This is a genomic window from Bradyrhizobium murdochi (genome assembly GCF_000472965.1).
GTDB classification, from domain to species: Bacteria; Pseudomonadota; Alphaproteobacteria; order Rhizobiales; family Xanthobacteraceae; genus Bradyrhizobium; species Bradyrhizobium murdochi.
Map to the genome: position 1 here is coordinate 1 of NZ_AXAU01000027.1, position 57,671 is coordinate 57,671.

A 57,671-nucleotide genomic window follows, 5' to 3' on the forward strand; every position below is an offset into this window, starting at 1 on the left:
CGGATTGGCATTGAAGCCCGCCACCACCCCGCGCAGACTGTCGTTCCTGCTCAGCTGCGCGTAGATCAGCGCCACCAGATGATCCCAGCTCTTGAATGACTTGTCGTAGGCATCCCCGCCCAGACGATCCACAACTGTCTGAAACTGCCGCCGATTGATCGGTTCAAGGAGCCTTCCAAAAATGCTATCGCGAAATCGCATGCTCGGCCTTCTGTGTCTCGACAACCAGAAAAGGCCGATTTGCCTCGGTCTCGCCGAGCATGCACCGCGACATAGTGAATCATTCCCCGGACAGCCCTGCCCGCAAGGGGGGAGGGAGCCGACCGCCCGCGCATCGAGGCTACGCAGCAACCGCATCACGCCCCCAATCGCCGGCCAGCACGCGCCAGCGGAACAGCGGCGAATCTGGCGGTGGCGAGAGTTCGGGAGTCCAGCCCGTCAATTTTTCCAGCGCGTAGGTATCCATCACCATCCCGCGCCAGACGCGCTCCACCCGCTCCAGCGGCTCGCGTTCTGCGGTGGTGAGATCCCACAGCGGCAGGCGATGGTCCGGCTCGCGGCCGACGTAGAGGCCGGGATGATCCTTGATCAGGTTCATGCCGGGATCGCGAAAGCCTTGAAACCGTCCGCGCTCGTTGATCTGGATGACCGGCACCTGCCCCTTGAAATGCCAGCGCAGCATTGCATAGGTGCGATAATCCGACGTGGCAATCCAGCTCGCACCGGTCTTCTGCAACTGATCCCGCGCGCGCGTCGCGACCTGCTGATAGCCGGCCTCGCCACCGATGGGATCGGTCCTGCCGATAAAATTCCAGGGCGCCGCGATGTAATAGAAGAACACGCCGACCACGAAGGCGATGCCGGAGATCACCGCCACCCTCGCCCACCGGAACGTCGATTGAACCATCCACTCCGAAAAGCCCTCGCGCGGCAGCATGACGAGGTTGATGGCGGTCGCGGCAAAGCCGGCGGGCCACAGGAACATCGGCCAGGTGTCGCCGACGCGGAGCGTCAGCGACTTCCAGAGGAAATAGAGGAACGGCACCAGCACGGCGGTCGACAGCAGGATCGCGACCGGCTCGCGCGTGCGGTAACCGCGCCAGGCCGTCAGCGTGACGCCGGACAGCACCACCGGCAGCAGCACGAAGCCGACAAGGCCGAATTGAAGCCCGATGAATTCGCCCACGGTGCGCAGCGACAATTGATGGGTCGCGACCGCGCGCACGAACTGGAAGCGGAACGAGGCCCAGTCGTGCTGCGCGTTCCAGATCAAGACCGGCGAAAACACGATCACCGCAATCAGCGTCGCTGCCCAAGGATATGGGCTGAGCAGCCAGCGGCGGCGCCAGTCCGGCACCAGCGCGAATGCCGCAACCGCCGGCAGCAGCATGATCGCGGTGAATTTCGACAGCAGCGCGAGCCCAGCGAACAGCCCCGCGGCAAGCCACCAGCGCGGGTTGCCGCTCTCGTTAAGCCGCACCAGCGCCCACAGCATCGCGACCGCAAACGGGATCATCGCGGTGTCGGGCGCGACCTTCGCCATCAGCAGCCCGTAATACAGCGCTGCTTCCGGCAACAGCATCGCGAAGATCACGGCGCGAACATCATGCGTCACGCGCCGGACGATGTCGGCGAGCAGGAGCTGCGTGACCAGCATCGCGACGATGCCGCCGAAACGCACGCCGAGATTGGTGTCGCCGAAGATCGCGGTGCCGAACCGGATCAGCCAGGCGATGCCGGGCGGATGATCGAGAAAAGCGAACGCGCTCTCCTTCGACCAGGTCCAGTAATAGGCTTCGTCGGTACGCAGATCGAGCACGCTGGCATAGACGAGGCGCATCGCCGTCAACGCGGCGATCAGCAACGCCACGGCAAGCCAAGGTGGCGTGGCGGGACGGTCCGGTTTGGCTTGGCTGTTATTGGGCGGGGCCATGGTCACGGCGCGCTTTTCCTCGACTGTGCCGGGAGTGTCAACGAGCCGCGGCGGAAAAAAGTTGATCGTCGTCCCTGCGAACGCAGGGACCCATAACCACCAATCATGATAAGGAAAACCGCATGGGCCACAGCGCCACTGAGAGGCCGCGGAGTATGGGTCCCTGCTTGCCGCCTTCGCTAAAGCTTCGGCGAGCCCAACGTCAAACCCCGGCGAAGCCTTGGCGAAGACGGGGCGCAGGGACGACGGGAGATGGTATTCATCGTATGAATTAGTCGCTACCATTGCCCGACATTGACCTTATGGATCGCATGGCCGCCCTCTCCCGAGACCAGATCACGACCTTCGTCCGAGGCATCAGCCTGCGGCAGGTCCGCCTTGTCACTGGGGTGATCCTGTTCGCCTATCTGGTCAGCCATTTCCTCAATCACGCGCTCGGCAACATCTCGCTCGAGGCGCTGGCGACCGGCGTCTATCTCCACACGTCGTTCTGGCAGTTCCTGCCGGTCACGATCCTGTTCTACGCGGCATGCCTGGTGCACACCGGGCTCGGCATCTGGGCGCTCTACGAACGCCGGCAATTCCGCTGGAAGGCGATCGAGCCGCTGCAGCTTGCGCTCGGCCTCAGCGTGCCGATGCTGATCATCGCCCATATCGTCGGCGTGCGGCTCGGCCAGACGCTCTACGGACATGAAAAGCTCTATCCCCAGGTGCTGTTCCTGTATTGGATCTGGGCGCCGTGGCGGATCTGGATGATGCTCGCGGTGATGACCATCGCGTGGGTGCATGGCTGCATCGGGCTGTATCTGTGGCTGCGGATGCGGGCGTTCTACAAGCGCGCCGCGCCGTTCCTGCTCGCCGCGGCCGTGCTGATCCCGACGCTTTCCATGCTCGGCTTCTATCAGAGCGGGCGCATGGTGATTGACAATGACAGCGCCGAATGGCGGGCGGAAACCCAGTCGCAGCGCCAGCTCGGCACGCGTGCCGAGGCGCAGGCGCTCGATCGCATCACCGACTATTTTCTGTTCGGCTATTTCGGCCTGATCGGCATCGCGCTGGTGGCGAGAGGCGCCCGCGCCATCAACGAGCGCCGCCGCGGCATGATCAGCCTGTCCTACGGCAGTGGCCGCACGGTGCGCGTGCCGAAGGGCCTTAGCGTGCTGGAGGCGAGCCTGCGCAACAACGTGCCGCATGCCAGCGTCTGCGGCGGCCGCGCCCGCTGCTCGACCTGCCGCATCCGCATCATCGGCGACTGCTCGGCGCTGCCAGAGCCTTCGCAGCGCGAGGCGTTCGTGCTTAGCCGGGTCGGCACGTCGGATCCATCCATCCGCCTCGCCTGTCAGTTACGGCCGCCATCCGATCTTTCATTCTTTCAACTCTTCCTGCCGCACACCTCCGCCGATGGTCACGAGTCGCACCCGACGCGGATTGGTCAGGAGCGCTATCTCGTCAGCCTGTTCGTGGACATGCGCGGCTCGACCAAGCTTGCGGAAAAGCGCCTGCCGTTCGACACCGTCTTCATCGTCAACCGCTTCCTCGGCGCGGTGTCGCAGGCGGTGCTCGCGAGCGGCGGCATGCCGAACCAGTTCGTCGGCGACGGCATGCTGGCGCTGTTCGGACTTTCGACCAGCCGGCAGGAAGCCTGCCGCCAAGCATTGCTGGCGGCTGCGATGATCGCGGCCAACATCGATGAATTGAATAAATTTCTCGAACATGATTTGCGCGAGCCGATCGGCTTCGGCATCGGCATCAACGGCGGCGAAGTGATCGTCGGCGATATCGGCTACCGCGATCACATGGTGTTCACCGCGCTCGGCGACGCCGTCAACGTCGCGGCGCGCCTGCAGGACATGACCAAGAGCCTTGCATGCGAAGTCGTCATCTCGGACGAAGTTCGCGCTACCGCAGGCCTCGCCGCCGATGCATTGCCGCAGCATGAAGTCGAGATTCGCGGACGCAACGAGCCGATGATCGTGCGCAGCGTGACAGATGCGCGGATGCTGCCGGCGCTGGCCAACGAAGAGCAAAGCGCCGCCGCATGAAATCGCCCAAAATTGGAGTTGCCGGCCGCCCGGCCACGTCAAATGGTCGCAAAACCGGCAAAACGGCTGGAATCGGCTGGGAATCGGGGCATTTTTGCCGAAATGGCCGGTCCGTTTACGCTATTCAGCCTGCCCCAACCCGCGTATCCTGATGGTACGGGCATGCCGGTTAGTGCGGGGACCGGCGGCTCGTATATTTTTTTGATTCCGCGGAGACGACGTGAATGGCTAAAGGTACGGTGAAGTGGTTCAATCCGACCAAGGGTTACGGATTCATCCAGCCCTCGAGCGGCGGCAAGGACGTGTTCGTTCATATTTCGGCAGTTGAGAAAGCTGGTCTTTCGACGCTCAATGAAGGGCAGACCGTCGAGTACGAAGAGATCGCCAACCGCGGCAAGACTTCGGCCGAGAATCTCAAGGTTTAGCGCGACCACGCAATCGGCAACGGCGCACTCTCGGAGTTAAATCCGGGAGTAAGGCTAGGGCCTAAGAAACTTCTCGAAACTGTGAGCGTTCGGCGGAGCGGGCACCGCTTCTGCACGCACGATGGTTAGATCGTTGCGCGAAAAACCGGCCGCTCAATCTTCCGTGACCCACTTCTGAACCGTCATCACGTCCGGTGGCTGCAGGTAACCGCGCGGCCAGAGATCGACGACCCATTCGACCTTGGTGGCGCGATCGACCAGCACCGCGGTGTTGTGCGGCGTCTGCAACACCAGCGTATTGCCGCGATAGCGCGGATCGCCGATCGCGTGATGCTTCAACAGGCCCCACTCCTGCAGCACCAGCAACAGGCTCGTGGTATTGCGCGTCGTATCCCAGCAATCGTAATTGTGCTTGTCGTCGAAGTAGCGGAAATCAGCTTTCGCCACGCGCTTGTTGGTGCCGATGATCGGCCCCATGCGGCGGTCGAACCACACCACCGCCTTCTGCACCGCCGCGCGTTCGGCCGCTGCCGAGGCGCGGCCCGCTGCCATGATCTGTGTCAGCGCGCTGCGGTCGGCGGCCGTGAAATCGAGGATCTCGCGGCGCCGGCACACGAAGCCGTAGCACACGGTCATGGATTTGGCTGAAGGCGGATAGATCGAAACCGAGCTGTAGAGATTGGCGACCTCGGCGCTCATCTCGACCGCTCTCGCCGGCGGCGCTCCAAACAGCGCAGCCAGAAGCACGCCAAGCGCGGCCGCGAAGCTATTCCGCGTTCGCCTTCCCTGTATCGGCGGAGTGGCGCCTCTCATGATCCCTGCTGTTCCCAAGCGACGGCGTGCCTGACGATTAGCGCGGCTCCTGCACGCTGCCAACCAGCAAGCCCGCGATCTGTGGATCAGGCCGCGGAAATTCCGGCCGCTGTGTTTTCCATGCGCCAGTCGGTTCCGCCGGCGCCGCCATCGCCGACGCAATTGAGGGGACTTGCGGGCCTGTTCCGCCCATCCGGGCCCCGTTAGACTGGACGAAGCCAAGAGAAATCCCATGCTGGAAATCCCATGCTGATTCCTCCGTCGCCGCTTCCACCCTTCAGCGCGCCCTACGCGCCCGATGACCTCGCGATGGCCACCCGCCTGCTCCAGGCCGCGCGGCTGGACGCGGCGCAGGAGCGGCGCATCGATCGCGCAGCGACTGCGCTGATCAAGGCCATCAGGGCCAATGACGACCCGCTGGGCGGGGTCGAGGACATGCTGCGCGAGTTCGCGCTGTCGACCAAGGAGGGGCTGGCGCTGATGGTGCTGGCGGAAGCGCTGTTGCGGGTCCCGGACGCCCGCACCGCCGACCAGTTCATCGAGGATAAGCTCGGCCAGGGCGACTTCATCCATCATGAAACCAAGTCGAGCGCCTTCCTGGTCAACGCCTCAGCGTGGGCGCTCGGCATGTCGGCCCGCGTGATCCAGCCCGGCGAGACCCCGCAGGGCACTATCGGACGGCTGACCAAGCGGCTAGGCGCGCCCGCGGTGCGGGCGGCAACGCGGCAGGCGATGCGACTGATGGGCAATCATTTCGTGCTCGGCGAGACCATCGAGGCGGCGCTGTCGCGGGCGCAACCGCATTCCGCGCGCCAGCAACGCTACTCCTTCGACATGCTCGGCGAAGGCGCCCGCACCGCCGACGACGCCGCGCGCTACTTCACTTCCTATGCCAGTGCCATCGAGGCGATCGGCCGCACGGCCGATGACCGTCCCCTGCCCAACCGGCCCGGCATCTCGGTCAAGCTCTCGGCACTACATCCCCGCTTCGAAGCGGTGAGCCAAGCGCGGGTGATGGACGAACTGGTCCCGCGGCTGATCGACCTCGCCCGGCAAGCCAAAGCCTATGATCTCAATTTCACCGTTGATGCTGAGGAAGCGGACCGGCTGGAATTGTCACTCGACGTGATCGCTGCCGCCTTCGCTGATCCCTCACTTGCGGGCTGGGACGGATTTGGCCTCGCGATCCAGGCCTATCAGAAACGGGCCAGTGACGTGATCGATTACGTCGATCGTCTCGCACGCAGCCTCGACCGCAACATGATGGTGCGGCTGGTCAAGGGCGCCTACTGGGACACCGAGATCAAGCGCGCGCAGGAACGCGGGCTCGACGGCTATCCCGTGTTCACCCGCAAGGCGATGACGGACCTGAACTACGTTGCCTGCGCAAAACAGATGCTGGCGCTGCGGCCACGGATATTTCCGCAGTTCGCCACCCACAATGCGCTCACCGTCGCGACCATCCTCGAACTGGCAACGGAGCAGAGCGGATTCGAATTCCAGCGCCTGCACGGCATGGGCGAGGCTCTCTACGTAAAGCTAGGCGAGGACCGTCCCGATATTGCTCATCGCACCTACGCGCCGGTCGGCAGCCACCGCGATCTCCTCGCCTATCTGGTGCGGCGATTACTGGAGAACGGCGCCAATTCATCCTTTGTTGCGCTCGCCGCCGACGAGGCGGTGCCGGTCTCGCAATTGCTGCGGCGCCCCGCTGATATCGTCGGCAGCGCCAACAATGCCAGACATCCGAATATCCCGCTGCCGCGCGATCTCTATGGGCCGCAACGAAAAAACTCCCGCGGAATCGAATTCGGTGAACGCGCGGCGTTGAGCAAACTCGTCTCGGCCATCGCTGCGGAACGACTGCCCGCATCCGGAAGCATTGCGGATACGACGGAGATGGAGGCGAATGCGGCGGTATCGGCCGCACGCGCCGGCTTCACGAACTGGAGTAGAACGCCGGCCAAAACACGCGCAGCCGTGCTGAAAAAAGCTGCGGATCTCCTGGAGGCCCGCGCGGCACATTTCATCGCGCTGCTGCAACGAGAGGGTCGCAAGACGCTGGACGATTCGGTATCAGAAGTCCGCGAAGCCGTGGATTTCTGCCGCTACTATGCGGCGCAGGGACGCGAGCTGTTTGGCGATGGCAAGCCGCTGCCGGGGCCGACCGGCGAGAGCAATATGCTCCGTCTGCGCGGCCGCGGCGTCTTCGTCGCGATCTCGCCGTGGAATTTTCCGCTGGCGATATTCCTCGGACAGGTCACGGCGGCATTGATGGCGGGCAACGCGGTCGTCGCGAAGCCGGCCGAGCAGACGCCGCTGATTGCGGCTGAGGCCATCAGGCTGTTGCACGAAGCCGGCGTGCCGGCATCCGCGCTGCATCTGGTGGCGGGCGACGGCCGGATCGGCGGCGCGCTGGTGGCGCATCCCGACATCGCCGGCGTCGTCTTCACCGGCTCGACAGAAGTGGCGCGCACGATCAATCGCGCGCTCGCGGCCAAAGATGGACCGATCGTGCCGCTGATCGCCGAGACAGGCGGCATCAATGCGATGATCGTCGATGCCACCGCGCTGCCCGAACAGGTCGCCGACGACGTCGTGACCTCAGCATTCCGCTCCGCCGGCCAGCGCTGCTCGGCGCTGCGGCTGTTGTTCCTGCAGGACGACGTCGCCGACCGCGTGATCGAGATGATCGCCGGCGCGGCGCGCGAACTCGTCATCGGCGACCCCAGTGATCCGGCCACGCATATAGGACCCGTGATCGATGCCGAGGCCAAGCAGCGGCTGGACGCGCATATCGAAAGGATGAAGAAAGAAGCCCGGGTGCACTTTGCAGGTGAGGCACCACAAGGCAATTACGTCGCGCCGCATATTTTTGAACTGTCCGATGCCGGCCAGCTCACGGAGGAAGTGTTCGGCCCGGTGCTGCATGTGGTGCGCTATCGCGCCGAGCGGTTCGACGAGGTGCTGCAATCGATCGAACGCTCCGGCTACGGGCTCACCCTCGGCATCCATTCCCGGATCGACGATACGGTGGAAGACACCATCGAGCGTCTGCAGGTCGGCAATATCTATGTCAACCGCAACATGATCGGTGCCGTCGTCGGCGTGCAGCCGTTCGGCGGTCACGGGCTATCCGGCACCGGGCCCAAGGCCGGCGGGCCGCATTATCTCGCGCGTTTTGCAACCGAGCAGACGGTGACCATCAATACGGCGGCTGCCGGCGGAAATGCAGCGCTGATGTCTGGCGGCGAGTAGTTGCATCGCTCACCCCACATGGGCCAAATGGCATCCGAATTCCAGCTTTCGCTGGCGGTAATTCCGACTTACGAAAAAATCAACAAGCCACACGGAGCGGCGGCACTATGGAAAAGGGTATCTTCGACGGCCTCAAGGTTCTGGATTGCGCGAGCTTCATCGCCGCGCCCGCGGCCGCCACCGTGCTGTCGGATTTCGGCGCCGACGTGATCAAGATCGAGCCGCCCGGCTCCGGCGACCCCTACCGCAATCTGCCGAATTTGCCGGGCTACCCGCATAGCGAGCATAATTTCGCGTGGATGCTGGAAGCGCGCAACAAGAAGAGCCTTGCGCTCGATCTCTCCAAGCCCGAGGGACAGGCGGTGCTGCATCACCTCGCCGCCCAGGCCGACGTCTTCATCACCAATTATCCACCGCAGGTGCGCCAGCGGCTCGGCATCACCCACGAGCATCTGGCGCCCCACAACGAGCGCCTGATCTACGCTTCGTTCACCGGCTACGGCGAGAAGGGCGAGGAAGCCAACAAGCCCGGCTTCGACTCCAACGCCTATTGGGCGCGCTCCGGCCTGATGGACCTGGTCCGTGCGGATGAACACACCACACCGGCGCGCTCGATCGCTGGCATGGGCGACCACCCTTGCGCGATGGCGTTTTATGGCGCGATCGTCACCGCACTCTACAAGCGCGAGCGCACCGGCAAGGGATCGCATGTCAGCTCCAACCTGATGGCCAACGGCGTCTGGGCCGCTTCGGTGCTGGCGCAAGCAAAACTGGTCGGCGCGAAATTCGGCGAACGCCGCCCGCGCGAGCGCGCGTTGAACGCGGTGACGAACCACTACCAGTGCAAGGACGGACGCTGGCTGATCCTCTCCCTGCTCAACGAGGACCGGCAATGGCCGACGCTGGCGCGCTGCCTTGGCCGCGAGGATCTCGTTACCGATCCCCGCTTCGAGACCAAGAAGGAACGTCACGCGCGGTCGGTCGAGCTGATCAAGATTTTCGACGAAACCTTTGCGACCAAGGACCTTGCGGAATGGCGCAAAATCCTCGACGGCAACGGCCTGGTATTCGGCGTGGTCGGCATCCTCGACGATATTCCGAACGACAAGCAGATGATCGAAAACGAGGTACTGGTGCCGTTCGAAAACGATACCATGCTGACCGTCAACAGCCCGATATGGGTCGACGGCAGCCGCAAGGTTCAGCCGCGCAAGCCGCCAGCCATCGGCGAGCATAGCGATGAAATTTTACGTAACGCCGGTTATGATGAGGCAGCAATCAAAGCGCTGCGCTCAGCCGGCGCGGTGGCGTAGGTCGAAAAGCCATGCCCAGATATCGACTGCATTACTTCCCGGAGTCGGGAAACAGCTACAAGCTCGCGCTGATGCTCACTCTGTGCGGGCAGACATTCGAACCGATCTGGACCGATTTCGGCGGCGGCGTCACGCGTACGCCGGAATGGCGGCGCGACGTCAACCCGATGGGCGAAATTCCGGTGCTCGAAGTGGATGGCGAGCGTCTCACCCAGACCGCGCCGATCCTGCTCAAGCTGGCAAAGCAATTCGGCCGGTTCGACGGCGAGACCGAGCAGCAGAAGTTCGAATTGCTGCGCTGGCTGTTCTGGGACAACCACAAGCTCACCGGCTACATGGCGACCTACCGCTATTTCCGCACCTTCACGCCGTCGCCGGACGAGCACGTGCTGAAACATTTCCGCAGGCGGCTCGACGATTTCCTGTCGATCCTCGAACAGCACATGCAGAAGAATGCATTCGCCATTGGCGAACGACCGACGGTGGCCGACATTTCCATGATGGCCTATCTGCATTATCCCGCTGACGAGACCGGATATGATTGGGCTGTGAGCCATCCCGCGATCAACGCGTGGCTCGGGCGGATGGCGCAACTGCCCGGCTGGAAGTCGGCCTATGATCTGTTGCCGGGCAAGCGCTTGACGCATTACGCCAAATAATCGTGCGGCCAAGTGACCTTGCGTATCGCTAGCGACTTTTGACGAAGCACATGCCGATGCGCGAGGTCTTGCCGGCGGCTTGACAGGTCAGGCCTTCGGCGCAGGTCCAGTCGCGAAAACTCGCGTCAGCATTGGCGGCCGGTTTGCCCTGAACATAGCAATGCGCGCCCCAGCCGTCGAAATAATTGCTGCCGGCGAGTTCGGTGCTGCCGCGCAACTGCGGACGGTTGGCAAATCCGCGCGAATAATCCGGCGGCTTGCCGTCGCGGAGTGCCACGAGAATATCGCGGCGACGGATCTGGTCGCCGAAGAAATGCGGCGACGCCGGCACGACGGTTGAATTGGAAGTTTTGTCAGCCATCCAGTCGACGCCAGGGAAATGAAGACCACCGATGCCGCGCGTCTGATGGCAGCCGGAACAGGTCACGTCGTTGAGCCGCCGTTCGAACCCGGCAAGCGAGCGGATATTCTGCAACTTCGCGCCGCCTTCCGTGGCCTTCCTTAACGCCGTCACCACGTCAGCCTCGCTGAACACGGCGCCCTCTCCTTGTACCAGCCCGAATTCCGGCTCCAGATCCGATGGATCGAATCCGACCGGCGTTGGCGCGATCGCGCCATGCGCGAGGAATTTTTCCGGGATCAGCACGGTGCCGCGATCGAACGCAACGAGATTGACGGGATCGAGCAGCCATGCCCTGAACTCGCGCTTGAAGCCATCGTCCGCCAGAAGGCGCGCACGGTCGATCTGGTTCTCCATCGGCGATTCCACGAACGCTCGCGCTTGCCGGTCGTAGCGAAACACCTTCAGGAGATAATCGGTACGGAAGTCGCGAACCGAGGATTTCGGCGCGTGCGCGATCTGGAGATTGGTCTCGATGCGGTCGATATTCTGATAGTCGATCAGATCGAGCGGGCCGCCGCTCGCCGACGGCTCTCCGCCAAGCCAGCGCCTGGCAATTTCGGAGCACGTGATCGCCGCGCCCTCGCCTCTTGCCTTCAGCACTAGGTTCAGCGTCATCGGCAGCCGCGGGGGCGCCGCATCGTCACCCGCCGCCTTGTTGATCCGCGTCAGGCGGTAAATCAGGCGTATCTCGCCACAGCTTGCTTCCGCGGTGAAAGTGCGGTCCATGCGATTGACGATGCCGGCCAGCACGAACCGCGTCTCTTGTGAATAGAGCAGCGTGCGGTCGAACAATTGGAAATCAAAGCCCTGGCCGACGCCGATCGTTTCCTTTGAAAGGCTCGCGTTATGCCGCGCTATGTAGCGATCGAACTCGCTGTCGATCGCCTGCCGGACCGCCGCCATCGATGGCAAAGCGAATAGTTCGCTGTTGGCAAGCGGGGTATCCGCCGACCGCTCCGTCACCAGCATGCGGTCGAGGCGAAATTTTCCGCCATCTAGCTCGCGCAACGTCGCGGGATCGGTGATGGCGGCACCGCGCTCAAGCGCCGCATCTTGTGCCGCAGGCGCCGGCAAAACACCCCACAGCAAGGCGAACAAGATGGCGAGAAATCGTGGCGCGCGGCTCATGTCGCAACTAACACCGCGCAAAGAGGTCTATTCAAGAAAAAAGGCGCCTCACATCGCCGTGAAGCGCCTTGCTGTTGGTTTGTCGTGCCGTTAGCGCGCGACGATCAGGCCCTTGCTGGTCACGACCACCCAGCGGCCGTCCTGCTTGCGAATGGCGTCGACCCGGCCGAGGCCGGGCACGGGATCACCGGCATAGACCTCATACATGCCGCGGCGGCTCTCGATCAGCGCGCTGCCATTGCCAATATCGCGCAATACCCAGCCTTCGACGGTCGGCAGCCGGGCGACTTCAGGCTTGGGCGGAGCCGCGGGTGCTGCGGCGGCAACCTGCTGCGGCACCGAGCCGGTCACTTCCTTCGCAGGGGCCGGCGCGGCCGCAGCGGTCGTTGCGGAGGCCTGGGCAGCGCGGAGCTTGTCGACGCTCTCGCTAAGCTTGGCGAGTTTGGCGGCGGACTCGGCCTGCGCCTTCTCGACCTTGTCGAGGCGATCGCTGGCCTTGTTGAGCTGGCCTGTCGTCGTCTTGGACGTCTGCTCCAGGCTCGCCTTCAGTGCACCGATCTCGGCATCGAGCCGCGCCACCGAGGCTTCGAGCGCGCTGTCCTTCGCCGACGCCACGGCCGAATCTCCGGCCATCAACTTTCCAATGCCTGTGGTCGCCAACGCGCCACCGAGAGCGCCGGCCACGGTCGCCAGCGCCACGACGGCGGCCATGGCCCCGATCCTGCGCTTGCCGGACGATGCCTCCGCCGGCGCGGCCTTCGCCTCAGTGCCGACGCGGTCGCCAGGCGACATGATTGTCACATTGCCGGGAAAGCGCGGCGCTTCCGGCTTTACGGCGTCGATCTTGGGAGCCTCGACCTTTGGCGTCTCAACCTTTGGCGCTTCCATGTTGACGGCGTCCACCTTGGGCGCGTCCGGCTTCGGTGAGGTCTCTTCCTGCTCGGGCGCCAGTCTAACGGGCTCGATCTCAGCCGCGGCAGCCACCGGCTCGCTCGGCGCCGGTTTGTCCGGTGCGGCTGGCCCGGCCCCAAGGGTTCCGGTCTCACCGCTGGTGGGCTGGGATTGTTGATCGCTCACGTTGGATTCTCCAGAATTGATTGACCATTTGGTAACTTTTATTGCTTGCCAAATCGTTACCGGCCCGGGCCTTACCGAAATTTTAGGAACTGATCCGGTCCGGTTTTGGCCTGATACACGTCAGCCATCCCGTTCCAGTGTCCTATGCTGCCTTGCGGCATCCGTGGTTCCGTTTGCGCCGGCTCTTTTCCCGACTAACATGGACGCAACCGACCAGCCAGAAAGGCAGGGGGCCACCATGACCATCGAGAAATGCATCAACGAGTTTGATGTAGATGACGTCATTTTTGAGGAAGGCTCGGCCGGGAGGGAACTGTTCGTCGTGCTCGACGGCCAAGTCGAGATTGCCAAGATGAACGGCGCCAGCAAGACCGTCATCGCCACGCTCGGCAAGGGTGAGTTCTTCGGCGAGATGGCGGTCATCGACGGCTCGGCGCGTTCGGCAACGGCCATTGCGGCCACCCCACACACCCGCGTGATGCGGATCAATCACGCCCGCTTCGTCTACCTGGTGAGCCAGCAGCCGGCCTTTGCGCTGATGATCATGGATGCGCTCAGCAAGCGCTTGCGGGCCTCCAATACGGTGGCCTTCCGAGCCGCGGGCGGTTCATGAGCGAGCGCAGACCAAGCCCGTTCAAGACGCTGCTCGAGAGCGACGTCTGTACGCTGATCCAGGCCGCCGAAGACGTCTATCAGGTCCGCTTCAAGAACCGTGGGGCGAACGCCTATCTGGTGCGCGGAAGCTCGCGCATCATCCTGATCGATGTCGGGCTGTCCTCGAACTATCCGCACCTGCTGACGTCTCTCGATCACATCGGGGTGAAGCCCGACGATATCGATATGGTAGTGCTGAGCCACGAGCATCTCGATCACATCGGCGCCGCGTATCATTTCCACGGCCGCGCCTTCATCGCCGCGCACAGGCTCGCTGCCAACAAGATCATGCTGCGCGACGACTTCTCAATGCTGCGCAAGATGTTCAACGAGCCGAACGTGCCGATCAACATCGATCTCTGGCTGGAAGAAGGCAATCTGATCGACCTCGGCAATTTCCGCCTCAACGTGATGCACACGCCAGGCCATACCTCGGCCTGCATCACGCTGTTCGACCAGGACAAGAGACTGCTGTTCGCCTCCGATACGCTGATGCCCGGCGGCGTGATGGGCGGCGTGTTCGGCTCTGGCAGCATTGCCGACTACATCCAGTCGCTGGAGCGGCTGAAGGGCCTGAACTCAAAGATCCTGCTGTCGGGCCACGGACGGCTGTCCGACACGCCGCAGGAGGATGTGCGGATCGCGATCCAGCGCTCGCATGGATTGTTGTCGGACACTGCGCAATTATTCGACGCGCTGGATGCGCGAGCGAATTTCGAGCCGATCATGCAGTCGGTGCGCGACCTCAACAAGCTCGACGACAGCTAGGCCTGCCGGCCCGCAACATTTTCCGCAGCGTCGAATGTGATCCGCCCATTTGACAAATGGAACGGCGGCCTGTTGAACAGCTCTCAACAACGAAGCCTGCAAAAAAACATCGGGAGAGACAGCAACATGAAATTATACGACTCGGTCGGACCGAACCCGCGCATCGTCCGCATGTTTATGGCGGAGAAGGGCATCGAGATGCCGAAGCAGACGGTCGATCTGCGCAAGGGAGAGAACCGCGAGGCCGAGCATTTGAAGCGCAATCCGCACGGCCAGATGCCGACGCTCGAACTCGACGATGGCAGCTATCTGTCGGAGATCACCGCGATCTGCGAATATCTCGAAGAGAAGCATCCGAACCCACCACTGATCGGCACCACGCCGGAAGAACGCGCCGAATGCCGGATGTGGACGCGCCGCGTCGACCTCAACATCTGCGAGCCGCTCGCCAACGGCTTTCGTTTCGGCGAAGGCCTGAAGTTTTTCGAGAAGCGCATCCTCTGTGCGCCCGGGGCCTCGCCCGGCCTGAAGATGATCGCCGCCAACCGGCTGCAGTGGCTCAACGGCCAGATGGCCGATGGTCGCCAATATATTTGCGGCAAGCGTTTCACGCTGGCGGATATCCTGCTCTATGGCTGGCTCGATTTCGGCGGCCAGGTTGGCCAGCCGCTCGATACGGCGAACACCAATATCGTGGCCTGGATGGCGCGCGTCGGAGAGCGGCCTTCGGTAAAAGCCTAGTCCAGTTCCAGAACAGCTTGCGGGATAGTAGCGACCCTATAGCGCAACTTGATCGCGCGAGGTGACGCCACGAATCGCACAATGTCGAGCGTTTCGCTATCCGCTTGATCAAGAAAAAGGCCGGCGGGCGTTACGCCGCCGACCTTGTCTTGCAACTGCCGGCTCGCGGGTCCGGTTCCGTTGCTTTGCATTCCGCTTACTGCATCTACCTTGATCGGTACCACCCAGTGCCCGCTGATGCCATTGCACGCAGGTATGGCCAAGCCGTCCAGAGGTAGCCTCACACTATGGAAACGGATGGCGCCAACTATCCAGAGGTTTAGGGCAGTGGTAGCGAGCTACAGTACCACCGGCGCATCCGGGAGTTCATTCGGCCCGCCGCCCGCCTTCGGAAAATGCGTCGCCAATTCGCGCGACACCGCCGCGACGCCCTTGGTCACGCCGCGTTCGAAATCCCCTGCCCTGAAATCCGCTTCCATCTCCTTGCAGATCGTCTCCCAGCCGGCCGCGCCGACCTTAGCATCGATCCCACGGTCGGCGACGATTTCGACGTCGTGATCGGCGAGCAAGAGATAGATCAGCACGCCGTTATTGTCGGCGGTATCCCATATCCGCAAATGCGAAAAGACGTCCAGCGCCCGCTCACGCGCCGGCTGGTTGCGAAACAGCGGTGCGCCGTCGAGTGCGCCTTCGACCACGAAACGGACCTGCCCGGAATGAGTTGCCTCGCCCGCTTTGATCGCCTGTTCGATCCTCGCCAAGACGGCTGGCGGAAAATCGCGGCGGCGGCGCCAGTGATGCTGGAGAAGATGCCTGATGATACGTCCGATGCTCATGTCTACCAGCTCCCCGATGCACCACCGCCGCCAAAGCTGCCGCCGCCACCGCGGAACCCGCTGTCGCTGGAGCTGCTACCGCCGGACCAGGAGCCGCCGCTGCCACCGACCCATCCACTGTCTCTGCCGCGGCGTCCCACGCTTGGGCCCATCGAGCCCATGTTCTGGACAAGGAAACTTACGACGAACGCGATAAAACCGATGAGGATTGCCGCTGCGAGCGATCCCACAACGAACCAGCCGAAGACGCCTACAATGCCGCCGGTAGCCGCCGCGCCGATGAATCGGCCGAGCACCGCCCTCAGCACCCCGCCGACAATGAAAACGAGGACGAGGATAAATGGATTGAGCGGGTCGACATAGTTGGACAGGCCGGGGCTTTGCCAGTGTGGCGGTTCCGGCTCCGGCAGTTTCTCGCCATTGGCGACCGCGATCATCCGGTTGACGCCCGCCGAAACACCGCCGGCGAAATCGCCGCTCTTGAATTTTGGCGTGACGTCCTCGTCGATGATGCGCTTGGTGGTGGCGTCAGTTAGCGCGCCCTCGAGGCCGTAGCCGACCTCGATCCGCAAGCGGCGATCATTCTTGGCGATCACGAGAAGCGCGCCGTCGTCGATCTTCTTGCGGCCGATCTTCCAGGCTTCCGCGACGCGGAGCGCGAATTGCTCGATGGCCTCGCCGTCCGTCGTCGGCACGATCAGCACCGCGATCTGGCTGCCCTTTCTCGCCTCGAGATCCCTAAGCTGCTGCGTCAGCGCGGCAACGTCGCCGGCAGCGAGCGTGCCGGTCTGATCGACGACCCGCCCGCTCAAGGGCGGCACCGCGACGAGCGCCAGGGCTGACGCGGCCCAGCACAGCAGTAACGCAAGAAGGGACGCTCTCGCAGCGTTCATCGCAGTGGCCTTTTCAGCCGCTACTTGGCGGGCGCCGGCGTCGGGCTGAAGTCCACCTTCGGCGCCGTCGAGATCGCCTTCTCGTTCTCGACCGCAAAATTCGGCTTTTCCTGGTAGCCGAACGCCATCGCCGTGAGATTGTTCGGGAAGGTGCGGATGCTGACATTGTAATCCTGCACCGCCTTGATGTAGCGGTTGCGCGCCACCGTGATGCGGTTCTCGGTGCCTTCGAGCTGCGCCATCAGGTCGCGAAACAGCGCATCCGATTTGAGCTGCGGATAATTTTCCGTGACGACCAACAGCCGCGACAGCGCGCTCGTTAGTTCGCTTTGGGCGGACTGGAATTTCTGGAACGCAGCGGGATCGTTCAGCACCTCCGGCGTGGCCTGGATGCTGCCGACCTTGGCGCGGGCATTGGTGACGCCGAGCAGCACGTCCTTTTCCTGCTGCGCAAAGCCCTTTACCGAATTGACGAGGTTGGGCACCAGATCGGCGCGGCGCTGGTACTGGTTGACCACTTCTGACCACCCCGACTTGACCCGCTCGTCATTGGTCTGGATGGCGTTGTAGCCGCAATTGGTCAGACTCAGCGTCGCCAGCGCCGCCAGTACAGTCCAAACTCTGCGCATCGAACTCTCCCAAAGGAAAGTTCAACGCCAACCCATCTGATTGGTTGCGTCTGGCATGCAAGGCGCGAGCCTGCTTCTGGTTCATTTTGCAGCCGATTGCCCTTGCCTATCATTCGCCGAAATAACAACATGGCCGATAATAATAATTGAGGGAGGGCCGATTGACCGCTTTCGAAACCATTGTCGTGGAGCGGCCGGAGCCGCGCATCGCGCGGATCGTGATGAACCGGCCCGAGGCGCGCAACGCGCAGAACCTGCAGATGACCTACGACCTCAACGCCGCCTTCGATCAGGCGGTGCAGGACGACGCGGTCAAGGTCATCATTCTCGCCGGCAACGGCCCGCATTTCTCGTCAGGGCATGACCTGCGCCCCGGGGCTAAGAATACTGCCGGCGTGGATTTTCCGCCGGTCGGAAATTGGGGCGGGTTCGCCGAACCCAACGCCCACGGCCGCTTTGCGCGCGAGCAGGAAATCTATCTGCAGATCACGCGGCGCTGGCGCAACCTTGCAAAGCCGACGATTGCCGAAGTGCATGGCAAATGCATCGCCGGCGGATTGATGCTGGCCTGGGCCTGCGACCTCATCGTCGCAAGCGATGATGCCGAGTTCTGCGATCCCGTGGTCACCATGGGCGTCTGCGGCGTCGAATGGTTCGTGCATCCCTGGGAGCTAGGTCCGCGCAAGGCCAAGGAATTGCTGTTCACCGCCGACGTCTGGAGTGCGCAGGAAGCGCACCGGCTCGGCATGGTCAACCACGTGGTGCCGCGGGACGAGCTTTCCTCCTTCGTGATGAAGCTTGCTGAAAGGATCGCGGCAAAACCTTCCTTCGCGCTGAAGCTGACGAAGGAAGCGGTCAATCGCTCGGTCGACGTGATGGGACAGCCCGCGGCCATCGAACAGGCATTCGCGCTGCATCAGCTCTGCCACGCGCACAATCTTCAGGAATTCGGAATGATCGTGGATCCCGCGGGCCTCCATCCCTCCGTCCGGAAACCGGCACAGGCCAGCTAAGAAAAGGTAAAAGCAAATCAGATGGACCTCACTTTGAGCGACGAGCAGCGATTGCTGCGCGAAAGTGCCGACCGCTTCGTCAACGAGACTTACACCGCCGATCACCGCCGCATGATCGCGAACGACCCGCTCGGCTTCAGCATGGATATCTGGAAGCAGTTCGCCGATCTCGGCTGGCTGGCACTGCCGATTGCCGAGGCACATGGCGGCCTCGGCGGCGGCGCCATCGAGATCGGTATCCTGATGGAAGCATTTGGGCGCGGCCTCGTTACCGAACCTTATCTCTCCACCGTCGTCATCGGCGCTTCGCTGATCTCGGCGTGCGGCACGGAAACGCAGAAGCAGGCGCTATTGCCGAAAATTGCCGATGGTTCACTGATTCTGACATTCGCGCATTCCGAACGACAGGCGCGCTACGACCTTGCCAAGGTGGCTACGACAGCGAAGAGAACACCTGACGGCTGGCGTATCGATGGACAGAAGATCGCCGTGCTCGACGGCAACGCCGCTGGGCAGATCATCGTCTCGGCGCACATCGATGGCGGCAAGATCGGTCTGTTCATGGTGCCGCAAGGCGCGGCCGGCCTCACCTCACGTGATTTCCCCCGCCTCGGCGGCGGCCGGGCCTGCCACCTCGAACTCAGGGATGTGCAGCTTCCCGCCGATGCCCTGCTCGGCGATGGCAGCGACGCGCTGCCGGCGCTCGAAGTCGTGGTCGACCGCGCCATGGCTGCGCTCGGTGCCGAAGCCGTCGGCATCATGCAGACCTTGCTCGACCAGACACTGGAATACACCAAGATACGAAAGCAGTTCGGCCGGCCGCTGTCCGCCAACCAGGTGATCCGTCATCGCCTCGCCGATATGGCCATGCAATGCGACGAGGCGCGCTCGATGGCGCTGCGCGCCGCGCTGATGGCCGATGCCGAACCGGTCGCGCGCAGCCGCGCCGCCTCGGGCGCCAAAGCCAAGATCGGCAAATGCGCGCGCTTCGTCGCCGAACAGTCGGTACAGCTTCACGGCGCGATGGGCGTTACCGAAGAGCTGGACATCGGCTCCTACTTCAAGCGGCTGCTCGCCTTCGAGACGCTGTTCGGCGGCAGCGCCCATCATTATCGCCGCCACGCCGCCCTCGGCGGCCGTGGCGTCCACGTCTGAACAGGAGCGCAAGATGGATCTCACTTTCAGCGCCGAAGAGCGCGCCTTCGAACAGGAAGTGCGCGACTTCATCGTGGTCAACCTGACGCCGGAGATGAAACGCGCCACCGCGCTGACGCCCTCGGTATTCTCCGATCCCGATATCGGCATGGCCTGGCAGCGCGCACTGCACAAGAAGGGCTGGGGCGCGCCGGGCTGGCCGGTGGAATATGGCGGGCCGGACTGGACCCCGGCGCAGCGCTGGATATTTGAGGCCGAATGCGCCCGCGCCGGCGTGCCCAATGTGAACGTGATGGGCGTCAAGATGGTCGGCCCGGTCATCATCGGCTTCGGCTCGCTCGAGCAGAGGAACTTTTATTTGCCGCGGATTCTCTCGGGCGAGGATTACTGGTGCCAGGGCTATTCCGAGCCGGGCTCGGGCTCCGACCTTGCCTCGTTGAAAACCCGCGCCGTGCGCGACGGCGACGACTACATCATCAACGGCACCAAGATCTGGACCACGCACGCCCACCACGCCAACCGGATGTTCGCGCTGGTGCGCACCAACGAGACCGAGCGGCAGCAGGACGGCATCTCCTTCATCCTGATCGACATGAAGACCCCGGGCATTACGACGCGGCCGATCCTGACCATCGGCGGCGACCACGAAGTCAACCAGGTATTTTTCGACGACGTACGGGTGCCCGTCGCCAACCGCGTCGGCGAGGAAGGCAAGGGCTGGACCTACGGCAAATATCTGCTCGAGTTCGAGCGCGGCTCCGGCATCGCCTCGGCCAAGCTGCGCGACGCACTGAAGACGGTCTCTAGCCTTGCCGAATCTGACGCGACCGGCCGCGCCATCGGCGATCCCGATATCGCGGTGCGGATGTCGGAGATCGAGGTCGATATCGACGCGCTCGAGATGACGGAATTGCGCGTGCTGTCGGCGCTGCAGACCGGGCAAAATCCCGGCGCGGTGTCATCGCTCCTAAAGCTGCGCGTCAGCGAAATCCGCCAAGCGGTAACGCGGCTCGGCGTCGACGTGATCGGCAATGACCGGCTCTATGTCGAGCCAATGCGGCCGCTCTACCGGCTCAACGAGGTGCCGGGAATCCCCGAGGAATTGCTTCCCGTCGTGCCTGAATATCTGAACGGCCGGGCCTATACGATCTTCGGCGGCTCGTCAGAGATCCAGCGCGACATCGTCGCAAAGATGGTGTTGGGGCTGTAAGTGCCTCTCGGTCATTCCGGGGCGCGCAAAGCGCGAACCCGGAATCTCGAGGTTCCGGGTTCGATGCTACGCATCGCCCCGGAACGACAACGTTTACGTTCCCGCCCTCGCATCCCTTATCGCCTGCCAGATCTTCGCCGGCGTCAGCGGCGTGTTGAGCTGCTTGATGCCGAGCTCGCTCAACGCATCCATCACGCCGTTGGTGACGCAGGGCGGGCCGCCGATGGCGCCGGATTCGCCGCAGCCTTTGGCGCCGAGCGGGTTGGTGCGGCACGGCGCGGAATCGTCCAGCGTCACGGCGATCGGCGGAATGTCGTCGGCGCGCGGCACGCAGTAGTCCAGGTAACTCGCGGTCAATAGCTGCCCTTCCTCGCTGTAGGCGACGCCCTCATAGAGCGCCTGCCCGATGCCTTGGGCGACGCCGCCGTGCACCTGGCCGGTCACCAGCATCGGGTTGACGGCAATGCCGACGTCATCGACCGTGGTGTAACGCACCACCTTGCTGACGCCGGTTTCCGGATCGATTTCGACCTCGCAAATGTGAGTGCCGTTCGGCCAGCTCGGGCCGTCGACTTCGCCTTCGGAATCGACGGAGAGCCGCGCGCCATCTTCGTTCTTCGCGATCTCGAACAGGCTGATGCGCTTGTCGGTGCCGACCACCGTCAGCCAGCCGTCGCGGTACTCGATATCCTCGATGGACGTTTCCAGCACGTTCGAGGCCTTCTCGCGCGCCTTCTGGATCATGTCGTTGGTCGAAACTGCAACCGCCGTGCCGCCGACAAACAGCGAGCGCGAACCGACGCTGCCGAAGCCGGTGGCGAGATCGGTATCGCCCTGCACGACGTCGATCTTGTCCATGGGGATGCCGAGCGTATCGGATATCATCTGCGTGTAAGTGGTCTGCAGGCCCTGCCCCATCGCCATGGTGCCGGAATGCAGGATAATGCGGCCTTCCGCGGTCGCGTGCAGGCTGACCTTTTCGGTATGCGCCCGCCCGCCGGTCCATTCGATATAGCTGGTGAGGCCGCGACCGTAGAGCAGGCCCTTCTTCTTCGCCGCCTTCTTGCGCGCGTTAAAACCGTCCCAGTCCGAAAGCTCGGAGGCGCGCGACAGCATGTACGCGAAGGCGCCGGAGTCGTACACCTGCCCGACCGCATTGGTGTAGGGCAGTTGCGCCGGCTTGATGTAGTTCAGCTTGCGGATGGTACGCGGGTCGATTCCGATCTGACGCGCGGCAGCATCCATCAGCCGCTCGACGATGAACACGGCTTCGGGCCGCCCGGCGCCGCGATAGGCGCCGACCGGTGCGGTGTGGGTCATCACCGATTTCACCTCGAAATGCACCAGCGGCAGGTCGTAGACGCCGGTCTGCACGAAGGGCCCGAGCACCAGCGGAATGATATTCGCGGTCCCCGACGAGTACGCGCCGGTGCCTCCGATCGAACGCACGCGGTAAGCGAGCACGCGGCCCTTGGCGTCGAGCGCGAATTCGCCGGTCGAGGTAAGATCTCGGCCATGGGTGCCGCCGACGAACTCGTCGGTGCGGTCGCCGCGCCAGCGGATCTTCTTGTTCAGCTTGGTCGCGGCGTAAGCAACGATGCCGTCCTCGGGATAGAGGCTGGTCTTCTGGCCGAAGCCGCCGCCGATGTCGCCGACCAGCACGCGGACGCTGTCCTTCGGCCGCTTCAGAATGGATTCCGCGAGCAAATCCCGGGTCGAGCCGGGCGTTTGCGACTGCACGTGCAGGATCAATCGGCCTGTTTTCTTCTCGATCTCGGCAATCGTCGAGCGAGGCTCCATCGCGGAGGGCACCAGCCGCTGGCTGACCAGGTCGAGCGAGACCACATGCGCAGCCTTGGCAAAGGCCTCCTCGACCTTGGCGGCATTGCCGTAGCTCATGGCAGCGACGATGTTGTCGGGCGCCTCGGGCCATACTACGGGTGCGCCGGGCTTCACCGCCTCGACAGGGTCGACCACCGAGGGCAGCACCTCGTAATCGACCACGATCGCTTCGGCCGCGGTCTGCGCCAGCACGCGCGATGTTGCGACCACGGCGGCCACAGCTTCGCCGGCATACCGCACGATTTCATGCGCAAGCAGACGTCGCGGCGGCACCGTCATCGGCGATCCATCCGGCCGCTTGAAGATCGCGAGCGTCGGGATGGTGCCAACATCGTCCTTGATCAGCTCCGCGCCGGTATAGATCGCGTGGACGCCCAGCATCCCGGCGGCATCAGTCGTATCGATCGAGACGATTTTGGCATGGGCATGGGGCGAGCGCAGCACGTAGAGCCAGAGCGCGCCCTCGTCGGGCTTGTCGTCGATGAACTGCCCCTTCCCGGTGAGCAGTCTCTGGTCTTCCAAACGCTTGACCGGCTGGCCCGCACCGAAACGCATATTGCCGGGAAGAATGTTCATCAGTTTGTCCTTAGCTTGTTCGGATTGGGCGGGGTTTTAGCGGTTTTTCACCGCGAGACAACTCATTCAGCCCGCTGCAACAAAAGCGCCAGCGCTGAAGACGCAAGCACCGCAGCAGGGCACGATTCTGCCTTCAGAGGGGACTATTAGCCGCGGCTGATATCCACGATGTCGACGTTGACATCGCGCGTTTCCGAACCGCGTTTCAATGTGATGCGGACGCTTTTGCCTGCACCGACCTGCTCGATCTGGTCGGTCAGGTCGGAGAGCCGGTGAACCGGCTTACCATCGGCTTGAACGATCACGTCGCCGAGCGCGCCCGAGTTGAAATCGACGCCACGGATGCCGGCCCGTTCGGCCGGACTTCCGGGCGCGGTGCGCACGACGATCACCCCTTCGACGCCCATGCGCGTCGCAACGGCTTCGCCGGCGGCGACGATCCCGATCCCCGGGGTCGGCACCCGACCATTCTTGATGAGCTCGGGCACGATACGATTGACGATATCGGCCGGAATGGCGAAGCCGATGCCGGCGCTGGAGCCGGAGGGCGAGATGATGGCCGTGTTGACGCCGATCAACCGTCCCGCCGAGTCCAAAAGGGGGCCACCGGAATTGCCGGGATTGATCGCGGTGTCGGTCTGGATCACGTTGGCGATCTCGCGACCGCTGCTGGTCGGCAGCCGCCGCTTGAGCGCGCTGATGATTCCGCTCGTCAGCGATTGATCTAGTCCGAATGGGTTGCCGATCGCAAATGCAATTTGGCCTACCTTGAGGTCATTAGAACTGCCAAGCGCCACCGGCGGCGGCAGTTGGCGCGGATTCCGGATCCGCAGCACCGCCAGATCGTAGTTCGGTGCAACGCCGACGATTGAAGCTTGGGCCACCTCCCCTGAGGCAAAGCGAACTGCTACCTCGCGGCCATTTTGCACGACGTGATTGTTGGTGACCACATGACCGCTACTGTCCCAGACAAAGCCGGTGCCGGAGGCTGCCGGGCCCGAGGTTGCCGGGCTTTCGTCTTCGGCAAAGGGATTGGCCATGGAGGATCGTGCCGCAACCTGCACGACAGACGGCGAGACCCGCTCGAAAAGCTCGATGTTTGCGCGCTCGGCGTCGGACAGTGGGCCCCGCTGGTCGACGCTGCGGGCGACTGTATTGGTCCACGGGCTGTAGCGGATATTGGAGAGGGTAAGCGCCACCAGTACGGCTGCGATGGCGGCTAATGAAAGCGCGAAGCGACGATTCATCGATCACTCACTTGATATCGCGATATCGCGCAAAGCGCGCGATGCGGAAGGTAAGCAGTCCGGGCATCATCACACCAACCAAACGTCCTGGCCGGACTAAAGTTTCTGAACTTTCAGAGACTTAATCATGCGGCAAAATCGACCAGCGGGCCTGATTTATGCATGACGGTTTGTCGCGCAAGCGGCGCGGCCTTGAAACCAAATCCTGCCATTCTAATTGTTCTAAAGCCGCAGTCCGTCATTGCGCCGCCGGTCCTGATCGGGCGCCTGGCATGGCCATCAGGCAAAGGTCCCGATGCGGCTTCCTGCGACAAGGCGTCCGGAGTTGCGAGATGAACAACAAGACGCGTTTCAATATCGGATATGCGATCGCCGCGATCTTTGCAGTCTTGATCATCCAATATTTCGTTTCCACAGCGAGCCAGATCGCTATCATTCCCTACAGCGAATATCAGCAATTGCTGAAGCAGGGAAAGGTCGCGACCGTCGGCATCTCCGACCGCACCGTGCAGGGCACCCTGAAGGAGCCGCTATCCGGCGGACAAAAGCAGTTCGTCACCACGCGCGTCGATCAGGAGACCGCACAAGAGCTCGAGAAATATAACGTAAAATTCACCGGCCAGATCGAGAGCACTTTCCTGCGTGACTTGCTGTCTTGGGTCATGCCGGTGCTCCTGTTCTTCGGCCTGTGGTGGTACATCGCCAGACGCGCTGCAGAAGGCGGCGGCCTTGGCGGCGGGCTGATGGCGATCGGCAAGAGCAAGGCAAAGATCTATGTCGAGTCCAATACCGGCGTGAATTTTTCCGACGTCGCCGGTGTCGACGAAGCCAAGGACGAGCTGCGCGAGGTCGTCGACTTCCTGAAAAATCCGACCGACTACGGACGGCTCGGGGGGCGCATGCCCAAGGGCGTGCTGCTGGTCGGTCCGCCCGGCACCGGCAAGACGCTGCTGGCCAAGGCGGTGGCCGGCGAGGCCAGGGTGCCGTTCTTCTCGATTTCAGGTTCGGAATTCGTCGAGATGTTCGTCGGCGTCGGCGCGGCGCGGGTGCGCGACCTGTTTCAGCAGGCACATCAGAAAGCGCCTGCCATCATCTTCATCGACGAACTCGATGCGCTCGGCCGCGCCCGCGGCATCGGGCCGTTTGCGGGCGGCCACGACGAGAAGGAGCAAACGCTCAATCAGCTTCTGGTCGAACTCGACGGCTTTGACTCGCGCTCCGGCCTCGTTATCCTCGCCGCCACCAACCGGCCGGAAATTCTCGATCCGGCACTTCTGCGCGCCGGTCGCTTCGACCGCCAGGTGCTGGTCGACCGCCCCGACAAGAAGGGCCGCACCGAAATTCTTAAAGTTCATATGAAGAAGGTGCAACTCGACTCCGGCGTTGATCCCGAGGCGGTCGCTGCACTGACGCCCGGTTTCACCGGCGCCGACCTTGCCAATCTGGTCAACGAAGCCGCGCTGCTGGCGACACGGCGCGGCGCCACTGCCGTCGCAATGACCGATTTCAACAACGCGGTCGAGCGCATGGTCGCGGGGCTGGAGAAGCGAAACCGGCTGCTCAATCCGAAGGAGCGCGAGATCGTTGCCTATCACGAGATGGGTCACGCCTTGATCGCGCTGTCGCTGCCGGGCGTCGATCCCGTGCACAAGGTGTCGATCATCCCGCGCGGCGTCGGCGCGCTCGGCTACACCATCCAGCGCCCGATCGAAGATCGCTTCCTGATGACCAAGGAGGAACTGGAGAACAAGATGGCGGTGCTGCTCGGCGGCCGGGCGGCGGAGTTGATCGTGTTCAACCACCTGTCCACCGGAGCCGCCGACGATCTTCGCCGCGTCACCGACATCGCCCGCAGCATGGTGACGCGCTACGGCATGTCCGAAAAGCTCGGCGGCGTCGCCTACGAGCGCGATCCCGGCAATTTCCTGGCCGGCGCCGATCGGCCCTTCCCCACGCGCGATCGCGATTATGCCGACGAAACCGCTGCGGCAGTCGACGAGGAGGTTCGCGCGATCGTCGACCGGGTGTTCGACCGCGCGCAGGGCATCCTGAAGGCGCGCCGTGCGATCCTGGATCGCGCAGCGAAAAAATTGCTGGCGAAGGAAACCCTGGAGCAGAGCGACCTCGAAGCGCTGATGCGCGAAACGCCGAAGGAGGCGCTGCGGGCGATCTAAGCTACGCCGGAAATTGTAGGGTGGGCAAAGCGAAGCGTGCCCACCGTCTTTGCTTGAGCACGATGGTGGGCACGGCGCTACGCACCTTTGCCCACCCTACGGAATCTCGCAAGCTGCGTTCATCCGAGGTCGCGCAGCGCCGCTTCGACCACCTTGCGCTGCTCGGCCGTCAGCGCAACCTGCGGCGGGATGGGATCGCCGACCGCGTAACCCTGGATGTCGAGCCCGGCCTTGATGCAGGCGGCCAGGTTGAATCGCGCAAAAGCCTCGTTGATGCGCCACAGCTTGCGCTGCAACGCCATCGCCTCATCCCAGCGCGACGCCTTGCAGAGATTGTAGAGCTCGACGCTCTGCCGCGGGATGATGCAGGCAGGACCGGCCATCCAGCCCACTCCACCGATCAGCATCACCGCCGCTGGGATGTGGGCGGACGCGGAGAACACGCGGATCGCCTCCCCACAGCGGTTCATGATCGATAGCAGCCGGCCGGTATTGGTGGAGGCGTCCTTGATGTAGCCGATGCGCGGATGGGTCGCGAGCCGCGCGATCACGTCGAGCGTGAGATCGGAGCGCTGGAATTGCGGATTGGTGTAGATCACGACGGGAATGTCGACCGCGTCGGCAATGGCGCGGAAATAGGATTCGACCTGCGCGTCGGCGACCGGGAAGTAAGCCTCCATGATCGCGAGAATCCCGTCGGCGCCGAGCTTCTGATACGCCTTCGCCTGCGCCACCGCATCCGCCGTCGACGTCGAGGCGACACCGGCGATCACCGGCACGCGGCCATCAGCGGCTTCGATCGCGGTCTGCACGACGCTCGCACGCTGCGCCTGGTTGAGATAGGCGAACTCGCCGGTCGATCCCAACGGAGTCAGCCCATGCACGCCTGCCTTGATGAGGTCGTCGCAGAGCCGGCTCAGCACTTCGGTGCGAATTTGACCGGATCCATCGACTGGCGAGACCAGGTAGGGAAAGACGCCGTGAAAATCAGCCATGGAAGGAAGATGCCTTTGGCAGGAGAGTCCGGTCCGCCATGGCTATCCGGAATACCGGTGCAAGACAACATTTCGCAAACGTGATGTTGGCTGCGTTGAGCGGCAACCGCGCGTGGGCCGCAACTCCGATATCAACACTTCAGCTCGATTGAACAGTTGATCGGATCGGCCGTCGGCGGCGGCCGGCTCGGCTTGCGCAGCGCCTGAAGCAACATCATCATCGCGAGCATTGCGCCGAAATATCGCGCCAGGGATGCCGTCTCGATGAGCTTCACATGCGCCAACAAGCTTCTTCAGGTTCCGGATCATACCGTCGCACCACTTGCCGGAAAGCAGGCCCGAAAGGCCGCGTCACGCACTATGCGCGCTGCACCACATGGCCAAAAGATGTCCACAGATGTTCACAGGTTCTAACGATTTAACTCACGATAATTTCACGACTTTCTCCACACTCTCGCAGCCTTGACCAATCGCGAGAATAGTCTCGATGGCTGTGCAGAAGGTCGCTGACGCATCCTCTTTCCGGACTTCCGAGCTCAATACGCGCGGCCCTGTTCCACCAGCGGCAGTTCCCGGCTTTCGCCACTTCCTCGGCACACCGGCTCCTTCGCAGCGCTTCCGCGTCTTCGGTATCGATCCGCTCGAAGTGCCGTCACACCATGCAAAGCTTCGTGGATTGATGCATCGCCTGTCACGGCGAATGGATGCCGCCATAAAATGGCCGCCACACCAGACTCGATCGGCGGAATACTGGGAAAATCCCTTCATCCCCTCGGGCTACACCTATCTGCTGCAGTTCATTGCGCATGATCTGGTTCACTCGGCGATTCCGCTTTCGGTTGCGGGAGGGCTCGGCAGAGGGACGACCAACGCCCGCCGCACCCCGCTTCGGCTGGAGACGCTGTACGGCAGCGGCCCGGTCGGATCTCCGCACATCTATGCACTCGACGCGCCGAGCGACGACCGTCGCACCAAGCTGCGGCTCGGGCGAATGCGCTGGAAGGAAAACGAGCCCGCCACCGGCTGCCCGTTCCGCGACATCGCGCGAACCCCAGCCGAGAACGTGACGGGCATTGATCGCAGTATCAAGGGTGTCCGCGTTGCCCTCACTGAAGCGCTGGTTGCCGATCCACGCAATGACGATCACGCCGTGATGTCCCAGCTTACCGCGTTGTTTGCGCTGCTGCACAACGGGCTCGTCGATATCATTCGCCGCCGCGAAGGCAATGCGGGGCCAAACGGCCAGTTCGGCGCCGCCTACAAGCGCTTCCTGTGCGCCCGCGGCGCATTGACGGCCATCTATCACAACATCATCCGCAACGACCTGATGCGACGGGTGATTCATCCGACGATCTACGCAAGCTACTGCGGGCCTGCCCCGCACTTCATCGACCGTCTCGCATCAGCCGACGGCCCTGCGATCGGAGATTGGGAAATTCCGTTCGAGTTTTCGCATGGCGCATTCCGCTTCGGCCACGCCATGGTGCGACCCGAGTACCAGATCAACGACCTCTCCCTCCACGACCTCAACAACACGCTCGAAAAGAGCTCGGTAAATGACCCGGCCAACATGCCGCTCGACGAGACGTGGATGGTGCAATGGTCGCGCTTTTTCGAGATCAACGGTTCGACGCCGAATTTCAGCCGCCGCATCGGACCACATCTCAGCGATGGGCTCGGCAATGACCAGATCTTTCCGGCGTTCGACGAGACGGAACGGGTCGGCCTACTCTATCGCGATCTGCTCGGCGCGAGCCTCGCCGGCATGTGGTCGGTAGACGCTTTGATCGCCGAGATCGGCAGCCGGCGGCCGCATTTCATCGCCATGTCGCGCCTGCTTGCCGACCGCGCCTACCGCGTCGATCAGCTTCGCGAATGGTTCGTCTCGGCGCAGGCTTACGGTTCACTTACGGATGAGGACATCGAAACCCTTTCGAATGATCCTCCGCTGCCGTTCTTCATCCTGTTCGAGGCGATGCAGCAGGCGGATGGCCTGCAACTCGGATTGCTCGGTTCGATCATCGTATCGGAAGTGATATTCGGCGCGCTCGCAAGCGACCCGCGATCGGCCCTCGGCGGCTCGCTTGCCGATCAACTGGACCTCGTTTCCCGCGAATTTTACCTGACGAACGTACTTCAGGACATTCCAGAGATCTCAAACATGGCGCAGTTGGTGGAGTTGACCACCGAAATTGCTGAGCTGCAGCAGGCCGTGCCTGCATTTTTGTGAGCGGAATTGTCCGTCTCGCGCAACCCGGAGGAGTAGAAACTATGGCCCTCGAAAGAATGCAAGTGACCAACCATGAGCGCTGGGGCAACCTCGTAAAGACCTGGTCGACGGGCAAGAACTATCTTGACGACGACAACGAATATCCGATCCCGACCACCGTCGAGGAGTTCAAGGAGCAACTCGCTAAGGCGCAGGTGTTCATGACCGTGCCGGATCGCTACACGAAGGTACAGTTCGTCGAACAGCATCTGGACACGATCGTAGTGCGCTTGCCGCCTGCCGTGGCGATCGCTGATTCTGAGGAGAAACTCAGCAAGCCGGGCGCAACCTACCCGCTTCCGCCCTTCTACAAGCGGCTGTTCAACGGCATGGATCCCGTGATCCCCGAAGCGGACAAGTTCAAGGTGCATGCCGAGCGTATCGGCGACTACACGATCAGCTTCTGCGCCTAGAGAATGATCCGGACTCGAAGGGCCGCGTCCGCGCAATGTGGATATCGGTTTTCCCTCGCGACAAATGCGGAACGCGTTTGCGCGGAGATCATGCTCGGATCAAAGAAATAGAGCGCAATGAAATTTCGAAGAGAAGTCATCGCGCTCTATCAGGGCTGAGCGATATCCTCGACGGGAAGCCCTGCGCCGCGCAGTCCTCGGCGAAGGGTTTCCCGTCGCTCTCGCACGCTAATCGGGTGAGCTTGCATGACCCACCGTACGACAGCCTCGTCGGTCGGAACGGACGGACCGACCCAGAACGAGCGCAGACCGTTGACAAAGCGCTGAGCCTCGTCGCGCGCCCTCTCCACCTCCCCGAGATAGAGCAGCGCGGCTGTCCGCCACGCGGGCAATGTCCGCCCCACGGCATTGGCGCGGTCGCATGCTTCAATCGAACCTGCATAGTCGCCGTACAGAAAGCGGATGGTGCAATGATAGGCCCACTCAAGGTAGGAAGGCGCGGGCGAGAGCGCCAGCGATTGATCGGCCCTGACCCGCGCCTCCTCGATTGATCCGCAAAAGGCGTGATAGTGAGCGCTGGACAGCAACGTCCATGGATCGTTGTCGTTGAGCTCGCAGGCGAGCGCCATATGCGGCGCGGCCTCGGCCTCACGAAACGCCATCACATAGGACCAGCCGCAGCAAAGATGCGCCCGGGAGTCGACCGGATCGAGTTGAACGGCGGTCTTCGCCAGTTCGAGCGTGGCCTTGGCCTTGTCAAGATCGCGGAAAATTCCGGGATGTACCAGATGCTCGATGTTGTTCATCTGCACGAGGCTGCTGTAGCAGGGCGAGAACCCCGGATTGTCGCGAATCCCGTCGCGGAAGATGGCGACCGCCCGCCGCCAGCTCTCGGGGTCGAATTTCGACATCAGGTTCTGTCCGCGCAGCCAGCGGTCGTGCAGTTCGAGCGACACGTCGGGCTCGCCGGCGAGCCGCATCAGCCGTTCGGTCGAGAGCTGCACATTCAGCGCGGTCGCGATCCGGCGGATGATGCGTTGCTGCGTTTCGAACCAGTTGCCGAGGCCGAGCCGGAAGCTTTCGCTCCAGACGTAAATCCCGGTGGTGTCATCCCGTAGCACCATCACGATATTGATTTCGGCACCCGCCTGGTAGGCGGTGGTTTCGATGCAATATTGTGGCGCTGCGTCTGGTGCGGGAAGCACGACGGCAGCCGGCGGACGGTCGACGACGCTCCATTCGCGGAAGCGCACGAGGCAGGCGGCGAGATGCTGGGAGAATCCCTGCACCAGATGTGCGTGATCCTCGTCGACCCCGTGCATGGCAAAGGGCCGCAACACCAGGCGCGTCTTCGCAGGCGGATTGACCGCTGGCGTGATCGGGATCACCGGCTGCGGGGTGGTTCCCCTGACCATCCTGATGGCGAATTCGTCGTTCGCTGCCGAAGCGGCTCGATCGGCGGGCGCGCGCTCCAGAATGCCAAGCTTGATGTTGGCGACGAGTTCTTCGGTGGCCGATGACGGCTCCATGGCGTAGTCGCGATCGAGCAGATCCCATAGAGCCTTGTAGATGCGTAGCGCACCGGCCGTGTCGCCCTCTTCCGCATGCGCCCGCATCAGATAACGGCAGGCAAATTCGTGGGTCGGATCGAGATTGACGATTGCCGCCGCGATCCTTTTCTTGGCGTCGGCGGGCACGCTGGCGGAGGTCAGGCCCTCATCGAGGCTTCGCATCAGCCGTTCGTGGATGGTCTGACGCTTGGCCAGCACCCAGACCCGGAACGAAGGGTCGAGATCGTCCATGCCTTCGAGCAGCCGGCCGTCGAGCTGCGGCGTATCGAGCAGCAGCGGATGAATGCGTCCGCCTTCGGCAAGATGAATCACGCTTTCGATATCGACTTCTATGCGTTCAACGTCGAGGCCAATCATCAGCCGTTCCGCAATGAAGCCGTCATAGCCGGCCTCCTCGAGCATGGACCGCAGTTCGCGAACCACCTGGCGCAGCGAGGCACGCGCCTTTTCCTCATCCGATCGGCTCCAGAGCAGCCCGACCAGCCGCTCACGGCTTTCCTGCTTCGCCTCCGATAGAGCGAGGTAGCTCAGAACTGCGCCGGCCTTGCGGGTTCGCAGTTCGATCGGCCGGCCGTTGAACCGCACGCCGAGCCGCCCGACCAGCGATACCGACAGACGCGGAGCGCTTTCGGGCGCCGCCGCGGCATTGTCTGATGTCATGGCGTTGGCGCTGGCCGGCATGAGGTTTCCGGAACCGATTGGCTAATTCCCGCCACTCTATATCAAAGGGACGCCCCCGGTATAGGTTGCGCCGCCTCCACTCCGCGCCATCGCATCCTGCAACCTGGCCGTGACGATTTCGGATGGCTCGAGTTGCAGGCCTGGGGCGATCACGCGGACCACTGGAATGGCAAAACGCTGGCGCGTGAGTTCGAGGCAGAACGTCTCGATTCCGAGCCTTTCCAAACGCTGTACGATCAATCCAAATATGACGCTCGCTTCAGTTGCAGCAAGGTGCAGATGGGCCGCGCACTCTGCAACCGGCTGCAGCAATTTGCACTCGTCGGCGTTGATCGCTGCGCGCTGCAGATGGATGCGATCCTGTGCGTTGAGGGCGTCATCGCCGCGTTCGCTGCGTTTGGTTGCGACCACGCTGTCGGCCAGTTCGAGTTGGCACATTTCCAGAATCGCCGAGCGGACCGCGGCCTCGGGGGACGGCCGCGCAGCGAGGCCGAAGGCGAAACCGGAACCGTCCGCCCGGCAGGAAACCGCCGCGACGCAGGGCACGCCGATATCCGTCGTAATATCGAGCAGCCATGTCCGGCGCAGCACCGCTGCGCCATCCCGAAGCTGCCGCAACAAGCCCTCCGCTGCGATGCCCGCTTCATGCTGCGGCGGAATCGATCGCGGCAACTGACCGCCTCGCCACCACAGGCCGGCTGCATCGCGCTCAATCAATTCCAAGAGGCCATGCAGCGCTGCGGCGTCTCGCGACGGACCGGCGGCCGATCCGATGCTCAGCGGGAACGGTGGCGCAAACTCGCGTTGCGCTGGCGGCCGCCGCAGGCAGATGTCCGCCGGAAGCAACACCTCGGCTCGGTCGTTCAGCCTCGTTGCGCGACACCAGGAAAGCGCTCGCTCCGGTTGCATGCGGCGTTCCGAAACGGCAGCGACCAACTCCAGCGCCTTCGGCCCGAGCTTTCCGGCGCAATCGTCGACGCCGGGTTTGAGCAACAGGTCGGTTCCGGTCTGCAATTGAGAGAGGTACTCGATGCCCTCGCCGATGCAGCCCTGAAACGCTTCCCGCAACGTCAGACCAACGCCGGAAACGCCGACTCTCGGGCTTTCCTCATGCAAGGGATCGGCAAGCGCTGGATCGAATTGCGCGCCAAAGCTGATCAGGCCGGGCGCATCGGGCGAGGCCAGTTCGAACACGCGCGCAAATCGGGAAGCAGCGATCAGCAAATGAGCGCGATTCGCGAGCTGCGAATCAATCCCGTCGCTGGATTCCTCAGCATATTCCAGCGCCTCAAGGATGAGTCTGGCATCGTGATCGCCGGCTGCGTCCACATCGTTGCCAAGAAGCAACGATGCAGCGCGCGCGAACAATTCCTGCATCGAATTTTCGGTACCGCTCACGGTGACCTCACGACTTGACGTGCAGACTCCGGATGAGAGGCCAGTCCGCCCTCGCCCTGGAGGAACTTATGCTCGCGAAAGCCTTCGTCATAGCCATGGCAGCAGATATTGCTCGATCGGATTACGCCAAGCCGACCTTGATTCGTAGCCGCAGCCGTGAGTGGCTGATCGCCTGCCGTTGGGGACCGGAGGGTGAATATCTTTCGATTGCGACAGCCGGACCGATCACGGAGCCTCTCGCATTGGTTGCACCGCAGGCGATCGCGCCAATCCACAGCCTGGTCGGCGTGCTGGTTTCCGAATCGGAGACGCAATCCACCAGCACATTCCTGCTGGTGCGCCAGTTGCCTGCTGCGATCGAGCTTGCCGGCACGTTTTTTCCGGCCGACGGATACGTGCTGCTGCAAGATCACGGCGATGTCCATCTCGTCTGCAAGACGCGCTATTCGCATAGCTGCGGCTGGCTCGACGGCAAGGAGATCCGCAAGGACATTCCCGATCCGGCACCCTATTCGGCTGAGGCGATGTCCTGGCATATCGAAGCAACGCGCCGTGACTGGATCGGCGAATTCATTCCCGGCAGCAGGCCGCCGGAGCGGTTTGCGATTCGCGCGACCGGCTGAAGCCGCGACTACCGGCAGAAACGAGACTGCACGAGGTTGCCGCCCGTCTTCCATGGAAGGCTATCCCTGCGAGGGAAACCTCCGCCGATCACCGCGATCGACAGTATTCAGCCACGCAACCGTGGCCGTCGCCCCGCCGTTCGATCGCCGATGCTTTCAACCAGCTTGGCGACGCAACGCCGCACGAGCGGGCTGGTCATTCGCGCATAGGCCTTGAAAACGCGCAAAGCAACGCCCCCGGCTCGGCGAGCAAATGAACCGGTGAATTCAAGCCGGGAGATCCGGGCCGGGAAGATTCGAACAACTCACCGACCGAAACGTCGAGCACCGAAGCGATTTGCGCCAACCGGCTGGCACCAACCCGCGTGGCGCCCCGCTCGTATTTCTGCACCTGTTGAAAAGTCACGCCGATGCGTTCCGCAAGTATGGCTTGGCTGATGCCACGGTTGACGCGAAACAGGCGAATCCTGGCGCCCACCATCGCATCGAGCGGGCCTGACTTCCTCGTCGCCATCGGCAGGCTCCCCGGCTATTCAAGCTGGGAGACCCTAGCACAACCTCAGGGGGACGCAGGTGCTAATTCGCGATCCTGGGAAGCAATTTTATCCGCTTCTCCTCAGTGACTTGCTCAATAGTCAACCGGCCCTTCGGGTCGATCACCGCCTTCATGGCCGGCGGGTGACCGGTTTCGAGGAAATGCTGCAGGGCGGCACGGCTTTCATCCGAGAGCGCAAACAGCCCGCGCATTAACTCAAAGAAGCCAGGTTCTTCCGCTACATAGAGCAGTTCGCGCAATTCCGCTCCGGTATACTGACCCAACGCCGTTACAAGCCATTCGGTTTGGTCGTTCGGATCGCTCTCCGGCACGCGATTCAGATAGTAGACAACCGATTCCGCACTCATTTCATCCCCCGGTGCCTCGCGATAGCCCACAGGCCGCCCGTTCGGTACGGCTTTCTGGCAGCTAACTCCCGAGCCTAACACTGCGTGGGCTCTCGTGATTTCAGCGTGATCGCAAGCGCGCAACGGTGACCTGGAATTCCGTTGCCAGGTTCCAGGCTGTGCCGAACTGGTGCGGTCTTGGGCAGCCGGGCGCAATATGCAATATTCTGCCGCCGTTCGGCGGCGGTTCGGCATTTATCCGTACACATTTCCCCACCGTTTCACGGCGCGGCAGTCAGAAAGCCTTGGCGATGGCCCGCTGGGCGTCCTGCTGAATCGTCTTCAGGTGATTCTGGTCCCGAAAACTCTCGGCATAGATCTTGTAGACGTCTTCGGTGCCCGATGGTCGCGCAGCGAACCATCCCGCCTCGGACTCCACCTTGATACCACCGAACGATTGATCGTTACCCGGCGCCCGGGTCCGAATCGCGCTGACCGGTTCACCGGCAAGCTGGTGCATGTTGAGCTGCCCCGGCCCGAGTGCCTTTAGCGCGCTCTTCTGTTTGGGCGTCGCCGGCACATCGATCCGCTCATAGAAAGGCACGCCGAGTTCGGCGGTCAGAGCGGCAAACTGCTCGCTCGGATCGCGGCCGGTGCGACCGAGCATTTCGGCGGCGAGCAGCCCCATCACCATGCCGTCCTTGTCGGTCGTCCAGACCGAGCCATCGCGCTTGAGGAACGATGCGCCGGCGCTTTCCTCGCCCGCGAATCCGAAGCTGCCGGTGCCAAGGCCTTCGACGAACCATTTGAAGCCGACCGGGGTTTCGACCAGCTTGCGGTTCAGCTTTTTCGCGACACGGTCGATGATCGAACTGGAGACGATGGTCTTGCCGATCGCGGCCTTGCTGCCCCATTGCGGCCGATGCGCGAACAGGTACGCGATCGCCGCCGCGAGAAAATGGTTCGGATTCATCAGCCCGCCGGTGCGGGTCACGATGCCGTGCCGATCGGCATCGGTGTCGTTGGCGAAGGCGACGTCGAACCTGTCGCGCATCTGGATCAGGCTTGCCATCGCGAACGGCGAGGAACAATCCATGCGGATCTTTCCATCCCAGTCCGCCGTCATGAAGCGAAACGTCGGGTCGACGGCGTCGTTCACGACTGTTGCGTTGATTCCGTAGTGCTCGATCAGCGGCTGCCAGTAGTGAACGGCGGCGCCGCCCAGCGGATCGATCCCGATTTTCACGCCGGATGATTTGATCAGCGCCATGTCTACGGCATTACCGAGATCGGCGACATAGGGACGGATGTAGTCGTGCAGATGCGTCGATGGCGCCTTGCGGGCGCGCTCATACGGCATCCGCGCAACGCCGTTCATGTCGGCTTCGATGTAGGCATTGGCAGCCTTCTCAACCTTGGCCGTTACGTCGGTATCGGCCGGGCCGCCATGCGGCGGGTTATATTTGTACCCGCCATCCTCTGGCGGATTGTGCGAGGGCGAGATGACGACGCCGTCGGCAAGTCCGCTCGTTCGCCCCTTGTTGTAGCTCAGGATTGCATGCGAGATGACGGGCGTCGGCGTATAGCCGCCGCGCTCGTCAATCATGATGTTGACGCCGTTGGCGGCAAACACTTCTACCGCGCTCGCCAGCGCCGGCTCGGCCAGCGCATGGGTATCGATGCCGATGAACAGCGGACCGGTCAGTCCCGTCTCGCGGCGGTGATCGCAGATCGCCTGCGTCGTTGCCAGGATGTGATTTTCATTGAACGAGTTCTTCAACGACGTCCCGCGATGGCCCGAGGTGCCGAACGCAACACGCTGGGTGGGATCGGACGGATCCGGCTTGGACGCAAAATAGGCCGTTATCAACCGCGGTACGTTGACGAGGGAGGCGGAATCGACCGGTTTGCCGGCAGCAGGATTGGGGGCAGTCACATGACCTCACGGAATGGTGGTTTCGCCGGATTATAGGTGCAAGCGTTAGCTTGGGCAAAATCGGGCGTCACGTCTATGCCGCAAGCCGATGCCACCTTCAGTAAACGCCGCGCTGCCGGAGCGGTTTCCTGACGCCTTGTGCAAAGTACGGACCAAGCCAGCTCCCGATCTTAACGACGCAATTTGTATCCGGCGGCATCGCGGTCCCAGATATCGAGAGTCTTCCCGGCCTCGCGCAGCGCGACCTTGCGTATCTTGCCGTTCTCGGTCAACGGCATCTCGGTGACGATCCGGACAAAGCGCGGAATCGCGAAATGGGCCATCTTGCCCTCGCAATGGCTGATGATCTCGACTGGATCAAGCGCCTGGCCGGGTTCGAACTGGACGGCCGCCGCAACCTCGTCCTCGCCGAGGTCGGACGGCAGCGGATAGATCGCGCAGGCAGCGATCGCCGGATGCATCAGCAACACCTGCTCCACCTCCCAGGACGAAACATTCTCGCCGCGTCGGCGGATCGAATCTTTCATTCGGTCGACGAAGCGATAGTGGCCGTCCGCATCGCGCACGACACGATCGCCGGTGCGAAACCACTGATTCCGCCAGGCTTCGGCCGTCTTGTCCGGCATTGCGAAATATCCCGTTGCAAACACGAGCGGCTCGCGCGCGCGTAACAACAACTCGCCGGCCTCGCCGTCCGGGAGAGGTTCGTCCTCCGAGTTGATGATACAGGCATCCACGCCTTCGACGAGATAGCCCATGGTGCCGGGGCGATCGGACGGGATCGTGCCCGCGAATACGAAATTCGTCTCGGTCGACCCGTAACCGTCGAGCAGCGGCACGCCAAAACGCTCGAGGAACGGGCCGTGAAATTGGCCGGGCACGCCGCCACCGAGCGCTACACGCACGAAATGCGCGGTGTCGTTCGCTGACGGGGGCTGTGCCAGCAGCATCACGGCCATCGCGCCGAGGAGATAACCGACCGTTGCCTGATGTCGGCGCGCCGCGGCCCAGAAACCGGAGGCGGAAAATTTCGGCTCGATCACGTAGGTGCAGCCGTTGAGGAGCGCCTGATAGAACGCGTTCAGCGCGTTGGTATGGAACAGCGGCAGCGTCGTGAACAGGACGTCGCCTTCGCGAATGTCGAGCGCGCGTGCAGAGTAGACGCCCCACCAGAACATCTGCGCGTGCGGGCAGCAAACGCCCTTGGAAGGGCCTGTGGTACCCGATGTGTAGAGGATCGCGACCGTGTCGCCTGGCTGCACTGGCGCGGGCGGCGCTCCTTCGCCGAGCGCAGGCAGCGGCGAGATCGATCCCGACGCGATCGGAGTTGCGGTGGCAGGTCCGATCGTCCAGACAATTTCCACCGATGACACATCCTCTTCCAGCGTATCGATGGCGGGCATAAAGCACGACTCGATCACCAGCAGCTTCGGCGTGGCGTTGCGCAGGATATGGCTGAGTTGGATACCGCGCAGTGCGGTGTTGGTCGGCACCGTGACGGCGCCCATCCAGGCGCAGCCGAGATAGACTTCCAGAAATTCCGGCCGGTTCGAGCACATCAGCGCGACGCGGTCGCCGGCGCGAATTCCGGCCTGCATCAGGCGAGCGGCCGACGCAGCGGCGATCGAAACCGTCTCGGCGTAGCTCCATCGCGTTTCGCCAAAGACGAACAGCGTGCGGTCACGATACCGCGCGGCTTGCCGTGTCAGAATGGTCGAGAGAATTCGATCCGCCGGCGGAAAACGCTCAGCCGCCTGCGGCCAGATCGACCCACCCCGCCGCTGCCCAGTCGCGCCACCATCACCTGCCTGCATACGCACCTCCAAGGCTCAACTTCCAAGACCACTTCCAAGCTTCGCCGGGCAGGTCTGCGATAGATCGCTATTGGCCAGCAATATAGTTTAGGCTTAAAGTATTCGACGAAGGCCGCTGCAGCAAGCGCTGGTGCGGGCTTCCGACTACCTGCGTCCGGCGGCAAGACATGAATGGGAGCGACGCCCGCAATGAGTCTCAACATTCCGTATCGGTCACCATCTGATGCTTTCGCCGCCACGGCTGCACGGCGGCCGGACGCGCCATTCCTGCTGGCGCCTGCGAGTGCGCAACTGCCCTACGCACCGGAAGGTTTCAAGATCGAATACGGCGCCTTTAGGTCCGAGGTCGAGCGTCTGCGTGCCGAATACGCGGCCGCCGGCTACGGACGCGGTGCGCGGGTCGCCTTGCTGCTCGAAAATCGCCCGGTCTTCTTCCTGCATTGGCTCGCGCTCAATGCGCTCGGGGTTTCGATCGTTCCGATCAACCCCGACGTCCGCTCCGATGAATTGTCCTTCCAGCTCGAGCTGTCGGAGGCCGACCTGCTCGTGGCGACGCTCGATCGCATACATGTGACGAAAGATGCGGCGCTCGGCCGCGCCCGCTTGATCGATACCGATAGCCGCATTCCATCGTGCCAGACGAACGTCAGCGCCCAAAGCCCCGAGTACAATGATGAATGCGCGCTGCTGTTTACCTCAGGCAGCACCGGCAAGCCAAAGGGCTGCATGCTCTCGAACCGCTATTTTCTGCAGGTGGCCGACTGGTACCTCGCGCAAGGCGGCGTGGCAGAGCTACAGCCAGACCGCGAGATCAACCTGACGCCGTTGCCGATGTTTCACATGAACGCGCTCGGTTGCAGCGCGGTTGGCATGATGGTGCTCGGCGGCGCCGTGGTGCCACTCGACCGCTTCCACGCCAATCGCTGGTGGCAGTGCGTGGCCGATAGCGGCGCCACCGTCGTGCATTGTCTCGGCGTCATCCCGGCCATCCTGCTGCAATTGCCTGTAGCTGAAGTGGAACGGCAGCATCGCGTGCGCTTCGCCTTCGCGCCCGGCGTCGATGTCCGCCACCGCGCCACCTTCGAGGAGCGCTACCGCATCCCGATCGTCGAGGCCTGGGCCATGACCGAGACCGGAGGTGCGGCGGCGACGACCACCGCCCGTGAGCCTGCGGGGTTTGGCGCGCGCTGCGTCGGCCGGCCATCATCAGATATGGAGTATCGCCTCGTTGATGATCAAGGTTCCGATGTCGCGCCTGGAAAGCCTGGCGAATTGCTGGTCCGCGCAAAGGGCGACAATGCCCGGGCTGGCTTCTTCAGCGGATACCTGAAAGACGAGCAAGCCACCGAAGCGGCGTGGCAGGACGGCTGGTTCCACACGGGCGATCTGGTTTTCGCCGACGAGGATGGGCTTCTGTATTTCTTCGATCGCAAGAAGACCATCGTGCGGCGCAGCGGCGAGAACATCGGCGTGCTCGAAGTCGAAAGCGCGCTTTACATGGACACGCGCATCGGCGGCTGCGCGGTGACACCCGTTCCTGACGACATCCGCGGCGAAGAGGTCTTTGCTTTCATTGTGCCGAATGTGGAGATCGATGATGCTGCCACGCTGGCCGCTTCGATCGTCAAAACTTGCGCCGAGCGCCTCGCCTATCACAAGGTGCCCGGCTACGTCGCCATCGTCGACGAGTTGCCGCTGTCGTCAACGCGCAAGCTCGCCCGGGGCGAGATCAAGACATTGGCGGCTGCCGCCGTCAGCGCCAATCGCGCGATCGACATGCGCACGCTGAAGGCAAAGCTACGACACGCCTGAGCCGCTGGTGCCGGCCCGGCAACTACGGCAGCAGCTTGTATTTCCCGTTTTCGATCTGGACCAGTATCCGCGCGCGGCTATCGACGCCGTGGCGATCAGCCGGCGTATAGGTGTAGATGCCGTGCGCACCGATGACATCCTTGGTCGTGAACAAAGCTTCGCGTAACGCGTTACGGAACGCCGGCGTTCCGGGCGTCGCGCCGGTCGCCTTGGCACGTTTGGCGGCATCGATGAACACAAGCCAGCCATCGAAGGCGTAGGGCGAAAACGCATCGGCCGGCGCCTCGCCATTGGCTTTCTCATAGGCTGCGCGGAATGCGAGCGCGACCTTGCGGATGGGGTTGCTCTCGGGAAGCTGTTCGCCCGCCGTAACCGGCCCGGTCGGGCAGATGATGCCCTCGGCCGATTTGCCGGCAAGCCGCAGAAAATCCGCGCTGATCATGCCGTGATTGCCGTAGAGCGGCCCCTTGTAACCGCGCTCGGATAGCGCGATTACGGGCAGCGCGCCGGGCGTTCCAGTGCCGCCCAGCATGATCGCGTCGGGACGCAAGGAAACTGCACGCAGCACCTGCGCAGTGACCGAGCTGTCGGAGCGCGCATAGCGTTCGTTGGCGATTACCTTGATGTCGGCCTTCTCGGCGCTTTGCAGCAACGAGTTATACATCAGGTCGCCAAAGGCGTCGGAGAAGCCGATGAAGGCCACGCTCTTCACATTGCGGCTCTTCATGTGATCGACGATGCCCTGGACGAGCAGCGGCGTCGGCTGCGGGGTTTGCACCACCCACGGCCCGCCCTCTCCGGCCGACACCGGCGCGATCGGCGAGACCGCTATCATCGGCACTTTCATCTCGATCGCGGCGGTCGCCATCGCCAGCGTCTGCGGCGCGCCTGACGTGCCGATCAGGAAATCAACCTTTTCCTGCTCGACCAACTTGCGCGCGTTGCGCGTCGAGGCGGCCGGATCCGAGCCGTCATCGAGCTGGATGACGCGAACTTTTTCACCATCGATCTCGCCGACATAGGCCTGGCCCGCGGCCAATCCTTTGGCGTTCGGCACGCCGATCGAGGACACCGGTCCGCTCAGGCCGGTAACAAAACCGACGAGGATCTCTGCATGCGCCGGCGCCACGACGGCGAGCAAGAGCGCAGCGCCGATCAACAAAGTCTTTTTCTTGTTCATGATGTCACTCGATGTCGACGAAAAGGTTCAGCCCTGCCCAGGTACCAACGCAAGCACGCGCAACGGACTGCCGGAGCCATTCTGGATTTTGAGCGGCGCAGCCACGATCACGGCGCCGGTCGGCGGAAGCTGATCGAGATTGCACAGGCACTGCAGGCCGTAACGTCCGCCGCCGTGAAGGAAATGATGCGCCGGATACGGAGGATCGAGGTGCCCGGCCTGGCCAGCATCCGTCCCGATCGTCTCGGTGCCAAAGCCGATGACGCCGCGCTCCTCGACGAGCCAGCGCATCACGGCGGCGTTCGGTCCGGGCGTGTGGGCGCCGTCGTCCTTCAGATTGGCGTAGTCGCGCCAACCTTTCTTCGACCAGTCGGTGCGCAGCAGCACCCAGTGCCGTTCCGGAATCCGCCCGTGGCTTTCTTCCCAGGCTTCCACGACCGGTATCGTCAAAAGGAAATCCGCATCCTTTGCGGCCTGCGTCGAGCAATCGATCACGCAGGCCGGCGCGATCATGTCGCGCACCGGCAGCGTGTCGACTGCGTTGTTTGGCAGGTCCTTGCCGGTGAACCAGTGGATCGGCGCATCGAAATGCGTGCCGGTGTGCTCGCCGAAGGTGAGATTGTTCCAGTACCAGGCAGGGCCATTCGCATCGTAGCGCGAAATCTGCTGGATGCGAACCGGCGCGGCCTGACCAAATTCCGGCGGCAGCACGATGACGGGAAAATCGGGACTGAGGGTGAAGGTCAGATCGACGACGCGCACCGCGCCGGATGCAACCGCGCCGGCAAATTGCATGAGACTGTTGCTGTCCATTGCGCTTCTCCCGTTTTCAAAAAGTCTGCCTACGCCCCCAGCTCACGCTCGACTGCCTTGGGGTTGGCCGCCAGGCGCTGGCGAATCTCTTCGGCGACATCGCCCACGAACACATCTTCAAGCCCGCGCTTGAGCGCCGACACGATCGCACTCGCCACCGCGCGTGGCGCCACCTTCGGCGGCGGCACCGTCTGGAACCACTCGATATCGAGCGGACCCGTGAACACGTTCACCACCTTGACGCCGCCGGACCGAAGCTCCGCCCGCAGGCAGTGCGACAGCGACAGACAGGCGGCCTGCGACGCCGAATAGGCACCAAATGCCGGCCAGTTCGCCAGCGCATAGACCGACAGGATATTGACCCAGGCGGCAGCGCTGTTGACGCCATCCGAGCCGCGCATTCGCATCGACGATCCGAACGCCTGCGCCAGATGCACGAAGCCGAGATAGCTCTGGTCGATCTCGTCGCGCACGACGCTGGTGCCTTGCCGATCGAGCAGCCCGCCGGCGCGGACATGCTCGGTGGTGTTCACCAAAATATCGACCTTGCCGCCAACATCGGCCGCCAGATCTGCGACCGACTTCTCGTCGCCGATATCGAGCGGCACGATCTCGACGCCCTCCATGGCGCGCAAGGCATCCTCGCCGCGGAATGGCTTCCACGGCTCGGCGACGCCGACGAACACGATCGACGCACCGGCTGTCTTCAGCGCAGCCACCACTTCCTGACCGACGATGCTGCGCCCGTTGGTCACCAGAACGCGCCGGAATTTTGGATCGGCGGTCATCTCACGCCACTGCCTGTCGTCCGTCATGTTGGGGGTCTCACGTTCGGGGTGCGCGAAGGCCACCGCCTGCCCGCTCTTGTCCAGTTGGAACGACATCACGACCGGCCCGCCCTCTTCGCAATCGGCGTGCAGGTGCGTCACGAGGGTTGGCCCGCACTCCATCGCAACCAGACCGATGCGCCATGGCGCGCGCTCACGGAAGTGCACGTCCGCCGGGATATGCAGCGTCGTTTCGGACAAAAGTGTCCCTCGCCGCGGCGCATCCGTGAAGGCGAGGTCGGCGGAAAGGCATGCAGGGCATGCATCGCGCGCCGGATAACAGAACGTTCCGCAGGCGCCGCAATGCTGCAGCATGAAGCGCCCCTCGGCGGCGGCCCGCGTAAAGCCGTGCGAGGCGCGGCTGCGTGCGCGTGGCGGCGACGTCGGCAGCTGCGTCCGCTGTAAAGGATTCTTCCGGCGCGGCTTTTGGATCGGCTCGATCATGCGCCTGGCCCCGCGAGGATCGCCGCGCCCGAAGCGAGGCCGCGATCATAATTGATCATTCCAAAACCCGAAGCCAACCCGACGCGTGCATCCCTAACCTGCGTCGGACCGGCCTGCCCGAGAACCTGGCGCAGCGCCTCGACCACGCCGAGATAGGCGCCGCCCGCGCCGGCCTGCCCGACCGAGAGCTGACCGCCGGAGGTGTTGTGCGGGAAGCTGCCGTCGATCGTGAGATCGTGCTGCCGAACGAAGTCCGGTCCCTCCCCCTTTCGGCAGAAGCCGAGGTCTTCGAACTGCATCATCGAGATCACCGGATAATCGTCGTAGGTCTCGACGAAATCGAGATCATCCGGCTTGACGCCCGCCATCGCGTAGAGCTCATCGACATCAACAGCCCATCCGCCGCGCACCTGAACGGGGTCATCGCCGAACGCGTTGTGGCGCTCGATCGTGGCGAGAATCCTGGCCGCAGGCAAATTCAGCGATGCGGCGACATCCTCGCCCATCACCAGGAAAGCTTCCGCGCCCGCGCACGGCATCACGCAATCGAACAGATGGATCGGGTCGGCGATCGGCCGCGCCGACATGTAACGCTCGATGGTCAGCGGCGCTTTCATCAACGCGTCGGGATTGCGGAGCGCATTGCTGCGCTGAGCGACGGCGATCTTGCCGAAATCCTCGCGCTTGGCGCCAAACGTTCGCATGTAGTTGCGTGCGATCAGTGCAAAGCTCGCATTGGCGCCGCCGGCGCCATAGGGATAGACGGCATCCTGATTGAAGCGTGAGAAATTCTCGAGTGTGTAGCGGAAGGAATCGACGTGGTTGGTATCTCCAGCCACGCAGGCCACGATGCGCGCGTCGCCCGCCTGCACCGCCCGCGCCGCACGGCGCAGCGCGGCGATGGCGCTCGCACCGCCGAGCGGAATGGTGTCGATCCATCGCACGCAGAGGCCGAAATGCTGGGTGAGCCCGATCCCGCTGTCGAGCCCCGCCGTGAAACTCGAAACACAGAAGCCGTCGATGTCGCGCGGCGTGATTCCGGCGCCATCGACCAGCGCCTTCAGCGCGCGGCCGATCCACCACTGCGCGCTCTCGACCGAGTAGCGCACGTACGGGATCGTCACCGGAACTGCCATCACGACCCGATCGTAAGGTGTTCGGATGGAGCTCTGCATCGGACCGCCGGATTCCTGTGAGCCGTTCAGAGTACGGTCAATTTGACGTCGATGTTGCCGCGCGTTGCGTTCGAATAAGGACAGCGTTCGTGGGCGCCGGCAACGACTTCCTCCGCGACGGATTTCTCCAGCCCCGGGAGCAGCACCTTGAGCTCGACGGTGAGCGCGTAGCCGACCGCGACCGGACCCATGCCAACCCTGGCGGTGACGGTCGGTTCTGCCGATGGCGTGATCTTGCGCGTGCGCGCGACGAGTTTGACCGCACCGAGGAAACACGCGGCATATCCGGCGGCAAAGAGCTGCTCGGGATTGGTTCCCGGCCCGCCCGGACCGCCCAGCGATTTCGGCAGCGACAGCGACACCGACAAGAGCCCGTCGTCGCTCGCCGCCTTGCCGTCGCGCCCGCCGGTCGCCGTCACCTCGGCTTCATACAAGATCTTGTCGGGCTGCCGCATGTCTTGTCCTCAAGCGCTGTTCGGTTTGTTGGGCGTGCGCGCCACAGTGGCGCGGAAATCCTGCCGGGCACGGTCATTGGCCAGCGCAAAACTCGGCCCGCGGCTCGGCTCGGTACCGTTGAGACGCTGCAACTGCACCCACATCTCGGCGCTCTTCAGCGCGACCGCTGCGCAGTTTACCACGGGCGCATAGCCGATCTTGAAGCCACGCTCGCTCGCAATCAGGAGACCGGGCAGCACGCCGGCCGGAATGATGACATCGGCGCCGCGATCGACCAGCGGCTGCGCGCAGGCTGCAAAGTCGCCCAGCATGCGTGCCTTCGCCGCCGCATCGCCCGCAAACGCGGCGCTGAAATTCTCCGGACGGCAGCCCATGCCGGTGACATGCACCACGCGGCCGGAAAGCCCGTAACGATCGGCCTGCTCGTAGTGCCAGACCTCGAAAGCTGAATCGAGCGTGACCAAGCCGAGGCGACGGCCAAGCTGCGAGGCCGCGAGCAGCGTGGCCTCGCCGGCGCCGACCACCGGGATCGTCAGCGCCGAACGCAGTTCGTACAATCCCGGATCCTGGAAGTGGCCCATGACATAGGCGTCAAAGCCGTTTCCCTGCGCTGCGAGTCCGTTGTCGACCGCCTGGATCGCGCAACGGAATTCGCTGAGGCGGCCGAAGTCGCGATCGGCGGGCGTGATGCCCTCGACGTGGACGCTGGTGCCGGGTGCCGCGATCTCGTTCAGATAAGCCGCAAGCCGCGCCATGTAGGGCGCGCTCGTAGCCTGGTCGACGAAGCTCTGCCAGAAGATGCGCACAGCGGATATCCCGTTCACAGGCGACGCGCGCCGATCGATCCTCAAATCACGTAGTCTGAGAGGACTGACGATATGCACAAGGCCATCGATGTGAAGGCACACGATAGCTCAGCACCACTCATCGACCGAAATATTTCAACCACAAAATAATTTTCGCGTCAATTGAACGGCTTTCCGACAACATCTGCGCGCGACGAGATCGAGTTGCCGAAAGGACAGGCAGAGAGCGCCTCACGCTTTTGCATAGACGAATTCAGCCTTCGCGCTTGCACGCGCCGCCGCAAACTTTTCCGCGAAGCCACGAAGTTGGCGTATTGACGTTCGGCCGATAAATACTTTAGGCTTTAAACAATTGATGGGGCATCCACGTCTGTGCGGGCATGCGTCGCATTGGTAGTTGCGTTGATAAAGGTCATCAATCGTGGCTGAGATTATCGACCTCGGAACAGCAGGTATTGCAGACGGGTTCGCATCCGCTGCGGTTGGACTCGGCGCTTCAGGTGCCGTTCCCGCCCTTGGCCACCTCGGCGGCGACGAAGTCGCGGACCAAGCCGGCAAAGGCCTCCGGCATCTGATCGGGAAGCGGCACCATGCCCCCTGAGAGCTCGCGCAAGATACTACCCTCGATAGCTCCGGCAACTCTTGGAGCCACGGGATGAACGTGCGGATCGGCTGTCGGAGCAATGACCAGCGTGGGACACTGGATGCTTCCCAGACGATCCTCCATCCGATAGCGATTCACGACCCGATGGCCTTCCGCCGCCATCTCGCCAGCCCGCAACGCATCGACCATGAAGCGCTGCAGCAAATCGATATCATTAGCGGGATAGAACGGCTGCCGGCGCGCCCAGAGCTCGGTGAGATGGGAGCCGTCGGTACGCGCCTCGACCTCGTCGATCACACGCATGCCGTCATGCCTGGCCCGGCGCGCCGCATCGACGAAAGGACAGGCCGAGAGCACCAGCGCGCTCACCCGCGCAGGCGCCGAGGCGGCCATTTCGATCGCGATCACCGCGCCGGTGTGATGACCGACGATCGCGGCCCGCGGCTCTTCCAGCGCATCGAGCAGCGCGAACGCCCCTTCGGCCCACAGTTCAATCGAAGGATCAGCGGCAGGCCGATCGGAATCTCCGAAGCCGAGCGTATCCATTGCGATCGCGCGGAAATCGCGGCCGAGCAGCGGCAACACATCACGGTATTCGTCCCACGAGCGTGGCGTCTGGTGCAGCAGGAGAACGGGAAACCCGGTTCCGGCCATAGCGACATGGATGCGGCCAAGACGCGTCGTGACGAAGCGGCGCTCGAGATTGGAACCGACTTTGCTGACGCTCATTTCATAACTCCCATCCGGAGGCGGGGACCGGACCCGCGCCGGGCTTCGGCGACAATCACGGCATCGATCGTGCTGGTCCGACCCGATCCATGCTGACATCTCGCTCAGGTCGCGGCTGTTTTCAACCAAGGGGAATGCAATGCGCAAGATGTTGAGTTTGACTGCCCTCATCGGCGGCCTCGTTGCGGCATCGACCGCACAGGCCGACATCACGATCGGCTTCGTGACGTCGCTCAGCGGGCCCGGCTCCTCGATCGGCATCCCATACGGGCGCGGCATCCAGGCCGCCATGGAGTACAAGAACGAGGTCAACGGCGAGAAGATCAAGCTGATCCAGCTCGATGACGGCTCCGATCCCTCCGCCGCAACCCGCAATGCGCGCAAGCTGATCGAGGAAGAGAAGGTGGACCTCCTGATCGGCACCGCAACTGCTCCATCGACCATCGCCATGATGGCAGTTGCGACCGAACTGAAGGTGCCGATGATCGCCGTCTCTCCGGTGATCGGACAACCGAATCCGGCGGACCAATGGGGTATTTCCGTTCCGCAACCCGCTTCGCTGCTGGTCAAGGTCGTCGCCGATCGCATGAAGCGCGACGCGATGAAGAACATCGGCTATATCGGCTTTTCCGATGCCTGGGGCGATCTCGTCTACAACGGCGCCAAGGCGGTGGAAGCCGAGGAAGGCATCAAGGTATTGACCAACGAGCGCTATGCGCGCGTCGATACGTCTGTCACCGGCCAGATCCTTAAGGTTCTTGCCGTCCGTCCGGATGCCGTTCTGATCGGCGGATCGGGCACGCAGGGCGCGCTGCCACTACTTGCGCTCGGCGAACGTGGCTTCAAGGGCAAGACCTACGGCACGGTCGCGCTGGTCAATCCCGATTTCGTGCGCGTCGGCGGCAAGGCCGCGGAAGGCATTCAAGTCTCCGCCGGTCCGGTCATCGTCGCCGAGCAGCTTCCGGACAGCCATTTCGCCAAGAAGCTCGCGCTCGATTTCCGCTCAGCCTACCAGAAGGCCAACAATCTCCCGAGCACGGACGGCTTCTCGGCCTATTCCTTCGACGGCTGGATGATCTTCACGTCAGCCGCGGCGCGCGCGCTGAAGACCGCTAAACCCGGCACCGTCGAATTCCGCAAAGCCCTGCGCGACGAGATCCTCAACACCAAGGAGCTCTCGGGCGTGCACGCAGTCTACAACTTCAAACCTGGTGCCTATCACGGCGTGGACGAGCGCGCGCTGGTGATCGTTCGCCTGGTCAACGGCGCCTGGACCTACCAGCCCTGAGCGATGCCGAGGCGTAACACGGAAGGACGACTGAGGGCATGACGGCAGACATCGCAGCGATCCTTGCGATCGACGGAATAGCCACCGGGGCGGTCTACGCCCTGGTGGCGATCGGAACCGTGCTGATCTTCACCGTGACGCGGGTGATCTTCATTCCGTTCGGCGACATCGCAGCCTTCACGGCGCTGACGCTGGCCGCATTGGATGCCAAGCAGCTTCCCGGAACAGTCGGATTGGTTGTCGTGTTGGCGTGCATGGCCTGCGCGATGGAAGTCGTCTCGCTGGCGCGCGCCGGCGAACTTCGCGCGGTGCCGAAGGCCGTCCTCTTCTACCTCGTGTTACCTCTGATCGTCGTCGGGACCGTCTGGCTGACGATGCGCTTTACCCCGCCGATGCCGGTCCGGATCGTGCTGGCGCTGCTCTTGATCCTGCCGATCTCGCCACTCTTGGACCGGATCGTGTTTCGCCCAATCGCGGATGCCTCTGTTCTCCTCTTGCTGACCGTCTCGGTCGCGCTCCACTTCGCGCTGGTCGGACTTGGCTTGCTGTTCTTCGGCCCCGAAGGCGTCCGGACCGAGCCGCTGACGTCGATGGCGATGGAGATCGCCGGGGTGCACGTCTCCGGACAGACAGTGCTGATCCTCACGGCCGCGCTCGTGTTCAGCGGCTTGCTGTTTCTATTCTTCGACTTCACGCTGATCGGCAAGGCGCTGCGCGCAACCGCCCTAAACCGGACCGGTGCCCGGTTGATGGGCATCAGGCCGGCGCGCGCCGGGACCATCGCCTATCTGCTGGGATCACTGATGGCTGGCGTCTCCGGTATCCTGATCGCGCCGGTCAACACGATCTTCTATGACTCCGGATTCCTGCTCGGCCTGAAAGCCTTCGTCGGCGCCATCGTGGGCGGCATGACGAGCTATCCGGGGGCTGCGCTCGGCGCGTTCGGCGTCGGCCTTCTCGAAAGCTTCGCCTCGTTCCAGAGCAGCACCTTGAAGGACGTCATCGTCTTCTCGCTTCTGATTCCCGTGCTGCTCTGGCGCTCGCTCGCCTCGCAACATTCCGAAGAGGAAGTCGAGGAATGACGCCGCAGCAGATCCGCCTCATCATTGCCGCGGCGATCGCCTGCCTCGTGGCGGCGCCCTTTGTGCTCAATCCGTTCAGCATTACCTTGCTGAACTATATCGGCATCTACTCGCTTGCGGCCATCGGGCTCGCGCTATTGACCGGCGTCGGCGGCATCGTCTCGTTCGGGCAGGCCGCTTTCGTCGGCGTCGCCGCTTATGCGACAGCGTGGGTCACAGCGCTGAACGGCTATTCGCCCTGGCTCGGACTGGTGCTGGCCGTCATTCTTACCTGCAGCATCGCGGCAATACTGGGCTTCGTGACGCTGCGCCTGGGCGGCCACTTCCTGTCGCTGAGCACGGTGGCGTGGGGGCTGGCGATCGCGTTCCTGTTCGGCAACATCCAGGGGCTCGGCCAACATAATGGCATCTCGGGCATTCCGCCGATCTCGATCGGCCCGTTCGCGCTTGTGGAGAGCCGGCAGATCTATTTCTTGATCTGGGCGATCGTCGTCGCAGTCCTCCTCCTCTGCTACAACCTTCTCGACTCCCGCATCGGCCGCGCGATGCGCGCGATGCGCGGCGGCAATACCTTGGTCGAAAGCCTCGGCATCAGCGCGTTCCAGATCAAGCTGGCGACGTTCGTGATCGCCGCATTCCTTGGCGCGCTGTCCGGATGGCTCTACGCTCATCTCGGCCGTTTCGTCAGTCCTGGACCGTTCGAAGCCATCATGGGAATTGAATATCTGATGATGGCGATGGTCGGCGGCGCCGGCAGCATTCTGGGCGGTGTGGTGGGTGCCGCGATCGTCACGCTCCTGAAGAATGCCGTGCAAGACTACCTGCCGCTGATCGCCAAGGGCGCCTCCGGCCAGCTCGAGATCGTGGCGTTCTCCGCGCTGTTCATCCTGTTCTTGCAGCGTGCGCGGCAAGGCATCGTGCCTTTCCTGGCAGGCTTTCTGCCGGAGCTAAAGAAGTCCCGTCCGCAACCGGCTAGCCCGCTGCCGTGCCGCGAGCAGCCGGCGCCCGGCACGCTTCTTCTTAAAGTAAGCGGCGCGCAGCGGCGGTTTGGCGGCCTCGTCGCCGTCAACAATGTCAGCTTCGAAGTGAGGTCCGGCGAGATCCTCGGGCTGATCGGACCGAATGGCGCCGGCAAGACCACGATGTTCAACCTGCTCACGGGGGCGCTGCGCGCCAACAGCGGCGAGATCGCTTTCGCGGGACGCTCGATAACCGACGACCAGCAATTCCACATCGCGCGCTCCGGCATCTCGCGCACCTTCCAGCACGTCAAGCTGCGCCCGCGCATGACGCTGCTCGACAACGTGCTGCTCGGCACCTATTCGCGCACCGGGACCGGCCTGCTCGCCGGCGCGCTCCGCCTGAATCAGGCGGAAGAGGCCAGCGCACGCTACGAGGCGTTGCAGCAGCTCGAGCGGGTCGGGCTCGGGGACAAGCCGTTCGAACTCGCCGGCAACTTGCCGCTCGGCAATCAGCGCGTGCTCGAGATCGCTCGCGCGCTCGCAGCCGACCCGACACTGCTCGTTCTCGACGAGCCCGCGGCCGGTCTGCGCCGCCAGGAAAAGCTAAAATTGGCCGAACTGCTGCGGTCGCTTCGCGCCGACCATCTGACGATCCTCCTCGTCGAGCACGACATGGAGTTCGTGATGTCGCTGGTCGACCGCATCGTCGTGCTCGATTTCGGCTCAAAACTCTGCGAAGGCGAACCTGCGGCAATACGCAACGACGCCCGCGTCCAGGAAGCCTATCTTGGAGGTGTCGCGTGACACAGATGTTCTCGATCGAGAATGTGTCGGTCGCCTACGGCAAGGTGGAGGCGGTGCGGAACGTCTCGCTTTCCGTCGAGCAAGGGCAGATCGTGACCGTGATCGGACCGAACGGCGCCGGGAAGACCACGCTGCTGATGGCCGCCATCGGTCTGCTGAAGTCCACCGGACGAATGGTCTTTCAAGGCAACGATCTTGCGCGGATCGATGTCGAAGGACGTGTCGAACGTGGTCTCTGCCTCGTGCCCGAGAAACGTGAGCTGTTCGCCGATCTGTCGGTCGCCGACAATCTGTTGCTCGGTACCTACAGCCTGCGCGATCGTTCGACGACGCGCAAAAGCCTCGACGATGTGTTCGACCGCTTTCCGCGGCTGAAGGAGCGCAGCAAGCAAGCCGCCGGCACGCTGTCGGGCGGCGAGCGGCAAATGCTGGCGCTCGGCCGTGCGCTGATGGCGAAGCCGAAGCTCCTGGTGCTGGACGAACCCAGCCTCGGCCTTGCGCCGCTCATCGTCCGGGAAATCTTCCGCACCATCGCCTCGTTGCGGAGCCTCGGCGTGTCGGTCCTGCTCGTCGAGCAGAACGCCCGCGCCGCGCTGGAGACCGCAGATTACGGCTATGTGCTGGAAACCGGCGAGATCATCCAGTCGGGGGCGGCGGACACTCTGATCCACGACCCGAAGCTGATCGCGGCCTATCTCGGCGGGCATTAGAGCAACTAAGAGCGGGACCAAAAATTGCGAAAACAACCCCATGCAAAGTAGAAATGGGGCTTCGTATCATCCGAACACACTAGATCTACCTAGCTAGGGCAGCGCGCGCGTTACGCGACGGGTTCGCGCGCAAGGCCCATCGCCCGCAGCGCCGAGGCAAAAGCGGCGAGGCGCTGCTCGCGATAGGCAGCCTGGTCGACGCCTTCGTAGTTCATGAATCCCTGTCCGGTCTTCATGCCGATGCGGCCCTCGCGCATATTGGCGGCGATGATCGGCGGCGCGGCGTAGCGGTCGTCGCCGAGCGCCTCGACCAGATAACGGCTGGCATGATGCAGGATATCGCCGCCGCCCCAGTCGATGAATTCGAGCAGGCCGAGCACCGCGAAGCGGAATCCAAAGCCATAGATCACCGCCTTGTCGATATCTTCCGCGGAGGCGACACCCTCCTCCACCATCCGGGCGGCCTCGTTCATGGCCAGCGCCTGGATACGCGGAACGATGAAGCCCGGACGCGCCGCGCAGACCACCGGCACCTTGCCGATGCCTTCGAGCAGCGCTTTCATCCGCGCCGTCGTCTCCGGCGCGGTGAGCTGCCCGGGAGACAATTCGATCAGTGGCACGAGGTAGGCGGGATTGAGCCAGTGCGCATTGAGGAAGCGCCCGGGATGTTCGATCGATCCGGCGAGGTCGTCGACCAGGATCGTCGAGGTGGTCGAGGCGATGATCGGACCCTCGCCCGCCAGCCGCGAGGCTTCCGCCAGCGCTCCCTGCTTCAACTCAGGGATCTCCGGCATTCCCTCGAAGATGACGTCGCAGCGCGGCAACGTCGCAGCCGCCTCCTGCCGGGACACGACCGTGATCCGTTCGGCAATCGTTGGCACAAGCTCTGGCGGGAGCAGACCGATGCGCGAGAGGATCTCGAGCGTCGAACGGATTTCGGCCTTGGCTTCGGCCGCTAGCGTCTCGAAGGCCGACGCCTCCCGTTCCTTGAAATCGATAACGACAACCTGATGACCGGCGAAAGCGAACACGACGGCAATACCGCGGCCCATTCGTCCAGCGCCGAGGCATCCGATAACCGGTTTCATCGGAAACCCTCGGCCAGAAGATTTTGCAACGCGGCCCTATCGAGATCGCCGAGGCCGAGCGAGGACAAGCTCCGGCCCGTCACTGCGAAATCCTCACCGGTAATGGCGGAACCGATCGCGAGGAACGCCTTGACCAGCGGCGTGTGCACGCCTGCAAGACCAGCGACCGATGCGAGGAACGACAGGCCGAGACGCAGATCCTCCGACATGTAGCGGTGCTCGACAAGAATGAGTCGTTCGGACCAATCGCCGGAATCCGTGAGCTGCTCGTGCGCGTCGCGCGCATACATCCATGGCTCACCATCCCGCGAATAGTGATCGGCCAGAGGAAAATGCGGCTTTCCATAACCAAGCGCCTCGCGAATGGCGATGCGCTCGGCATCGAGGGCGTCCGTCACGCGGCGGATCGCCGGCTGCGTTCCTTCCTTGTGAATATCCCATTTGTCGAAATGTTCGATCGGACCGGCGTTCATGGTGATCAGCGGCGGATGAATGATCGGGCCGGCATTCATCAGCGCCGCCGAGAGCGCATCGCCGCACGGCTCGATGGCATTCGGAAACGCGCGCTCGATCACACCCAGCGCATGCGGGGCAAGGCGCTGCGGAAACACACCGGTTGGCAATCGCGCGCCCCTGCCCGAAATGCGAACCGCATAAGGGCCCTGCTTGCGCGCCAGCCACGGCAGGGTCCCGGTCTCTGCGGTTGCGATCTCCGCGCGGTTGCCTGCGTCGCGGGCAGTACGGGCGAAGATGTAGGAGCCAAATGTGCCGGGCGGCAGGAATACGACCTGGCCGTCGCGCAAATGCGGTGCGGCCAGATCGGCGATCGCGCCTTGCGCAAAAGCCGGTGCCGGACACAAGATGAGATCGGCAGCGTCGATCGCTTCCGCGATCGAAGAGGTAATCACAGCCAGCCTGGCCTCGCGGCGGCCTGATCGATCGATGACCGTGATGGTGCCGCCCTGCGCATGGTGTGCGTCGACATCTCCGGGATTTCGCCGCCACAGCCGGATTTCGTGACCGGCCAACGCGAGGTCGCCGGCGGCCGCGAACGAACCGTTTCCTCCACCCAACACTGCGATCTTCAAGATGTCCTCCGCTCCGTCGCCTGGCGTACCGGCAATCCTGTCACGCAGGCTCCGCCTTGACACTCTTTTGCTGCCACGTCGCCCAGCTCGGCCGATCGATCTGGAACAGGTCGGTGGAGCGCGCATACCAGCCGCTGCCGTGCATGCGGGCGATCAGCCTCAGCGCCTGCGTGTCGATGTGACAGCGCTCCTTGTCCAGAATTACCGCATCGTCGACATGGGCGCGAACGATACGACCGATCACGGCCGTTTGTCGCGGTCCTGTCACCAACGACGTGAGCACCCGGCACTCGAATGACACCGGCGCTTCCGCGATGCGCGGCGGGCGCACTGCCTGCGAGGCCGCCGGGGTCAGTCCGGCCAGCGCCAGCTCGTCGATCTCGGGCGGCGCGTCGATACAGGTGATGTTCATGGCCTCGGCGTTGCGCTCGGCGACGAGATTGACGACGAATTCCCCGGTATCGAGGATGTTCGCAGCCGTGTCCTTGAATCGCTGCGAACCTGCCAGAAGTCCGATCGCGACGGTCGGCGGCTCATGCCCCATCACGTTGAAGAAGCTGAACGGCGCTGCATTGATCACGCCGCTCGCGGAGAGCGTGGTGATCCAGGCGATCGGCCGCGGCGTCACCGTGGCCGTCAATATCTTGTAGCGATTCTGCGCTTCCAGCGTCTCCATATCGAAGATCATGCCAGCCTCTCAGATCGCGACCACCGGATGACGCAGCCGGCCGATACCCGTTACTTCGGCTTCCACCACATCGCCCGGCCACAGCCATTCCTGCGGAGAGCGGCCGGCCCCGACGCCCTCGGGCGTGCCGGTGGCGATGATGTCGCCTGGCTCCAGCGTCATCGCGGCCGAAATGTCGGCGATCAGGAGCGGTACCTTGAACAGCATGTAACGGGTGTTGGAACGCTGCTTCTCGACGCCGTTCACTGTCAGCCAGAGATCGAGCGCATGTGGGTCGGTGATTTCGTCCGCCGTGACGATGCACGGCCCGAACGGCGCGTAGGTGTCCTGCCCCTTGGAGTAGATCCACTGGCCGGCGCGGCGGTTGTCGCGGGCGCTGACGTCGATCATCACGCTGTAGCCGAACACGAAGCCGAGCGCTTCGGCTTCGGACACGCGCCGTGCGGTTCGCCCCATCACAACAGCAAGCTCGACCTCCCAGTCGAGTTGCTGCGTGATCGCCTTGTTGTGATGAATGGCCTCGTCCGGTCCGATGATGCTGGTCGGTGGCTTCGAAAAGATGATCGGCTGCTTGGGCAGGTCTTTTGCGGTGTCGAGGGCGCGCGAGGATTCCGCGACGTGCTCGACATAATTCAGGCCGATGCCAAAAATGTTCTTGCGCGGACGCGGTATCGGCGCGAGCCGCCTGACGTTTGCGAGCGGCAACGCAGCGCCGACTGGCCAGTTATCCCTGCCCTCGTTCAGTATCTTCTTGAGCGCCGCCAAGGCTGGCGGTCCGAGATCGATGAAGTCGAGCATCGATGAGGGAAGGGAAACCCCGGTATGCTGGCCCAGTTTCTCGACGTCCACAACGAGATCGCCGACAACCGCGCCGAGACGGGCGGCAGCTTCAACGGTGCTGCGATAGGTAACAAGACGCACGATGCTCTCCTAGGATACGGGGGGCTGCCGGCCGCCATTGTCGCCAAAAGCTTCCTCGCGATAGAGGCCGAGCGCGTTCATGACCGGCAGATCGTTGAAGGTGAAGAGACAGGCGTCCTCGCTGGCGGAGGCGTTCACATGCTCATGCCAGGCCCAGGACGGCACGCAGAAGATATCCCGCTCCTTCCAGTCGAAGCGCTTGCCGTCGATGATCGAATGACCGCGCCCCTTTGCGACCTGATAGATAAAACTGCCGGTGTGACGATGCGCGCGCGTGCTTTCGCCCGGCCGCAGCATCTGCATCGACGCGCCGATCGTCTGCATCACCGGGCCGCCGGTCAGCGGGTTGACGTAGTTCATGAGAACGCCGTCATAGGGCGAGCCGTCGGTCGCCTTGGCGTAACGCTGTAGCGCCTCGTAGGTCGGGGCCCACTCATATTTCAATAGCGGCGAATATCCCTTGGACCATTCGGCGCCCGCCGGGCGCAGGCCGGGATTGCCCCAGCTATGCGCCATGTCGTCGACGGGATAGCCGACGCTCTGCTGCAGGTCGGGATGAACCACATAGAAATTGGCTTCGAGCGTGTTGACGAGGGGAATGTCGAGGCCATCCTGCCAGATGCAGGGCGTGCCGTCGCTGGAGACGCCGTGCTCGTGCCAGGTGCCGTTCGGCGTCAGCACAAAATCGTTGGCACCGAGCGTCATTTTGTGACCGTCGACGATCGTATAGGCGCCCTCGCCTTCCATGATGAAGCGGAGCGCCGAGGCCGAATGGGCGTGGGCGGATGCGACCTCGCCCGGGTGCATCACCTGCAGGCCGGAA

At 63.2% G+C, this 57,671-nt stretch carries 49 protein-coding genes (1 of these 49 running past the window's edge); 20 read left to right on the top strand and 29 right to left on the bottom strand.

Annotated features, from left to right (window positions below; genetic code table 11):
- Both YUO_RS47360 and YUO_RS0132800 read right to left on the bottom strand, forming a co-directional pair.
- Positions 1-201, bottom strand: a 201-nt coding sequence (locus YUO_RS47360; protein WP_035727673.1) for a DUF4372 domain-containing protein, incomplete at its 3' end; no start/stop codon positions are given.
- A 139-nt stretch (positions 202-340) separates the two neighbouring features.
- Positions 341-1,840 (bottom strand): glycosyltransferase family 39 protein, encoded by a 1,500-nt coding sequence (locus YUO_RS0132800; RefSeq protein ID WP_235782913.1) that lies wholly within the window; start codon positions 1,838-1,840, stop codon positions 341-343.
- A gap of 404 nt (positions 1,841-2,244) precedes the next feature.
- Here YUO_RS0132800 and YUO_RS0132805 point away from each other — a divergent pair, with 404 nt between their 5' ends.
- Positions 2,245-3,975, top strand: coding sequence for an adenylate/guanylate cyclase domain-containing protein (locus YUO_RS0132805; protein ID WP_028351034.1), 1,731 nt, complete (start codon positions 2,245-2,247; stop codon positions 3,973-3,975).
- A gap of 224 nt (positions 3,976-4,199) precedes the next feature.
- Positions 4,200-4,400, top strand: coding sequence for a cold-shock protein (locus YUO_RS0132810; protein WP_028351035.1), 201 nt, complete (start codon positions 4,200-4,202; stop codon positions 4,398-4,400).
- A gap of 153 nt (positions 4,401-4,553) precedes the next feature.
- Here YUO_RS0132810 and YUO_RS0132815 read toward each other — a convergent pair whose 3' ends face one another.
- Positions 4,554-5,213, bottom strand: coding sequence for a hypothetical protein (locus tag YUO_RS0132815; protein ID WP_430649578.1), 660 nt, complete (start codon positions 5,211-5,213; stop codon positions 4,554-4,556).
- A 246-nt stretch (positions 5,214-5,459) separates the two neighbouring features.
- Here YUO_RS0132815 and putA point away from each other — a divergent pair, with 246 nt between their 5' ends.
- The 3 genes from putA (at position 5,460) to YUO_RS0132835 (ending at position 10,443) form a co-directional block, all read left to right on the top strand.
- Positions 5,460-8,471, top strand: coding sequence for a bifunctional proline dehydrogenase/L-glutamate gamma-semialdehyde dehydrogenase PutA (putA, locus tag YUO_RS0132825; RefSeq protein ID WP_035728160.1), 3,012 nt, complete (start codon positions 5,460-5,462; stop codon positions 8,469-8,471).
- Between the two features lie 107 nt (positions 8,472-8,578).
- A complete protein-coding gene (locus YUO_RS0132830; RefSeq protein ID WP_028351038.1) occupies positions 8,579-9,784 on the top strand; it encodes a CaiB/BaiF CoA transferase family protein in 1,206 nt (401 codons plus the stop codon).
- Positions 9,785-9,795: 11 nt separating this feature from the next.
- Positions 9,796-10,443 (top strand): glutathione S-transferase family protein, encoded by a 648-nt coding sequence (locus YUO_RS0132835; RefSeq protein ID WP_028351039.1) that lies wholly within the window; start codon positions 9,796-9,798, stop codon positions 10,441-10,443.
- A 28-nt stretch (positions 10,444-10,471) separates the two neighbouring features.
- Here YUO_RS0132835 and YUO_RS0132840 read toward each other — a convergent pair whose 3' ends face one another.
- Positions 10,472-11,974, bottom strand: coding sequence for a hypothetical protein (locus tag YUO_RS0132840; protein WP_028351040.1), 1,503 nt, complete (start codon positions 11,972-11,974; stop codon positions 10,472-10,474).
- A gap of 90 nt (positions 11,975-12,064) precedes the next feature.
- Positions 12,065-13,051 (bottom strand): hypothetical protein, encoded by a 987-nt coding sequence (locus YUO_RS0132845; RefSeq protein WP_028351041.1) that lies wholly within the window; start codon positions 13,049-13,051, stop codon positions 12,065-12,067.
- Between the two features lie 238 nt (positions 13,052-13,289).
- On the opposite strand from YUO_RS0132845, the gene YUO_RS0132850 reads away from it, so the two are divergent.
- The 3 genes from YUO_RS0132850 (at position 13,290) to YUO_RS0132860 (ending at position 15,214) form a co-directional block, all read left to right on the top strand.
- The gene (locus YUO_RS0132850; protein WP_028351042.1) at positions 13,290-13,664 is read left to right on the top strand and encodes a Crp/Fnr family transcriptional regulator; all 375 of its coding nucleotides are present in this window, start codon (positions 13,290-13,292) and stop codon (positions 13,662-13,664) included.
- Complete coding sequence (locus YUO_RS0132855) at positions 13,661-14,473, top strand: MBL fold metallo-hydrolase (protein ID WP_028351043.1); 813 nt, start codon at positions 13,661-13,663, stop codon at positions 14,471-14,473. Before YUO_RS0132850 ends, YUO_RS0132855 begins: the two co-directional genes overlap by 4 nt.
- 126 nt (positions 14,474-14,599) lie before the next feature.
- Positions 14,600-15,214 (top strand): glutathione S-transferase family protein, encoded by a 615-nt coding sequence (locus tag YUO_RS0132860; RefSeq protein WP_028351044.1) that lies wholly within the window; start codon positions 14,600-14,602, stop codon positions 15,212-15,214.
- Between the two features lie 338 nt (positions 15,215-15,552).
- On the opposite strand, the gene YUO_RS0132870 is transcribed toward YUO_RS0132860, so the two are convergent.
- From YUO_RS0132870 to YUO_RS0132880, 3 genes are read right to left on the bottom strand one after another with little or no spacing between them, the layout of a single operon-like run.
- Positions 15,553-16,050 carry a TPM domain-containing protein gene (locus YUO_RS0132870; protein WP_028351046.1) on the bottom strand — a complete coding sequence of 166 codons (498 nt, stop codon included), beginning with the start codon at positions 16,048-16,050 and terminating at the stop codon, positions 15,553-15,555.
- 2 nt (positions 16,051-16,052) lie between these two features.
- Positions 16,053-16,943, bottom strand: a complete 891-nt coding sequence (locus YUO_RS0132875) for a TPM domain-containing protein (protein WP_028351047.1) — start codon at positions 16,941-16,943, stop codon at positions 16,053-16,055.
- Between the two features lie 20 nt (positions 16,944-16,963).
- Positions 16,964-17,572: a LemA family protein gene (locus YUO_RS0132880; RefSeq protein WP_028351048.1), complete on the bottom strand. Its 609-nt coding sequence runs from the start codon at positions 17,570-17,572 to the stop codon at positions 16,964-16,966.
- 161 nt (positions 17,573-17,733) lie between these two features.
- Between YUO_RS0132880 and YUO_RS0132885 the strand changes: the two genes are divergently transcribed.
- The 3 genes from YUO_RS0132885 to YUO_RS0132895 are packed head-to-tail and all read left to right on the top strand — an operon-like array spanning position 17,734 to position 20,950.
- Positions 17,734-18,585, top strand: coding sequence for an enoyl-CoA hydratase (locus tag YUO_RS0132885; RefSeq protein ID WP_028351049.1), 852 nt, complete (start codon positions 17,734-17,736; stop codon positions 18,583-18,585).
- A 21-nt stretch (positions 18,586-18,606) separates the two neighbouring features.
- Positions 18,607-19,740, top strand: a complete 1,134-nt coding sequence (locus YUO_RS0132890; protein WP_028351050.1) for an acyl-CoA dehydrogenase family protein — start codon at positions 18,607-18,609, stop codon at positions 19,738-19,740.
- Between the two features lie 13 nt (positions 19,741-19,753).
- Positions 19,754-20,950: an acyl-CoA dehydrogenase family protein gene (locus tag YUO_RS0132895; protein WP_028351051.1), complete on the top strand. Its 1,197-nt coding sequence runs from the start codon at positions 19,754-19,756 to the stop codon at positions 20,948-20,950.
- 93 nt (positions 20,951-21,043) lie between these two features.
- Here the strand turns inward: YUO_RS0132895 and YUO_RS0132900 are convergent, their stop codons facing one another.
- Together YUO_RS0132900 and YUO_RS0132905 are read right to left on the bottom strand one after the other, a co-directional pair.
- Positions 21,044-23,368, bottom strand: coding sequence for a xanthine dehydrogenase family protein molybdopterin-binding subunit (locus tag YUO_RS0132900; RefSeq protein ID WP_028351052.1), 2,325 nt, complete (start codon positions 23,366-23,368; stop codon positions 21,044-21,046).
- Between the two features lie 146 nt (positions 23,369-23,514).
- Positions 23,515-24,615 carry a S1C family serine protease gene (locus YUO_RS0132905; RefSeq protein ID WP_028351053.1) on the bottom strand — a complete coding sequence of 367 codons (1,101 nt, stop codon included), beginning with the start codon at positions 24,613-24,615 and terminating at the stop codon, positions 23,515-23,517.
- A gap of 332 nt (positions 24,616-24,947) precedes the next feature.
- On the opposite strand from YUO_RS0132905, the gene ftsH reads away from it, so the two are divergent.
- Positions 24,948-26,789, top strand: coding sequence for an ATP-dependent zinc metalloprotease FtsH (gene ftsH / locus YUO_RS0132915; protein WP_028351054.1), 1,842 nt, complete (start codon positions 24,948-24,950; stop codon positions 26,787-26,789).
- Positions 26,790-26,908: 119 nt separating this feature from the next.
- On the opposite strand, the gene YUO_RS0132920 is transcribed toward ftsH, so the two are convergent.
- Complete coding sequence (locus YUO_RS0132920) at positions 26,909-27,784, bottom strand: dihydrodipicolinate synthase family protein (protein WP_028351055.1); 876 nt, start codon at positions 27,782-27,784, stop codon at positions 26,909-26,911.
- Between the two features lie 487 nt (positions 27,785-28,271).
- Here YUO_RS0132920 and YUO_RS0132930 point away from each other — a divergent pair, with 487 nt between their 5' ends.
- Together YUO_RS0132930 and YUO_RS0132935 are read left to right on the top strand one after the other, a co-directional pair.
- On the top strand, positions 28,272-30,014 hold the full coding sequence (locus tag YUO_RS0132930) for a peroxidase family protein (RefSeq protein ID WP_156908870.1): 1,743 nt from the start codon (positions 28,272-28,274) through the stop codon (positions 30,012-30,014).
- A 41-nt stretch (positions 30,015-30,055) separates the two neighbouring features.
- Positions 30,056-30,466, top strand: a complete 411-nt coding sequence (locus tag YUO_RS0132935) for a hypothetical protein (protein WP_028351057.1) — start codon at positions 30,056-30,058, stop codon at positions 30,464-30,466.
- 149 nt (positions 30,467-30,615) lie between these two features.
- Here the strand turns inward: YUO_RS0132935 and YUO_RS0132940 are convergent, their stop codons facing one another.
- Together YUO_RS0132940 and YUO_RS49090 are read right to left on the bottom strand one after the other, a co-directional pair.
- Complete coding sequence (locus YUO_RS0132940; protein ID WP_028351058.1) at positions 30,616-32,718, bottom strand: BTAD domain-containing putative transcriptional regulator; 2,103 nt, start codon at positions 32,716-32,718, stop codon at positions 30,616-30,618.
- Positions 32,719-32,754: 36 nt separating this feature from the next.
- A complete protein-coding gene (locus YUO_RS49090) occupies positions 32,755-34,095 on the bottom strand; it encodes a YcaO-like family protein (protein WP_028351059.1) in 1,341 nt (446 codons plus the stop codon).
- Between the two features lie 89 nt (positions 34,096-34,184).
- Here YUO_RS49090 and YUO_RS0132950 point away from each other — a divergent pair, with 89 nt between their 5' ends.
- A complete protein-coding gene (locus tag YUO_RS0132950; RefSeq protein WP_028351060.1) occupies positions 34,185-34,739 on the top strand; it encodes a hypothetical protein in 555 nt (184 codons plus the stop codon).
- A 196-nt stretch (positions 34,740-34,935) separates the two neighbouring features.
- On the opposite strand, the gene YUO_RS42445 is transcribed toward YUO_RS0132950, so the two are convergent.
- From YUO_RS42445 to YUO_RS0132970, 4 genes are all read right to left on the bottom strand, one after another.
- Entirely contained in the window at positions 34,936-35,253 is a 318-nt protein-coding gene (locus YUO_RS42445) for a helix-turn-helix domain-containing protein (protein ID WP_063830336.1), read from the bottom strand.
- Positions 35,254-35,315: 62 nt separating this feature from the next.
- Positions 35,316-35,672 carry a hypothetical protein gene (locus YUO_RS0132960; RefSeq protein WP_156908872.1) on the bottom strand — a complete coding sequence of 119 codons (357 nt, stop codon included), beginning with the start codon at positions 35,670-35,672 and terminating at the stop codon, positions 35,316-35,318.
- 244 nt (positions 35,673-35,916) lie between these two features.
- The gene (gene pgm, locus YUO_RS0132965) at positions 35,917-37,557 is read right to left on the bottom strand and encodes a phosphoglucomutase (alpha-D-glucose-1,6-bisphosphate-dependent) (RefSeq protein WP_028351062.1); all 1,641 of its coding nucleotides are present in this window, start codon (positions 37,555-37,557) and stop codon (positions 35,917-35,919) included.
- Positions 37,558-37,727: 170 nt separating this feature from the next.
- Entirely contained in the window at positions 37,728-39,371 is a 1,644-nt protein-coding gene (locus YUO_RS0132970; protein WP_051379757.1) for an ATP-dependent acyl-CoA ligase, read from the bottom strand.
- 189 nt (positions 39,372-39,560) lie between these two features.
- On the opposite strand from YUO_RS0132970, the gene YUO_RS0132975 reads away from it, so the two are divergent.
- Positions 39,561-41,183, top strand: coding sequence for an AMP-binding protein (locus tag YUO_RS0132975; protein WP_051379758.1), 1,623 nt, complete (start codon positions 39,561-39,563; stop codon positions 41,181-41,183).
- A gap of 22 nt (positions 41,184-41,205) precedes the next feature.
- Here YUO_RS0132975 and YUO_RS0132980 read toward each other — a convergent pair whose 3' ends face one another.
- The 7 genes from YUO_RS0132980 to YUO_RS0133010 form a co-directional block, all read right to left on the bottom strand.
- Positions 41,206-42,363, bottom strand: coding sequence for an ABC transporter substrate-binding protein (locus tag YUO_RS0132980; RefSeq protein WP_028351065.1), 1,158 nt, complete (start codon positions 42,361-42,363; stop codon positions 41,206-41,208).
- A gap of 27 nt (positions 42,364-42,390) precedes the next feature.
- Positions 42,391-43,176, bottom strand: coding sequence for a cyclase family protein (locus YUO_RS0132985; RefSeq protein WP_028351066.1), 786 nt, complete (start codon positions 43,174-43,176; stop codon positions 42,391-42,393).
- 29 nt (positions 43,177-43,205) lie between these two features.
- Positions 43,206-44,447, bottom strand: a complete 1,242-nt coding sequence (locus YUO_RS42450) for an SDR family NAD(P)-dependent oxidoreductase (protein WP_028351067.1) — start codon at positions 44,445-44,447, stop codon at positions 43,206-43,208.
- Positions 44,444-45,622 (bottom strand): thiolase family protein, encoded by a 1,179-nt coding sequence (locus YUO_RS0132995; RefSeq protein ID WP_028351068.1) that lies wholly within the window; start codon positions 45,620-45,622, stop codon positions 44,444-44,446. The genes YUO_RS42450 and YUO_RS0132995 overlap by 4 nt, the downstream gene beginning before the upstream one ends.
- 26 nt (positions 45,623-45,648) lie before the next feature.
- The gene (locus tag YUO_RS0133000; RefSeq protein ID WP_028351069.1) at positions 45,649-46,077 is read right to left on the bottom strand and encodes an organic hydroperoxide resistance protein; all 429 of its coding nucleotides are present in this window, start codon (positions 46,075-46,077) and stop codon (positions 45,649-45,651) included.
- A 9-nt stretch (positions 46,078-46,086) separates the two neighbouring features.
- Complete coding sequence (locus YUO_RS0133005; protein ID WP_028351070.1) at positions 46,087-46,884, bottom strand: aspartate/glutamate racemase family protein; 798 nt, start codon at positions 46,882-46,884, stop codon at positions 46,087-46,089.
- Positions 46,885-47,380: 496 nt separating this feature from the next.
- Positions 47,381-48,217 carry an alpha/beta fold hydrolase gene (locus YUO_RS0133010; protein WP_028351071.1) on the bottom strand — a complete coding sequence of 279 codons (837 nt, stop codon included), beginning with the start codon at positions 48,215-48,217 and terminating at the stop codon, positions 47,381-47,383.
- Positions 48,218-48,356: 139 nt separating this feature from the next.
- Between YUO_RS0133010 and YUO_RS0133015 the strand changes: the two genes are divergently transcribed.
- Genes YUO_RS0133015 through YUO_RS0133030 form a run of 4 tightly spaced genes read left to right on the top strand, consistent with a single transcriptional unit; the run spans position 48,357 to position 53,063 of the window.
- Positions 48,357-49,505, top strand: coding sequence for an ABC transporter substrate-binding protein (locus YUO_RS0133015; protein WP_028351072.1), 1,149 nt, complete (start codon positions 48,357-48,359; stop codon positions 49,503-49,505).
- 38 nt (positions 49,506-49,543) lie between these two features.
- Complete coding sequence (locus YUO_RS0133020; protein ID WP_028351073.1) at positions 49,544-50,587, top strand: branched-chain amino acid ABC transporter permease; 1,044 nt, start codon at positions 49,544-49,546, stop codon at positions 50,585-50,587.
- Positions 50,584-52,353 carry a branched-chain amino acid ABC transporter ATP-binding protein/permease gene (locus YUO_RS0133025; RefSeq protein WP_028351074.1) on the top strand — a complete coding sequence of 590 codons (1,770 nt, stop codon included), beginning with the start codon at positions 50,584-50,586 and terminating at the stop codon, positions 52,351-52,353. The genes YUO_RS0133020 and YUO_RS0133025 overlap by 4 nt, the downstream gene beginning before the upstream one ends.
- 5 nt (positions 52,354-52,358) lie before the next feature.
- A complete protein-coding gene (locus YUO_RS0133030) occupies positions 52,359-53,063 on the top strand; it encodes an ABC transporter ATP-binding protein (RefSeq protein ID WP_430649579.1) in 705 nt (234 codons plus the stop codon).
- Positions 53,064-53,173: 110 nt separating this feature from the next.
- Here YUO_RS0133030 and YUO_RS0133035 read toward each other — a convergent pair whose 3' ends face one another.
- The 5 genes in view from YUO_RS0133035 to YUO_RS0133055 are tightly spaced (at most 40 nt apart) and all read right to left on the bottom strand, a layout consistent with a single transcriptional unit that may run on beyond the window.
- On the bottom strand, positions 53,174-54,151 hold the full coding sequence (locus YUO_RS0133035) for a 3-hydroxybutyryl-CoA dehydrogenase (protein ID WP_083754804.1): 978 nt from the start codon (positions 54,149-54,151) through the stop codon (positions 53,174-53,176).
- Positions 54,148-55,239 (bottom strand): NAD/NADP-dependent octopine/nopaline dehydrogenase family protein, encoded by a 1,092-nt coding sequence (locus YUO_RS0133040; protein ID WP_028351077.1) that lies wholly within the window; start codon positions 55,237-55,239, stop codon positions 54,148-54,150. Before YUO_RS0133040 ends, YUO_RS0133035 begins: the two co-directional genes overlap by 4 nt.
- A 40-nt stretch (positions 55,240-55,279) precedes the next feature.
- Positions 55,280-55,927: a flavin reductase family protein gene (locus tag YUO_RS0133045; protein ID WP_028351078.1), complete on the bottom strand. Its 648-nt coding sequence runs from the start codon at positions 55,925-55,927 to the stop codon at positions 55,280-55,282.
- Positions 55,928-55,936: 9 nt separating this feature from the next.
- A complete protein-coding gene (locus YUO_RS0133050; RefSeq protein ID WP_028351079.1) occupies positions 55,937-56,848 on the bottom strand; it encodes a fumarylacetoacetate hydrolase family protein in 912 nt (303 codons plus the stop codon).
- A 9-nt stretch (positions 56,849-56,857) separates the two neighbouring features.
- Positions 56,858-57,671 carry the 3' portion of a cupin domain-containing protein gene (locus YUO_RS0133055; protein WP_028351080.1) on the bottom strand. The gene runs 314 nt beyond the window's last position, so the window shows 814 of its 1,128 coding nt (coding positions 315-1,128); its start codon lies beyond the right edge, outside the window; its stop codon occupies positions 56,858-56,860.

What these genes read in the sequence shown, in the direction of transcription:
- YUO_RS0132800 (WP_235782913.1), bottom strand. Translation starts at nt 1,840, where the DNA reads ATGCGCCTCGTCTATGCCAGCGTGCTCGATCTGCGTACCGACGAAGCC.
- YUO_RS0132805 (WP_028351034.1), top strand. Translation starts at nt 2,245, where the DNA reads ATGGCCGCCCTCTCCCGAGACCAGATCACGACCTTCGTCCGAGGCATC.
- YUO_RS0132810 (WP_028351035.1), top strand. Translation starts at nt 4,200, where the DNA reads ATGGCTAAAGGTACGGTGAAGTGGTTCAATCCGACCAAGGGTTACGGA.
- YUO_RS0132815 (WP_430649578.1), bottom strand. Translation starts at nt 5,213, where the DNA reads ATGAGAGGCGCCACTCCGCCGATACAGGGAAGGCGAACGCGGAATAGC.
- putA (WP_035728160.1), top strand. Translation starts at nt 5,460, where the DNA reads ATGCTGATTCCTCCGTCGCCGCTTCCACCCTTCAGCGCGCCCTACGCG.
- YUO_RS0132830 (WP_028351038.1), top strand. Translation starts at nt 8,579, where the DNA reads ATGGAAAAGGGTATCTTCGACGGCCTCAAGGTTCTGGATTGCGCGAGC.
- YUO_RS0132835 (WP_028351039.1), top strand. Translation starts at nt 9,796, where the DNA reads ATGCCCAGATATCGACTGCATTACTTCCCGGAGTCGGGAAACAGCTAC.
- YUO_RS0132840 (WP_028351040.1), bottom strand. Translation starts at nt 11,974, where the DNA reads ATGAGCCGCGCGCCACGATTTCTCGCCATCTTGTTCGCCTTGCTGTGG.
- YUO_RS0132850 (WP_028351042.1), top strand. Translation starts at nt 13,290, where the DNA reads ATGACCATCGAGAAATGCATCAACGAGTTTGATGTAGATGACGTCATT.
- YUO_RS0132855 (WP_028351043.1), top strand. Translation starts at nt 13,661, where the DNA reads ATGAGCGAGCGCAGACCAAGCCCGTTCAAGACGCTGCTCGAGAGCGAC.
- YUO_RS0132860 (WP_028351044.1), top strand. Translation starts at nt 14,600, where the DNA reads ATGAAATTATACGACTCGGTCGGACCGAACCCGCGCATCGTCCGCATG.
- YUO_RS0132870 (WP_028351046.1), bottom strand. Translation starts at nt 16,050, where the DNA reads ATGAGCATCGGACGTATCATCAGGCATCTTCTCCAGCATCACTGGCGC.
- YUO_RS0132875 (WP_028351047.1), bottom strand. Translation starts at nt 16,943, where the DNA reads ATGAACGCTGCGAGAGCGTCCCTTCTTGCGTTACTGCTGTGCTGGGCC.
- YUO_RS0132880 (WP_028351048.1), bottom strand. Translation starts at nt 17,572, where the DNA reads ATGCGCAGAGTTTGGACTGTACTGGCGGCGCTGGCGACGCTGAGTCTG.
- YUO_RS0132890 (WP_028351050.1), top strand. Translation starts at nt 18,607, where the DNA reads ATGGACCTCACTTTGAGCGACGAGCAGCGATTGCTGCGCGAAAGTGCC.
- YUO_RS0132895 (WP_028351051.1), top strand. Translation starts at nt 19,754, where the DNA reads ATGGATCTCACTTTCAGCGCCGAAGAGCGCGCCTTCGAACAGGAAGTG.
- YUO_RS0132900 (WP_028351052.1), bottom strand. Translation starts at nt 23,368, where the DNA reads ATGAACATTCTTCCCGGCAATATGCGTTTCGGTGCGGGCCAGCCGGTC.
- YUO_RS0132905 (WP_028351053.1), bottom strand. Translation starts at nt 24,615, where the DNA reads ATGAATCGTCGCTTCGCGCTTTCATTAGCCGCCATCGCAGCCGTACTG.
- ftsH (WP_028351054.1), top strand. Translation starts at nt 24,948, where the DNA reads ATGAACAACAAGACGCGTTTCAATATCGGATATGCGATCGCCGCGATC.
- YUO_RS0132920 (WP_028351055.1), bottom strand. Translation starts at nt 27,784, where the DNA reads ATGGCTGATTTTCACGGCGTCTTTCCCTACCTGGTCTCGCCAGTCGAT.
- YUO_RS0132930 (WP_156908870.1), top strand. Translation starts at nt 28,272, where the DNA reads ATGGCTGTGCAGAAGGTCGCTGACGCATCCTCTTTCCGGACTTCCGAG.
- YUO_RS0132935 (WP_028351057.1), top strand. Translation starts at nt 30,056, where the DNA reads ATGGCCCTCGAAAGAATGCAAGTGACCAACCATGAGCGCTGGGGCAAC.
- YUO_RS0132940 (WP_028351058.1), bottom strand. Translation starts at nt 32,718, where the DNA reads ATGCCGGCCAGCGCCAACGCCATGACATCAGACAATGCCGCGGCGGCG.
- YUO_RS49090 (WP_028351059.1), bottom strand. Translation starts at nt 34,095, where the DNA reads ATGCAGGAATTGTTCGCGCGCGCTGCATCGTTGCTTCTTGGCAACGAT.
- YUO_RS0132950 (WP_028351060.1), top strand. Translation starts at nt 34,185, where the DNA reads ATGCTCGCGAAAGCCTTCGTCATAGCCATGGCAGCAGATATTGCTCGA.
- YUO_RS42445 (WP_063830336.1), bottom strand. Translation starts at nt 35,253, where the DNA reads ATGGCGACGAGGAAGTCAGGCCCGCTCGATGCGATGGTGGGCGCCAGG.
- YUO_RS0132970 (WP_051379757.1), bottom strand. Translation starts at nt 39,371, where the DNA reads ATGCAGGCAGGTGATGGTGGCGCGACTGGGCAGCGGCGGGGTGGGTCG.
- YUO_RS0132975 (WP_051379758.1), top strand. Translation starts at nt 39,561, where the DNA reads ATGAGTCTCAACATTCCGTATCGGTCACCATCTGATGCTTTCGCCGCC.
- YUO_RS0132980 (WP_028351065.1), bottom strand. Translation starts at nt 42,363, where the DNA reads ATGAACAAGAAAAAGACTTTGTTGATCGGCGCTGCGCTCTTGCTCGCC.
- YUO_RS0132985 (WP_028351066.1), bottom strand. Translation starts at nt 43,176, where the DNA reads ATGGACAGCAACAGTCTCATGCAATTTGCCGGCGCGGTTGCATCCGGC.
- YUO_RS42450 (WP_028351067.1), bottom strand. Translation starts at nt 44,447, where the DNA reads ATGATCGAGCCGATCCAAAAGCCGCGCCGGAAGAATCCTTTACAGCGG.
- YUO_RS0132995 (WP_028351068.1), bottom strand. Translation starts at nt 45,622, where the DNA reads ATGCAGAGCTCCATCCGAACACCTTACGATCGGGTCGTGATGGCAGTT.
- YUO_RS0133000 (WP_028351069.1), bottom strand. Translation starts at nt 46,077, where the DNA reads ATGCGGCAGCCCGACAAGATCTTGTATGAAGCCGAGGTGACGGCGACC.
- YUO_RS0133010 (WP_028351071.1), bottom strand. Translation starts at nt 48,217, where the DNA reads ATGAGCGTCAGCAAAGTCGGTTCCAATCTCGAGCGCCGCTTCGTCACG.
- YUO_RS0133015 (WP_028351072.1), top strand. Translation starts at nt 48,357, where the DNA reads ATGCGCAAGATGTTGAGTTTGACTGCCCTCATCGGCGGCCTCGTTGCG.
- YUO_RS0133020 (WP_028351073.1), top strand. Translation starts at nt 49,544, where the DNA reads ATGACGGCAGACATCGCAGCGATCCTTGCGATCGACGGAATAGCCACC.
- YUO_RS0133025 (WP_028351074.1), top strand. Translation starts at nt 50,584, where the DNA reads ATGACGCCGCAGCAGATCCGCCTCATCATTGCCGCGGCGATCGCCTGC.
- YUO_RS0133030 (WP_430649579.1), top strand. Translation starts at nt 52,359, where the DNA reads ATGTTCTCGATCGAGAATGTGTCGGTCGCCTACGGCAAGGTGGAGGCG.
- YUO_RS0133035 (WP_083754804.1), bottom strand. Translation starts at nt 54,151, where the DNA reads ATGAAACCGGTTATCGGATGCCTCGGCGCTGGACGAATGGGCCGCGGT.
- YUO_RS0133045 (WP_028351078.1), bottom strand. Translation starts at nt 55,927, where the DNA reads ATGATCTTCGATATGGAGACGCTGGAAGCGCAGAATCGCTACAAGATA.